The sequence below is a fragment of the Micromonospora sp. MP36 genome, from assembly GCF_008119785.1.
In the GTDB taxonomy this organism is placed as follows: Bacteria; Actinomycetota; Actinomycetes; order Mycobacteriales; family Micromonosporaceae; genus Micromonospora.
In genome coordinates this window covers 1-57,671 of sequence record NZ_VSFA01000029.1, presented here as the reverse complement: position 1 = coordinate 57,671, position 57,671 = coordinate 1, and the positions used below count along the sequence as shown (strand labels likewise).

The window sequence follows — 57,671 nt, the reverse complement described above, 5'->3', positions numbered from 1 at the left end:
GAACGGCAGCACCGCCAGCTCGACGCTGCGCTCGCCCCGGCACTGCGCCTGCGGCGTGGGCAACTGCGGGCCGGCCGGTTCGTCCCGCAGGGCGTGCCGATTGCGGGACAGCATCCCGATCGCCCGCAGCACGGTGACCGCCAGCTCCCGGCCGGACTCGGTCAGCTCGTACTCCGTGGGCTGGGTCAGCAGCACCGCGAGCGAGCCCTCGGCGCCACCGGCGGCGACGAAGCCGGCGGCGGGGAAGGTCGGCAGCGGGACCTCACCACCGCCGCCCTCGGCGGTCAACCCCCGCGCCACGACCGCGAACTGCCCCTCCGCGTACGACGTGGCGGCCGGTGCCGGCAGTGGCAGGTGCAGCCGGACCCGGTGGTCGTCGCAGCGGTTGTCGAAGCTCAGCCGCAGCCGGACGAACCGCTCACCGGCCCGCACCTCCACCCGCGTGGTCACCGTGACGGTCTCCCGCTCCACCCGGCGCGAGCCCGCGTCCACGTCGGCGCCGACCGGCCAGCGGTACTCGCGGACCACGTCGAGCACGGCGACCACCGGACCCTGGTGCACCACGACGGTACGCACGGCCCGGGGCTTGTCGACCAGTTCGTCGGCGGCCGGTGGGGCGTAGTTGTAGCTGTCGCCCACGTCGCCGCCGTCGACGATCCGGCCGACCCCGTCGACGCTCAGGCCGTCCGGGGTGGACAGCCGCAGCGTGCCGTCCTCGGCCACCGTCACCCGCAGCAGACCGTTGTCGACCGTCCGGCCGTCCAGCACGACCGGCGCCGGCCGGGCGGTGCCGGTGGGCGGCGGTGCCGCGCCGGCCGCCGGGGCGATGTCGGTGGGCGGCGGTGTCGCGCCGGCCACCGGCAGGGCGACCGGGCGCACCGCGGCCTGCCCCAGCGCGGGGACGTCCACCAGCGCGGCGACGGTCACCCGCGGGGCGGCGACGATGCGCACCCGCCAGCTGTCGGGGCCGGTGGCCGCGGCGAGCGCGAGCCGGACGTCCTCGACGTCGAACATCGGGTCGCCGTGCCGGGCCACCTGGAATGTCAGGGTGGCGTCGGCGGCCGACACCGACCACGCGGTGACCTCCTGCCCGTACAGCTCCCGGCCGTGGACCCGGGTGAGGATCGCGGGCAGGTCGGCGGCCGGCACCACCTCGTCGGCGAGCAGCAGCGGGGCGTGGTCGAGGACCTGGACGGACGCCACCCGACCGTCCGCGGTGAGCAGGCCGACGGGTCCGTCCGCCGGCACCTCGACGTCCAGCCGGACCAGGGCCGTCCGGGCCGCCGGGGTCGGGTTGAACAGTAGGTACCCGTCGCGCGGCACCGCGCCGGCCAGCCGCGCCCCCACCAGGTCGCAGACGGCCCGCCCGAGCTGTTCCGCCTCGGCGAGCCGGGCGGCCACCTGCTCGGCCGTCTCGTCGCAGCCGCATCCGGTCACCGAGTCGTGGCAGCTCGCGTCGATCAGTCGGGTCCAGGCCATGTCCAGGAACCGCTGCACGGACGAGTCGTGGTAGAGGGCGGCGAGGGGTTCGGCGTACCGCTCGACGCGCCGCTCGGCCCGGCCCATCGCCTGCTTGAGATGGGCCCGTACCGAGATCACGCCGGGCAGGATGTTGGCCCGGGCGTGCGAGCGCAGCTCCCCGGCCACCGTGGGCAGCCCGTCCACCGTGGCCGGCTGGGTGGCGAAGTACTCCGCGAGGGTGCCGAGCCGCAGCCGTACGCCGTCGACGGCCGCGGCGGCCAGCAGGTCGGGGGCGTCCGGCGCCGGGGCGGCGTGGTCGGTGCCGTACATCGCGAGGATCGGCGTGTCGTCGCCGGTCGATCGCCAGCCGCGTAGCCGCTCGGCCAGCTCGGCGGCCCGGCGGGTGACCAGTCGCGGGTCGTCCATCAGCCCGGCGGCGTTGCCGTAGCCCCCGGGCAGGTACTCGGTGCGGAGCGCGGTGCCGTCCGGCGCCTGCCAGGCGAACGCGTGCGACCGGACCCGGTCCGGCACGCCCCGGAACACACAGGCGTGGGCCAGGCCCGCGCCGGCGAGCAGCTGCGGCATCTGCGCGATGTGGCCGAACATGTCGGGCAGATAGCCGACCGGCATGGCGCCGCCCAGCGCCGCGCTGCGCGCCAGCCCGCGCTCCAGGTTGCGGACGATGTTCTCCCCGGAGCAGAGGAACTCGTCGAGCAGGATCTGCCACGGCCCGATGGCCAGCCGGCCCGCCCGTACCAGCGCGACCACCTGCTCCCGGCGCTCCGGGCGCACCTCCAGATAGTCGTCGACCGCGGCGAGCTGGCCGTCCAGCGTGAACCGCTGGCGCTCGTCGGTCGCCATCCGGTCGAACACCTCGTCGAGCAGCGCCACGAGCCGCAGCCGGAACCGCTGGAACGGCTCGTACCACTCCCGGTCCCAGTGGGTGTGCGGGACCACGATGATCTCGGTCGGCCGGTGCATCAGCTCGCCGCCTCTCCGCCGATCGCCGCCCCGGTCAGCTCCCCGTAGCGGCGTACCACCTGTTGGCTGGTGCGCAGGTCGACCGCGCCCTCGGCGACGCCGGTCCGCGGGCGCGCGCCCGCGGTCACCATCGCGTGGAAGGCGACCAGTTCCTGCTCGAACGCCTCGGTCACCGACCGGAACTGCGTCCGCCGCTCGCCGCCGTCGTGCCGGTCCACCGCGGTCAGCGTGGTCGGGGCGTTGAGCAGGTACGGCGACGGGAAGACCAGCTCCAGCGTGCCCCGGGCGTGGTGCAGGGTGACCGTCTCCCGGTAGGCCGGGTAGTCCGGCAGGTGGAGCCACCGGATGCCGTACCGGCCGCCGGCGGCCAGCCGGCCGGAGATCTCCACCGACGGCTCGGATGGCCCGCCGGGCGCCAGCGGCCAGGTCGCCACCTGGTCCACCGTGGCCGGCGCCCCGGTGAACAGCCGCAGCAGGGACAGGTCGTGCGAGATGCTGTTGATCAGGATCTGGTAGAGGGCGCGCGCCCCGGCGTCCCCGCCCACCGCGGCGTCGAGCAGCCGCGCGTCGGCCTCCCGCAGCCGGGCCGCCGCCGCAGCCGGCACGTCGACCGGCGGCGGAGGCAGGTGGGCGAAGGTGAGCTGCTGCTCCCCGGCGGCGTGCAGGACGGTCACCTCGACCGCGTGCACCGCCGCCGCGCCGCCGACCCCGTCCAGCAGGCGGGCGGCCTCGACCACCGCCGGGTCGTACTGCTTCATGTAGCCCACCATGAGCGCCGCCCCGGCCAGCCGGTCGGCCTCGGCGAGGGTGTAGGCGAGCGGCTTCTCGCAGAGCACGGGCAGTCCCCGGTCCCACGCCGCGGCGGCGAGTTCGCCGTGCGACCCGGACGTGGCCAGCAGCACCGCGTCGCAGCCACCGCCGTCGAGCATCTCGGCCGCGTCCGCGTACCGGCGGGCCGGTTCGACGCCGTACCGGTCGCCGAGCTCGGCCAGCCGCGTGGGCGACAGGTCGCTGAGCGCGACGACGTCGAACAGGTCGGCGCGGCGCTGCAGCAGGGGCAGGTGCACCGTACGGGCGATGATCCCCAACCCGGCGACCGCGATCCTGATCCGTTTCCCCGGTTCGGTCATCGCCGCACCTCCGCCAGCCAGCGCAGGTTCGCGCGCTGGTCGGCGCGGATCCGGTCCAGGTTCCGTCCCCGTTCGGGCGCGTCCTGCTCGATCACCAGCCAGCCGGCGTAGCCGGTCTCGTCCAGGCCGCGCAGCACCGCGGCGAGGTCGACGTCGCCGGTGCCCAGCGCGCAGAACCCGCCCGCGGCGACCACCTCGGTGAGGCCGCCGCCGGCGTCCCGTACCCGGCGGTGCGCGGCCAGGTCGGCGTCCTTGAGGTGCACCTGGCCGATCCGCCCGGCCCACCGGTGCACCGCCGCGACGGCGTCGCCGCCGGCCAGCGTCAGGTGCCCGGTGTCGAGGCAGATCGCCACGTCGGTCAGTTCCAGCAGCCGGTCGGCCTCCGCCTCGGTCTCCACGTCGGTGCCCAGGTGGTAGTGGAACACCGGTTCCAGGCCGCGCTCCCGGCACCGGTCGACGGCCCGCTGCACCCGGGCGGCGAAGCCCGGCCAGGCGGCGGCGGGCAGCGCCGAGGCCAGGTCCGGCGGGGTGCCGGGTCGGGCCATCCGCGCCGGGTTGGCGGCGCAGGCCAGCGTGGGCCGGGGCGCGAAGCGCGGGTCGTCGACCGGCCCGGCGGTGAACACGTCCAGCGCCGCGTCGAGCTGGGCCAGGTCCGCGGTGAACCCGTCCGGGTCGGCGAAGCGCAGGTCGACCCAGCCGCCGGCCAGCCCGATCCCGGCCGCGGCCAGCCGGCGGGTGAGCACCGCGCCGGTGCCGAGGTAGCCGATCGGCCCGGAGTCCACGCCGGCGTAGCCGTCGGCGGCCAGCGACGCGAGCAGGTCCTCCGGGCCGACATCCGGGTCGGTCGCCTGGTAGATGCCGTAGTTGACCGGAGCTCCGGCCACTCTGGTGCGTCCGGTCAGCTGCACAGTGCGATCACCTCCATGCGGTGGGATTCCAGGACGTGCAGCCCGTCGGCGGCCGGCAGCAGGCACCGGTCGCCGCGGACCACCCGGTGCCGGCCGTCGGGACAGCCGAGCAGCGCGCCGTCCGCGCCGAGCGCCAGCAGTTCGTCGCCCAGCCGCAGCAGCAGGGGCGCGTCGGGCCCCGCGGAGATGGCGGTGCGGCCGGCGGCCAGAGCGGCGCGGACCGCACCCTCGTCGGTGAGGTCGCCGTCGGCGAGCACCCAGGTGGTCGGCGCGCCGGGCAACGCGTCCGCGCCGGGCCGGTGGAAGTCGCTGCCCCCGACCGGTACGACGTCCGGCCGCCACGCCTGCGCCCAGGCGAGCGGGGCGCCCCAGGTGCGGTCCCACCAGCCCGAGTGCCACACCTCGGCGAGCCGGGTCCGGGTGGTGAGCGGCTGCCGCCAGGCGCAGTCGCCGCCGAGCGGGTGGTTGACCGACATCAGCCCACCGGCCCGCTCCGCCGCGGCGAGCCAGTGGTCGGCCGGCTCCCGGAAGTCGATCCAGGCCACCGGGCCGAAGACGTTGGCGTGCCCCCGGTCGGTGGTCACCTCCTGCCCGGGCACGAGCGTGATGCCGTAGTGGGCCGAGGCGCCGGGCAGCCAGGGGTGGTGGCTGACCGTGTTGTGGTCGGTGACGGCGAGGAAGTCCAGACCCCGCCCGGCGGCGAGGGCGGCCAGTTCGTCGATGGTGTACGCGCCGTCGCTGTGCACGGTGTGCGCGTGCAGGTCCCCGGCGAGCCACCGCCGGCCGTCCACCTCGGGCAGCGCCGGGCGGGGCGGCCGTTCCGGACGGGGCGGCGCCTCGGGCGCGGGCGGTGGGGCGGGGAAGCGGGTGCTGGTGGTGGCGGTGACCTCGTAGGGCAGCCCGTCGGGCGGGATCCGGTGCAGCCGCAGCAGCACCTGCCACTCGCCGGGTTCCAACTCGCCGGGCAGGTAGCCCGGGGTGGCCCAGTCGGCGGTGATGGTGAAGCCGTCGCGGGCGCCGCCCGACCAGCCGCGGAACCCGGCCGGACCCAGGCAGCCGAGGTCGAGCACGCCCGCGTCGCGGGGGTGGTCGAGTCGTACGGTGAGCGCGGCGGTGCCCGGGGGCACGGTGACCGGCAGGGCGCGCATGATGCTCTCCGCGCGGTCCCGCAGCGTCCACCTGCCCCGGTGCGTCACCATCTCAGGCGTCCGCCCCGACGCCGGTACGCGGCGCGGGCACCGATGGCGCGGCCGCGCCGGTGACCAGCTCGCCGTCCCGGTAGACCAGGGACCGCCCGGGTCGCGGCACCACCCAGCCGGTGTCGCCGGGCGCCGGCTCCCTCCCCTCCGGCACCACGACCTGCACGCTGGTCGCCGCGTCGTCCCCGGCCGGCACGTCCAGCGACACCAGGGAGAAGCTGCCGAGGTTCTCCACCACCACGACCTGGCCGGTGAGGGCGCCCGGCACGGGCTCGGGGGAGTAGTCGAGGTATTCGGGGCGGACGCCGTAGACCACCGGCTCGCCGTCGCTCAGCCGGCCGCGGACGTCCTCGGGCGCCGGCAGCCGCACCCCGGCGACGGCCAGCTCGTCGCCGTGCACCCGCGCCGGGACCAGGTTCATCGGGGTCGAGCCGATGAACCCGGCGACGAAGGTGTTGGCCGGGCGCCGGAACACCTCGGTCGGGGTGCCGACCTGCCGGATCCGGCCGCCCTCCATCACCGCGATCCGGTCCGCGAGGGCCAGCGCCTCGGCCTGGTCGTGGGTGACGAAGACGGTGGTGACGCCCAGTTCCCGTTGCAGCCGCTTGAGGAACGTGCGTGCCTCCAGCCGTAGCCGGGCGTCCAGGTTGGACAGCGGTTCGTCGAGCAGGAACACCTGCGGGTGGCAGGCCATCGCCCGGGCCAGCGCCACCCGCTGCTGCTGGCCGCCGGAGAGCTGCCCGGGCCGGCGGTCCAGCAGCGCCGACAGCCCCAGCTCGTCGGCCGTGGCCGCCGCCTTGTCGTGCCGGGCGGTCCGGCCGACCTTCTTGATCCGTAACGGGTACGCGATGTTGTCCCGCACCGTCATGTGCGGGAAGAGCGCGTAGTCCTGGAAGACCATCGCCACGTCCCGCTGCCCGGGCGGCAGGTTGGTCACCGCCCGGTCGCCGATGGACACGCTGCCGGCGGAGGCGAGCTCCAGACCGGCGATGGTACGCAGCAGGGTGGTCTTCCCGCAGCCGGACGGGCCGAGCAGGGCGAAGAACTCGCCATCGGCGATCTCCAGGTCGAGGGTGTCCAGGGCGCGTACCCCGTTCGGGTAGACCTTGGTCAGCTCGCGCAGGGTGATGGCGGACATCAGCGCTTGATCCCTCCGTGGAAGCGGAACCCGTACCTGCTGCTCACGAAGACGAACATCAGCGCCACCGGCAGCGAGTACAGCAGCGAGAAGGTGGAGAGCAGCCGCAGGTCGGCCTGCCCGCCCTCGGTGTAGAGGGTGTACATGATCACCGCGGCGGGGGCCTTGTCCGGGCCGCGCAGCAGCAGGAACGGCACCAGGAAGTTGCCCCACACGTTCGCCACCGCCCACACCCCCACGGTGGCCAGCCCGGGCCGGACCACCGGCACCACGATGTGCCGCATGATCTGCAACGCGCTGGCGCCGAAGACCCGCGCCGACTCCTCGTACGACGTCGGCGTGGCGTCCATGAAGTCCTTGAGGATGAAGATCGCCGCGGGCAGCAGGCCACCGCTGAGGACCAGGATCACCCCGAGCCGGGAGTCGATCAGGTTGAGCCGGAACGCCAGCTCGAACAGCGGCACCATGGTGGCCGTGCCGGTCACGATGGACGACAGCAGCAGCAGGCCGTAGAGCAGGCCGTCCCGCCCCGGCACCCGCACCCGGCTCAGCGCGTAGGCGGCCAGCGCGGCGAACACCACCACCAGGACGGCGGTGCCGCCGGCCAGCCACACCGAGTTGACCAGCGAGGTCAGCGCGTACGGGTTGTCCAGCAGGGTGCGGAAGTTGTCCAGGGTGAACCGCGGCAGCGAGATGCCGATCGTCGGGGTGTCGTCGAAGGGCGCGGTGGCCAGCCAGAGCAGCGGCAGGGCGAAGAAGGCGAGCACGAGGCAGAGGAAGACGTAGCGCCCGATGCGGGCCAGCACGTGCCGTACCGCCGCCCGCGCCGCCTGGTCGCGCACGCCCGCTCCCTTCCTTTGCGACTGCGGGTCGCAGAACCGGATCACTCTTCGCGCTCACGCCCGCTCCCGTCGCCGGCCCAGCATGCGCAGGTAGACCAGCGCGATGACCAGGTTGATCAGCAGCATGATGAACGAGATCGCGGCGCCGAAGCCCAGCTCGCCGCCGGACAGCGCCACCTTGTACACGTAGACCGCCAGGATCTCCGAGCGCTGCTCGGGCCCGCCGGCGGTGATCAGGAACGGCGTGAAGTCGTTGAACGTCCAGAGGCTGATCAGCAGCAGATTGGTCAGCACGTGACCGCGGATGCGCGGAAACACCACGTCGCGTAGTTGCTGCCCGGTCGACGCGCCGGCCAGCCGGGCGGTCTCCAGATGCGAGCGGGGCACGTTCTCCAGCGCCGCGGCGTAGAGCATCATCGAGAACGCGGTGCCCCGCCAGGTGTTGAAGATGATACGTGGCCGGGCTCGGCGAGGCCCTGGCCGGGGCCGCCGCGCTGGGCGTCGACCTGCCGTACCGGTTGTGCCGCAACGAGCAGGGAATGGTGCACACCGCCGCGGCGTACGCCCGGATGACCGACCGGCTGAGCACCCTGGCCTGCACCACCTCCATCGGGCCCGGCGCCACCAACCTGGTCACCGGCGCGGCCGGGGCGACCATCAACCGGCTGCCGGTGCTGCTGCTGCCCGGCGACCTCTTCGCCACCCGGCCGGCCAGTCCGGTGCTGCAGGAACTCGAGGACGTCCGCTCCTACGACGTCAGCGTCACCGACGCGCTGCGCCCGGTCTGCCGCTACTGGGACCGGATCAACCGGCCCGAGCAGCTGCCGGCGGCGTTGCTGGCCGCGATGCGGGTGCTCACCGATCCGGCGGAGACCGGGGCGGTCACCCTCGCCCTGCCGCAGGACGTGCAGGCCGAGGCGTACGACTGGCCGGAGGAGCTGTTCGCCGACCGGACCTGGCATGTGCCCCGCCCCCACCCGGACGACGCGGCGGTGCGGCGGGCCGCCGGGATCGTCACCGCGGCCCGCCGTCCGGTGGTGGTGGCCGGGGGTGGGGTGATCTACAGCGGCGCGACCGGGGTGCTGCGCGACTTCGCCGAGCGGCACGGCGTGCCGGTGGTGGAGACCCAGGCGGGCAAGGGTGCGCTGCCGCACGACCACCCGCTCTGCCTCGGCGCCGTCGGGGTCACCGGCACGGCGGCGGCCAACGAGATCGCCGCCGAGGCGGACGTGGTGCTCGGCATCGGCACCCGCTACAGCGACTTCACCACCGCCTCCGGCACGCTCTTCGGTGACGCCCGGTTCGTCAACCTCAACATCACCGGCTTCGACGCGGCCAAGCTGTCCGGCACCCAGGTGGTCGGCGACGCCCGGGAGAGCCTGACCGCGCTGGGTGCGGCCTGCGGCGACTGGGCCACCGCGGCGGCGTACCGGTCGGCGGTTGCGGACCTGGCCGCCCGGTGGGCGGCGGCGGTGGACCGCGCCCGGCACGCCGAGGCGCACGCCGCGCCGACCCAGGCGGCGGTCATCGGCGCGGTCAACGACGCCGCGGGCCCGCGGGACGTCGTGGTCTGCGCGGCCGGGTCGATGCCCGGCGACCTGCACAAGCTGTGGCGCAGCAGCGATCCCAAGGGCTACCACGTCGAGTACGGCTACTCCTGCATGGGCTACGAGATCCCCGGCGGGATCGGCGTGAAGCTGGCCGCGCCGGACCGGGAGGTGTTCGTCCTGATCGGCGACGGCTCCTATCTGATGCTGCCGAGCGAACTGGTCACCGCGGTCGCCGAGGGCGTCAAGCTGGTCGTGGTGCTGGTCGACAACCAGGGCTTCGCGTCGATCGGTCGGCTGTCCGAGAGCGTCGGCGCGCAGCGGCTCGGCACCGCCTACCGGGACCGGGCCGGCGGGCCGCTGCCGGTCGACCTCGCGGCGAACGCGGCCAGCCTGGGCGCCGAGGTGATCCGGGTGACCACGACAGCCGAGCTGCACGCCGGGCTGGCCGCGGCAAAGGCCGCGGACCGGACGACGGTCGTGCACGTCGCGACGGACCCGATGGAGCCGGGCCCGGACGGTGGCGCGTGGTGGGACGTGCCGGTGGCCGAGGTGTCCACCGGCGCGGCGGCCCGGGCCGCCCGGGCCGCGTACGAGACGGGGCGCAAGGCGCGCCGCGTCCACCTGCGCCCCTCCTGAGGAGCGACAGCGGTCCCGGCTGCCTCAGGCGGCGGTGATCGCCAACGACGACGGGGCGGCCGGTGGCTGCCAGGGCGGGGGCGGCGGCAGCTCGGCGGTCGGCCCGGCCGGGGCGTCCGGCTGGGTCTGGTCGACGGTCGGCGCGGCCTGCGCCGCCCGCAGCCCCTCCTGGGCGCTGGTCCAAGCGGCGCAGGGCCAGGCCACGCCGAGGCAGCTCCCGTTGTCGCAGGCGCCGTTCTCGTCCGGCTGGTGGGTGTCGGCCACGGCACTGGCGAGCCGCCACAGCAGCGGGTCGGTCACCTCGGCCGGACGGTCGTCGTCGCGGTCTGTGCTGGCGTCGGACATGGTCGGTCCCCCCTCTTCGAGCGGGCTCCTCCTTTCCAGTCCGCTGCTCGGCCAAACCTGCGATCGGCGATTTTCTGCCGCGCCCCGCCGTGGGCGGGCGCGCGGCCGGGCATAGGCTGGGCGCCGTGGCGAGGTACTACGACCTGCACCCGGACAATCCCCAGCCGCGGACCCTGCGGCAGGTGGTCGACCTGATCCGGGACGACGGACTGATCGCCTACCCCACCGACTCCTGCTACGCCTTCGGCTGCCGGATCGGCAACCGGGCCGGCCTGGACCGGATCCGGGAGATCCGCCGGCTCGACGACCGGCACCACTTCACCCTGGTCTGCCGCGACTTCGCCCAGCTCGGCCAGTTCGTCAAGGTGAGCAACGCGGTCTTCCGCCTGGTGAAGGCCGCCATTCCGGGCAGCTACACGTTCATCCTGCCGGCCACGCACGAGGTGCCGCGCCGGCTTCAGGAGCCGCGCAAGCGCACCGTCGGGGTGCGGGTACCGAAGCACACGGTCACCCAGGCGCTGCTGGCCGAGCTGGGCGAGCCGCTGCTGTCCAGCACGCTGCTGCTGCCCGACGAGGACGAGCCGCTGACCCAGGGCTGGGAGATCAAGGAGCGCCTCGACCACCAGCTCGACGCGGTCGTCGACGCGGGGGAGTGCGGGACCGAGCCGACCACCGTGGTCGACCTGTCCGGGCCCGAACCGGAGATCCTGCGCCGCGGCGCCGGGGACCCCTCGCGGTTCGAGTAGCCGCCTCCCAATTAACTGGTTTGTCCGCGCGCCGTCGGACTGCCGTACCACCATGTTGGTGCGGTGGCGTACTCCGTGAATCCTCCCGCCGCCGCACCACGGCGACCGGGGTGACGGGAGTACGACGTGGAAGCGCTCCTGCTGATCGCGGTGCTGGGAGCGACGGTGCTGATCGGCACGACGATCGGCGGCCGGTACCGGGTCGCGCCGCCCGTCCTGCTCATCGCCATGGGCGCGCTGCTCGGGGTGTTCCCACCGTTCTCGCACGTGGTGCTGCCGCCCGACGCGGTGCTGCTGCTCTTCCTCCCGGCGATCCTCTACCGGGAGAGCCTCGTCATCAGCCTCCGTGAGATCCGGGCCAACCTCGCGTCGATCGCGCTGCTCGCGGTGGTGCTCGTGGTGATCTCGGCGGGCGCCGTGGCGTACGCCGCCCGAGCCCTCGGCGTCGAGCCGACGGCAGCCTGGGTGCTCGGCGCCGTGCTCGCGCCCACCGACGCCGCCGCCGTCGCCGGCCTGGCCAAGCGAATGCCGCGCGGCATCCTCACCACGCTGCGCGCGGAGAGCCTGATCAACGACGGTACGGGGCTCGTGCTCTTCTCCGTGACCGTCGGCGTGATCGCCGGTGGCGCCTTCCCCGGGCCGCTCGGCCTGCTCGGCCGGTTCGTCGGCTCGGCCGCGGTCGGCATCGCCGCCGGTCTGCTGGTCGGCGGGGTGGTCGTGCTGATCCGCCGACACCTCGACGACCCGTTGCGCGAGGGCGGGCTGAGCATTCTCACCCCGGTCGTGGCCTTCCTGCTGGCCGAGTCGGTGCACTCTAGCGGCGTCCTCGCCGTGGTGGTCGCCGGGCTCGTGCTCTCCTACGCCGCCCCGCGGGTGATCCGGGCGCGCTCCCGGATCGTGGCGTTCGCGTTCTGGGACCTGTTCACCTTCATGCTCAACGGCAGCCTCTTCGTGCTGCTCGGCACGCAGATTCCGCGCACGCTGCGCAGCATTACCAGTCACTCACCGATCGAATCGCTCGGCATCGCGGCGGCGGTGACCGTGGTCGTGGTGGTGATCCGGATGATCTGGCTGCACCTGGCCGTCGGTGGCCTGCAGGCCCTTGACCGGCGCGAGTCCCGCCGGGGCCGCCGCTTCAACCGGGGGGAGCGGACCGTCGCCGGCTGGGCCGGCTTCCGCGGCGCGGTCTCCCTGGCCGCCGCCCTGGCCGTGCCGGTGACCACCCACTCCGGCACCCCGGTCCCGGACCGGGATCTGATCATCTTCGTCACGGTCACCGTCATCGTGCTGATCATGCTGATCCAGGGCACCACCCTGCCCGCCGTGGCCACCTGGGCCGGCCTGAGCGGCGACATGGAACGCGAGGACGAGGCCCGTCGCGCACGGATCCACGCCACCCAGGCCGGGCTGGACGCCTTGCCCCAGGTAGCCGCCGACATCGGCGCTCCACCGGATGCTGTCGACCGGCTCCGCTCCGACTACCAGGACCACCTCCACGACATCCGCACTCCGCAGGACGAGGACATGCTGCGGGAGCGGGAACTCGCCCGGCGGCTGCGACTCGGGGTGCTGGAGGCCAAGCGGCAGGAGTTGACCCGGCTACGGCGGACCAACCAGATCGACGACGCCGTGCTGCGCGAGGTGCAGGCAGCCCTGGACATCGAGGAGATCCGGCTGCTCGGCCCGACCGTCGAGGACTAGCTGCCCTCGGGGACGGCCATCTCGCCGAGCAGCGACCAGTCCTGCTGCGGAACGGTCACGTTGACGATCCGCGGCGTCTCGGCCAGGTGCGGCGGCAGCGTCCGCTGCGCCGTGCGGAAGTGCTCCGACTGCACGTGCGCGGCGCCGGCCTCGTCGTCCCGGAACGCCTCGACCAGCACGTACTCCGTTGAGTCGGCCAGGCTGCGCGACCAGTCGAACCACAGGCAGCCGGGCTCGGCGCGGGTGGCCTCGGTGAACTCCGCGACGATCTGCGGCCAGCGGTCGGCGTCCTCGGGCTTCACCCGGAACTTGGCGGTAATGAAGATCATGGCAATCAGGCTACCCACCGCGGGAGCCCGGGCGGGCGACGCCACCAGCGGTCCGCCACCCGGACACCGGGTCTCAGATCCAGGGCAGCGGGTCGACGGCCCGGCCGCCGAGACGCACCTCGAAGTGCAGGTGTGGTCCGGTGGAGGCGCCGGTCGAACCGACCAGACCGATCACCTGGCCGGCCCGGACCCGCTGGCCGGGCGACACCAGCAGCCGGGACTGGTGGCCGTAGCAGGTGGACAGCCGCTGCCCGGACGCCCGGCCGTGGTCGATGCAGGTGTAGTTGCCGTATCCGCCGTACCACCCGGCGCGGGTGACCCGCCCGTCGGCGGCGGCGACGATCGGGGTGCCGGTCGGGGCGGCGAGGTCGATCCCCGGATGCCGCTGCCAGACGTGGTAGTAGGGGTCGAACCGGACGCCGAAGCGGCTGGTGAGCCGGCCCGACAGCGGCCGGCCCAGCCGGCCGCCGCCTGCGACGACCCGCGCCGTCGGCGCCGTCGCGGGGGCGGTCACCGAGGCGGAGCGGGCCCGCCGCTCGATCTCCTGCCGCAGGGCCGCCTCCTCGCGCTGCCGGCCGGCGAGCTCTTCCTGACCGGAGGTGATCGCGGCGGACAGGGCGGCGGCGCGGCCGGTGGGCGTGTCGAGCAGGTCGGTGGAGTCGGCCACGGCCAGGGCCGGCGCCGGGTCACCGGCCGGCGCCGGGCCACCGGTCCAGGCGGTCAGCAGTTGCAGCACCGGATCGGGTTGGCGCTGCACCGTGGCCAGGTCGTCGCGGGTGCGGGCCAGGATGTTCTGCAGGTACTGGATCCGGCGCTCGACGTCGGTGAGCGCGGCCACCTGCCGGGCGTCGGGCGTGTCGGCGGCGTCCACCGGCGGCTGCGGGTACAGGTCGGCGCCGGGGTCGGCGGCGATGAGCGCCGGGGCGGACCCGGGATCGACGGTCGGCGCGACCGCGGCCGGGGCTGCCGGCCCGCCGGCCCGCGGTGGCGCGCTCGACGAGGTCGGCGTCGGTCCCGGGGTGTGCCCCGTGGCGGGGCCGGCCGACGGCGAAGTCGTCGGCCGGGCGGTGGGCGGCTTCAGCGACGGTGGCGTGAGCGAGGGCAGGGTGATCGACGGCAGCGGCAGGGGCGGCAGCGACACGGGCGGCAGCGACACGGGCAGGACGGTCGGCAGGGGCAGCGGACCCTGCGCCGCCGCGCTGCCGGACCCGGCATCCAGCCAGGTGGACGTCGTGACCAGGGTCGCCGCCCCGGCGACCGCCGCCAGCGTCGTCCGCCGCCACCACCGTCGATCCATGCCGCACTCCTGACGCGCCTGCCTCCGCCTGCTACATCGGATCCGGCCGCCCGGTCGTAACACTTTCCGCCCGACGCTGCCGCAACCGTCGACGGGTCAGCACCGCCCCGGCCGCGGCCACGCCCGCCACCACCACCGCCAGGACGGTGGGCACCCGCATCGACCGGGGCGCCGCCGGGCCGACCGGCGCCGCCGCCTGCGGCTCCGTCGGCGGATCCGTGGGCGTCGCGGTCGAGCCGGGCACCAGGTAGGCGTTGCTGGCGATCTGGGCCTCGTTCTCCGGCATCTGGTCGGAGGTGAGGCTGACCCGGTTACGGACCACCGTCCCGGGTGTCGCACCCGGACGGACCCGCCCGGTGATCGTGATCCGCGGCGCCGGTGAGCCGCTGGCCAGCCGGATGTCACCGAGGTCGCAGACCACCTCGCGGGCGGTCACCGAGCACCAGCCCGGCTGGGCGCGCGCCGTGACCCGCTCCAGATCCGCGGTGGTGGTGAACGTGATCCGCGCGGCGACGAGAGTCGCCGTGCCGGCGATCGTGACGGTGTGGGTGACCTGCTGCCCGGGCAGCGCGCCGAACGGGGCCGAGGTCAGCACGGGAGCGGCGTCCAGCGGCGGGCTGGGCGTCGGCGTCGGTGCAAGACCCATCACGGCGGCCGTGATGGCCACTGCGGACGCGGCAACCGCTTCCCCCATCCCCACACTCTAGGCCCACCGCCGCCCGTCCGCCCGCCGAACCGGACGGACCGCCGGGCCTCGACCGGCGGCGGACGTCACCTCCGTCGAAGCGTACCGACGTCAACTCTTCCTGGCCGTGGTCAGCAGCTCCGCCGCCCGCCGGTCGGCGAACGCGGTGACCGCCTGCTGACCGGCGCCGAAGACGATGGCCACCCCCAGCAGGGCGGCGGTGCTGCCGACCGTGGACTCCACCAGGCCACCGATCGCAGCATGATGCCGACCACCGCGACCAGCGGACCGACGGCCAGCTTCAGCAGGCCCTGCTGGAACGGCAACTTGTAGGGCAGCCCGCCGGAGCGCGACGTGATCATCGACGGGAGCGCGCTGATGAACGCGCCCAGCGCGCCGGCGAGCAGCACGAAGAACAGCAGCCGCCACGCCGGCACGCCCGCCGCGTCGCCGGGCGGCTTGAGCAGGTGCACGTCCCGGCTGCGCCACTGCACCAGGACCAGCAGCGCCTCGGCCAGCAGCGCGAACACGGAGATGCCCAGCATCCGGTTGCGCAGCCGGCGGGCGGACTCGTGGAACTCGTCTGACGCCTGGTGGTAGCGCAGCAGCAGCGCCCGGACCTTGGCGCGGAAGAGCTCCGGCTCGGCCAGGTCCTTCGTCGCGTCGAAGTCCAGCAGCACCTTGTCGTCCGCCTTGAGGAACTGGGCGGCCGAGTCCCGGTACGCGGGCAGCAGCCCGAGCAGCTCCGCCGGCGTTCGCAGCTCCACCATGGCCCGCTCAACCGTGTGGATGGTCTGCCAGGCGTACTCGATCTTCCCGCCGCGCAGCCAGTCGACCACGTCGCTGCGGCCGAGGAGGGCCTCCACCCCGGACAGCTGCCGCTGGAGCGGGACGGCCCCGGGGGCGGTGGTCGGGTCGCGGGCGGCCAGGCTGGCCAGCTGCTGGTAGAGGTCGTCGACCTTGGTGCGGACCCGGACCTGCCAGGCGGCGGCGGGCACCGCGCTGGTGCCAGCGCCGGTGTTCCCGCTCCGGACCGCGTCCTCCGGCGGGTCACCGGGCGGGGCGTCGTGCTGGGTCATGGCGTGGCCTCCGCTCACCGGCCGGTCGGTCGACAGGGCCGACCGTCTCCAGTATCCGCAGCTCACGGCCCTGATGGACAGCTCGGGTCGGCCACCTGACACGCGGTCGGTCCCGCCGGGCGCCGCCGTCAGGATCGCCGGTTTGCCGTACGCGCCGCGGCCCGGTCGACCACAGTGGGGGCGTGGTCGAGGAGGTGGCATGAGCGGCGGACTGCGCACCGACCTGTACGAGCTGCGGATGGCGGCCAGCTACCTGCGCCGTGGCATGACCGAGCCCGCCACGTTCAGCCTCTTCGTCCGCCGCCTGCCGCACCGGCGCGGCTTCCTGGTCGCGGCCGGGCTGGCCGAGGCGCTGGACTTCCTGGAGAGCTTCGCCTTCGACGACGACGAGCTGGGCTACCTGCGGGAGGTCGTCGGACTCGACCCGCCGGCCCTGGCGGCCCTCGCCGGGCTGCGGTTCACCGGCGACGTGCGGGCCGTACCGGAGGGCCGCGTGGTCTTCGCCGACGAGCCGTTGCTGGAGGTGACCGCGCCGATCGCGGAGGCGCAGCTGGTGGAGACCGGGGTGCTGAACCTGATCACCTTCCACACCACGGTCGCCACCAAGGCCGCCCGCTGCCGGCTCGCCGCCGGCGACGCGCAGCTGGTCGACTTCGCGTTCCGCCGCACGCACGGCATCGAGGCCGGGGCGGGCGTGGCGCGGGCGTCGGCCATTGCCGGCTTCGCCGCGACCAGTCACGTCGAGGCCGCCCGGCGGTACGGGCTCACCCCGTCCGGGACGATGGCCCACTCGTACGTGGAGGCGTTCCCCGACGAGCGGGCGGCGTTCCGCGCGTTCGCCGCCGACTTCCCCGCGAACCCGATCTTCCTCGTGGACACCTACGACACGCCCGCCGGAGTCCGGGCCGCGGTGGACGTCATCACCGAACTGGGGCTGACCGGCCCGATGGCCGTGCGACTGGACTCCGGGGACCTGGCGGCGCTGGCCCGGCAGGCCCGGGCGATCCTCGACGAGGCCGGGCTGCGGCAGGCCCGGATCGTCGCCAGCGGCAGCCTGGACGAGGACGTCATCGCGGCGCTCGTCGCCCAGGGCGCCCCGATCGACGGGTACGGCGTGGGCACGAAGATGGGCGTCTCGTACGACGCGCCGTCGCTGGACAGCGCGTACAAGCTGGTCGCCTACGGGGACCGGCCGGTGCTCAAGCTGTCGCCCGGCAAGGCCACCCTGCCCGGGCCCAAGCAGGTCTTCCGCGATCCCGCCGGCGCCGAAGGGGATCTGGTCGGGTTGCGCGACGAGCCGCCGCCGGCGGACCGTGAGCCGCTGCTGGTGCCGGTCATGCGCGGTGGCCGGCGCCTCGAGAGCGGCGATCCCGCCGGCGAGGTGCGGGCCGCCCGCCGCCGGTTCGACGCCGACCTCGCCTGGCTGCCGGAGGGAGCGCGGCGGCTGACCGATCCCACGCCGCTCGCCGTCACGGTCAGCCCGGCGCTGACCGCGCTGCACGAGCGGGTGACCGCGGAGCTGGGCCACGGTGGCACCTATTGACGCTCGTGGCCGCTGTGTACCATCTGGTACATGGACTACGCGGAGACGATCACCACCACGGCGGGTCCCCAGCCCGCCTGGGCGGCGCTGGCGGACGTGACGAGCTATCCGCGGTGGACGGCGTCCATGTCGACCGTGGAGCCGCTCGACGGACCCTCCCTGGCGGTGGGCGGCCGGTTCCGCATCCGCCAGCCCGGCCTGCCGCCGACGGTGTGGCGGGTCTGCGAGCTGCGACCGGGCGCGTCGTTCGCCTGGGACGCGCACGTGCCCGGCGTGCACACCGTCGCCTACCACCGGGTGGACGGCCAACCCGACGGGACGACCCGGATCAGCATCGGCATCCGGCAGACCGGCGCCCTCGCCTGGCTGGTCGCGCTCCTGACCGCGGCGCGTACGCGCCGGTACCTGCGGATGGAGGCCGCCGGGCTCAAGGCGGCCGCCGAGTCGGCTGCCCCGGCGTCGCCGCCCCCGGCCGGCGAGTCGGCTGCCCCGGCGTCGCCGTCCCCGGCAGTCGAGGCGGAAGCCGTGGCGGCGACGGACGACGACCCGGCGTCCACCGGTGGCCGGTGACGCCCGGGAGGCGCTGCTCGACCGGTGCGTCAGCTTCCTGAAGGAGGGTGGGTTCAGCCAGCTCAGCCTCCGCGAGATCGCCTCCGGTACGGGCACCAGCCACCGCATGCTGATCTACCACTTCGGCAGCCGGGAGGGCCTGCTCACGGAGGTGGTCGGGCGGGTCGAGGCCGAGCAGCGCGCGGCGCTCGCGGCCCTCGCCACCGAGACCGATGATCCGGTCGAGGTGAGCCGGCGCTTCTGGCGCCGCCTGGCCGACCCGGCCCTGGCCCCGGCGGAACGGCTGTTCTTCGAGATCTACGCGCACGCGCTGTTCGACCGATCCTGGACCGGGGCCTTCCGCGCCTCGGTCGTCGCCGCCTGGGCCGGTCCCGTCGAGGAGTTGTTCGTCCAGCTCGGCCACGACCGCGCGGAGGCCCACCGGCGCGCCCGGTTGAGCCTCGCCGCGACCCGCGGCCTGCTGCTGGACCTGCTGATCACCGGCGACCGGGCCGTCCTGGACGCCGCCGCCGACCTGTTCGCGCAGCTCATCGCCGCCCCGCCACCGTCAGCGGCGTGAGCCGCCGGAGGCACCTCGATATCGTCATGGGCAGCAGGGCGGTCACCCGGTCCGAATCAGGAGGTGCCGATGGAGGCCGTCGACGTGCTGGTGGTCGGGGCGGGACCCACCGGGCTCGCCATGGCCGGCCAGTTGGCCGCGTTCGGCGTACGCGCCCGCGTCATCGACCGGGCGCTCGACCGGGTGCACGAGTCCCGGGCGCTGGGCATCCAGCCCCGCACCCTGGAGGTCCTCGCCGGTCTCGGCGTGACCGACGAGCTGGTCTCCCTGGGCAACCGGGCGGTACGCCTGTGCCTGCACGTACGCGGCCAGGAACGGATGGTGCCCCTGTTCGACCTCGGTCTGCACGACACCGCGTACCCGTATCTGCTGTTCCTGTCGCAGGCCGAGACCGAGCGGATCCTGGGCGAACACCTGACGGCGGCGGGGATCGCCGTCGAGCGGGGGGTCGAGCTGGTCGGGCTGGACCGCACCGGTGAGGGCGCGGTGGCGACGCTGCGGCACCGGGACGGCCGCGCCCAACGGGTGTCCGCCCGGTACGTGGTGGGCTGCGACGGCGCGCACAGCACCGTCCGACACCTGGCCGGGATCGGGTTCGAAGGCGGCGCGTACCCGCAGACGTTCGTCCTGGCCGACCTCGAGGCGGACGGCGTGGCCGCCGGCGCGGCGCACGCGTTCCTCGCCGAGCGGGGCCTGTTCCTCCTCTTTCCCCTCGGCCACCCGGCCACCTGGCGGCTGCTGGCCATCCGCCCACCCACCGACCGGACTCCGCCGGACGCCCCGGTCACCCTCGACGAGGTGCAGGCCCTCGCCGACACCTACACCGGCGCGGCGGTACGCCTGCACGACCCGGTCTGGACGACCAACTTCCGGCTGCACCACCGTGCCGCCACCCGCTACCGGTCCGGGCCGGTGTTCCTGGCCGGCGACGCCGCGCACATCCACAGCCCGGCCGGCGGGCAGGGCATGAACACGGGGATCCAGGACGCGGTCAACCTCGGGTGGAAGCTCGCCCACGCGCTGCGCGGCAACCCCGACCTGGCACTGCTGGACAGCTACGAGGCGGAGCGGGCGCCTGTCGGCCGGCTCGTGCTGCGCCTCACCGACCGGGCGTTCACCGCGGTCACCGCCACCGGCCCGCTCGCCCGATTCACCCGGACCCGGATCGCCCCCGCCCTGCTGCCCGCCGTGCTCGCCGCCCGGGGCGTGCGCGCCACCGCCTTCCGTACGGTGGCGGAGCTGGGCATCCGGTACCGGCGCAGCCCGCTGTCGGCGCACGGCCCGGGTGCGCCGCGCAGGGGTCCGCGAGCGGGTGACCGGCTGCCCGACGCCCCGGTCGCCGGCACCACGCTGCACCGGCTCACCGCCCCACCCGGCTGGGACCTGCTGCTCTGCGGTCCACCGGCGGCCTGGCCGGAGAAGGCCGTCGCGCCGCTGCGCCGGGCCGGCCAGGTCACCGTGCACCGGCTGACCGACGCCGCCGACCGGCTGGCGCTGCACCGGCTCGGCCTCGCTCCCGGCGTGGCCGGCCTCCTGCTGGTACGCCCCGACGGACACATCGGGTACCGCTCCGGCGGCGGTGACCTGACCGGGCTGACCGCGTACCTGCGCCGCTGGCTCGGCTGACCACCGAAGCCACGCCGGTTCGGGTGCACCGCGGTGACCGACACCCGCTGGCACCGTCACCTCGCGCACCGGGCACGGCCGGGTCAGCCCGTGCCGGCCGCCAGCAGGCCGGCCACCGCCTCGGTCGCCTCCGGATGCTGGCTGAGCAGCGCCGCCACCTCGGCGTGCGCGGGTGCGTCGGCCCGCCGCCACTCACCAGGGCAGCCGAGCAGCCCCGCGACCGCGTCGACAGCCTCGGGATGGTCCACCAGCAGGCGGACGACCGGCCCCGCCCGCGCGACCGGCCCCGCCGGCGTCGGTGCTGCCGCCGGTGCCGCCCAGGGTGGCACCCAGGCGTCCAGCGTGGCCAGGCCGCCGGGAAAGGTACGCCCCGCCTCGCGGATCAGCAGTGGCACCAGCTCCGGCCCGTGCTCGCGCAGCGTGGTGATGAGCGTGGGAAGCCAGGGCAGCAGGATCGGGTCGGGCAGCTGACCGAACGCGGTCGACATCAGCTCCACCACGAACGGCGCCAGGCCGGGCACCGGTTCCAGGGCCTGCACGAAGCCGGAGAGGTACTGCGGGAAGGTCGGCACGACCAGCCGGTTCGCCAGCAGGTCGGCGCAGCGGGCCCGCAACTCGGCGAGGGGCAGCAGGCCCAACTGGTGCCGGGCCGCCCACAGCAGGGCGACCTTGGCGGGCGCCTCCGGATGGGACTGCGCGACGGCGAGTTCGAGCTGCGTCCGGTCGCAGCCGAGGGACAGCGCCAGGCTCTCCATGCTGAACAGGAAGCCGAGCATGGCGCCGACCTGCCGGACGCCGGTCTGCTCGTCGACGACCGCGGTCGGCAGCAGGGTGCAGTAGTGGGCGTAGCCGGCGGTCACGAACCCCGCGCACCAGGCCGGCAGGGCTGGCGCGGTGGCCCGGTAGTGGGCCAGCAACCGGCGGATGCGGCGCAGCACCTCCGGCGCGTCGTCGACGGTGCGCTCGGCGGCGAGCAGCTCCACCGCCCGGGCGCCCAGCTCGTCGACCAGACGCGGGCTGTCGAGCAGCCGGATGGCCTCCTCGACGGCCGCCAGGGCACCGGACGCGGTGGCCTCCGGGCCACGGACCGCCCGGCGCAGCCGCTGCTCCAGCACCTGCTCCACGGTGACGCCCTCGTAGCCCAGCTCGATCAACGCCCGCTGGTTGCGGCCGAGCGCGAGGTCCCAGCTCTCCTGGATGGACCGGTGCCCCAGCCGCCGCTCGCCCATGATCGGGCGGACCGCGTCGGGTGGGAGCAGATATCGCAGCATCCAGAGCAGATCCGAGCAGGGTGCCAGCCGCGGGTCGGCGTCCAGGTCCAACAGGGCCCGCTGGACCGTACGCTTCTCCAGGTCGAGGCCGAGCGGTCGGAGCCGGTCGAGGACGTCACGGGCCAGCGGCGGGAGCGCGTCGTAACCGACCTGACCGACCCGGTCCCCGCCGAGCAGGATCTCGCAGAGCCGGCGGACGTCGCGCCGGCCGGGCACCACGTCCTTCTCGATGCAGGTGACCGCCGCGTCGGCGAAGTCGTACGGGGTGGGGCGGGCCCGGTTGCGCAGCCCGGCCAGGAGGATCGCGGTCTCGAAGACGGCGATCGCGTCGGCGGTGCTGGCCAGGTAGCCGTTGCGGCGAGCGAGCCGGACGATGTCGACACACCAGCCGCGCAGCTCCGCCTCGTCGAGACCGCCGGGTTCGGGTGGTGCGGCGAGGAACCCGGAGAGGCGGTCGGTGACCCCGGTGCCCGGGACGGCACCGGCGACCGCGCGGCGGCCCTTGGCCCGGGTGCGGCTGCCACGCTGCCCGTCTAGCCGGTAGCCGGTGAGACCGGCGCGGGTCAGCGCCTTGGTCCAGGTGGCCGCGGCGATGGAGACCGATCCCGGGGCGAGGCCGAACTGGGCCTCGATGGCCGAGTGGCTGGACGGGATCAGCCCGTAGTGCCAGCGGGTGCCGGTGCGCGGGCTGATCTCGTACGCGGGCGCGTCGGCGGCGAGGCCGAACTGCTCCACGTGGCTGGCGGCGTGGAAGGCGCCGCAGACGTAGAGGCAGTCGGCGGGGTCGACGCCGGAGGCGGCGAGGTGTTCGCGCATCCGGGTCCACATGTACCGCTCGCGGTCCTCGTCGCGGTCGAGCCGCGCGGAGCGGGCCGGGCGCAGCCGCCGGAACAGGCTGCCGATGAGCACCATCACCTGGCGGTAGGTGTCGTGATCGGCGTCGGCGAGCGGCTGCTCGACGTACTGGTCCCACCACTCCGACCAGTGCCGCACCTTGCCGTGGTGCAGCAGGTACGCCTCCAGCTCGGCGAAGCCGGGCCGCAGGTCGCCGATCTCCACGCCGACCGCGTCGCCGTGCAGGGCACCCTCGTCGCCGGGCCGCCCGCCGTCCTCGCCCGCGTCGACCTCCCCGCCGCCTGGGCGGGTCGGCTCCGGCCGGTCGCGGGGCAGCCACTGGAAGACGTGGTCGGTGGAGCGGTCCACCAGCACTAGCTCCACGCCCGGCGTCTCCAGCGCGTACGCGATGGCCTGGTATTCGGCGGAGGACTCGGTGATCGGCGCGACCACGCTGAGCGGGCCCCACTCGGCCGGGTGGCCGTCCAGCTCGGCGGCGAACGCCTGCACGGCCACCGGGAGGCGGCAGTTGCGCAGCTCGCCCAGGAGCGGTTGCAGATCCTCGCAGAGCTCCAGGTAGATCACCCGGGGCTGCTTCGCGCGCAGCCGGCGCAGCATCGCCAGCGCCGAGGCCGGCGAGTGGTGGCACACCGGGAAGATCTCCAACGGCACGGCGAGCGCCCGGTCGACGTCGTCGACCAGGCCGGCGAGGATGCCGGCGAGCGCATCGGGGGAGTCGGCGAAGGCAACGGCGGCGTCGGTGAGCTGCTGACGCAGGGCACCGAACGGGCCGGCGACGGCGGCGGTCATGACAGGGCGGCGATCGCCTGGCGCCCGCCGTCGAGGAAACCCTCCCAGCCGCCGCCGTCCTGCTTGGCCCGGGGCTCCACCACCCCGTGCAGGTACTTGTTGAGGATCGCCAGGTCCTCCGGGCTGCGCCGGGCCAGCGAGCCCATCAGCGAGCCGGCCAACGTCTCGGCGCGCAGCATCCGGTCGCCGAAGAACTGGCTGTGCAGGATGGCGTCCTCCAGGACGCCGATCTGCTCGGCGGTGGACAGCGCCGATTCGAGCTTCTCGTCGTCGCTGGTCGCCGCCGCGGCGGCGGTACGCAGGTCGGCGAAGCTCTGCAGCAGGATGTCCAGCAGGGTGGGCGGAACCTCCAACTCGATGCGGTGCCGGCGCAGCAACTCCTCGGTGCGGAACCGGACGATCTCCGCCTCGCTGCGCTTGTTGGTCACCACCGGGATCCGGACGAAGTTGAACCGCCGCTTGAGCGCGGAGGAGAGGTCGTTGACGCCCCGGTCGCGGCTGTTCGCGGTGGCGATGACGGAGAAGCCGGGCCGGGCGAAGACGATGTTGTCGTCGTTCAGCTCGGGGATCGAGACGTACTTCTCCGACAGGATGGAGATGAGCGCGTCCTGCACGTCGCTGGTGGAGCGGGTCAGCTCCTCGAAGCGGCCGATCACGCCCTGCTCCATCGCGGTCATGATCGGCGACGGGATCATCGACTCGCGGGACTGCCCGCGGGCGATGACCATGGACACGTTCCACGAGTATTTGATGTGGTCCTCGGTGGTGCCGGCGGTGCCCTGCACGACGAGAGTGGAGTTGCGGCAGATCGCGGCGGCGAGCAGCTCGGCCAGCCAGCTCTTGCCGGTGCCCGGGTCACCGATCAGCAGCAGACCCCGGTCGGAGGCGAGCGTCACGATGCTGCGTTCGACGAAGGTGCGGTCGCCGAACCACTTCTGCGGGATCTCCCGGTCCAGGCCGTCGGCCCGTTCGGAACCGAGGACGAACAGCCGGACCATGCGCGGGCTGAGCCGCCAGGAGAACGGCTTCGGGTCGGTGTCGACCGACTCCAGGTAGTCGAGTTCGTCGGCGTACTTGACCTCGGCGGGGGCACGCAGCATCTCGGACATGAAGGGTGGACTCCTAGGTGAGGAAGCTCTTGAGCTCGAAGACGAGTTTGCGGATGTGACCGGAGATCACCGGGGTGCCCAGGTCCGTGAACCGTTGCCGGAACCAGGGGTTGACGCTCTGCTGGCCGGAGCTGTTGACCGAGCCGACCGGGATGAACCGCACGCCGGAGCGGTGCACGGCCTCGATGCCGTCGAACAACGGCTGCGAGCGGTCGAACTCGTAGAAGTCCGAGATCCAGACCAGCACCGTGTTGCGCGGTTCGGTGATCTTGGGACGGGCCATCGCCATGGCGACCGGTCCGTCGTTGCCGCCGCCCAGGTTGGTGCGCAGCAGCACCTCGAACGGGTCGTGCACCCACGGCGTCAGGTCCAGCGCCCGGGTGTCGTACGCGATCAGGTGCACGTCCACCTTGGGCAGCCCGGCGAAGATCGACGCCAGGATGGTGCAGTTGACCATCGAGTCGACCATCGAACCGGACTGGTCCACCACCACGATCAGGCGTGCCGGTGTGGTCCGCCGGGCGGTCTGCCGGTAGTAGAGCCGGTCGACGTAGAGCCGCTGGTCCTCCGGGCTCCAGTTGGTCAGGTTCTGCCAGATGGTGCGGTCCAGGTCGAGGTTGCGGAACACCCGCTTCGGCGGCACCGACCGGTCGATCGCCCCCACGCTGGCCTGCTCCACCTGCGTACGCAGCACCTCGGCGACCTCGTCGACGAAGCGGCGGATCAGTGCCTTGGCGTTGGCCAGGGCCACCCCGGACAGGTTGGCCTTGTCCCGCAGCAGCTGCTCGATCAGCGACATGCTCGGCGTGAGCCGGCTGGCCAGCGCCGGGTCGGCGAGGACCTCGCGCAGGTGCATGCGGCGTACGAGGTCACCCTCCAGGGCGGCGAGCGTGCCGCCCAGCCCGGTGCCGCCCTGCCGGCGCAGCTCGCCCGGCTCGGCGCCGAGCGCCTGCTCGAACCAGCCGGCGTCGGACTGCCACCGGGCCAGCTGGCCGGCGCTGACCGGCCCGGCGCCGGTCGCGAACACGTTCAGCAGCACCTTCGACACCAGCGCGGCGCGGCGTACCTCGGCCGGCCCGGGCCGCCGCCCGGTGGGGTCGTCGGACGCCGCCGCACCCTCGGCCGCGGTCAGCAGGCCACGCAGTTCGGCGGCGAGCGCCGGGAAGCGCTGCACCACGGTGTCCACCGAGACCGCCGGGTCCAGCAGCGCGGCCGGCAGGCCCAGGTCCTCGACGACGGCCATGCTCGCCGATTCCAGGGTGGGCTGCTCGGTGGGGTCGAAGAGCCGGGCCAGCAGCCGCCAGTAGAGCACCTGCCGCCGGTTCTCGTCGGCGCGGTCGTGGTCGTGGTGGGTCATCGCCGCAGCAATCGTCCCGCGCGTTCGCGCAGCACCGCCACGGCGTCGCCGGCCTTCGCCTCGGCCTTCGCGACCTTCGCGTCGGTGATCCCGCACGCCCAGTCGCCGGTGTGCACGTCGACGGCCTTGCGCTTGACGGTCGCCCGCACCGCCAACGGCTGCAGCCGCCACCGGCCGTCGTCCCAGCGCAGCAGGCCGAGACAGGCCGACGAGGCGGCGACCAGCTCCGGGGTGAGCGGCCCGCAGGAGGGCAGCCGGTCGACCGCCACGGCGAGCGGGCGGCCGTCCAGCTCCAGGACGAGGTCGCCGTCGTGGTCGCCGACGGCGTACCCCTCGAGGAGGACGGGTTCGGCGATCGCGGCCGGATGCCGGTCCAGCGGCGCGGTCGCCGCCGCCTGGGCGCCGGGCAGCAGGACCCGCGCCGCGGCGAACGGGTCGACCGGCCCGTCGAGCTGCGCCCGGTCGTCCTGCCAGCGCAGGTCCGCGCCGCGGACCGGCAGGTCGGCGACCGTCACGCCGCGCCGCTGGGCCAGCGCGGCCAGCAGGGTGGGGTATGCCTGGAGGAGCCGCCACAGGGCCGGGCCGACGATCGTGTCCACCTTGGCCGCGCCCACCGCCGTGCGGACCAGCCGCGGCGGCCCGCCGGCGGCCGGTTCGAGGATCGCGTGCACCTGGATCTGCATCGCGGTGTCGTGCTCGTGCACGTCCACGCCGAGCGGCAGCAGCCGCCCGTCGACCCGGTCGACCTCGGTCACGGGATCGACCGCGCCGGCGTCCTGGGCGAGCAGCACGCCCCGGGCCCACAGGTCGGCCCACCGGCGCGCCGGCACCTGCGGCATCGCGGCGACCGGCACGCAGGCCCGCAGCTCGGCGGCGAGACCGTCGAGCAGCACGGCGAGCCGGCGCGACTCCGGTGCGGCCAACGCGGCCTCGACCGGCGTCCCGGCTGCGGCCACCAGCTCGTGGTCGACGCCCCGCCAGCCGGTCACGGCCACCTCGTGCAACCAGGCCCGCGCGCCGGCCAGGACGGGCGAGGGCGCGGCCGGTGGGGCCGGCGACCACGGGACGCGGCCGCGGCCCAGCGCGGCGTCGAGCTGCCCGAGCAGCGCGTCGTGCGCGGCGCCGAGCAGCGCCGACCGGGCACCGGCGAGCGCGGCGAGGTGCTCCGGGGTCACCGAGCCGGCGCAGATCTTGTCGACCGCCTCGGCGACCAGGTCGGCCAGCGGGGTGGTCCCCAGCGCGGCGGCCAGGCTAGCCAGCGCCGCCGCGTCCGCCTCGCCGACCCGGGCCAGGCCGTGGGCCAGGGCGGCGTCGACGCCCGCCACCAGGTCGAGGGCGTCGGTCAGCCCGGCCGGGTGGCCGTCGGTCAGGGCAGTGAGCTGCGTACCGAGCATCAGCGGCCCGCCCCGGTGGACGGGAACCAGTGCAGCTCCGGCAGCGGCGTGGTGCTGCTCGGCACCTCCAGGTAGGACAGGTGGCGCAAAAACCGGCTGAACACCACCGCCGCCTGGGTCGGCTCGTGCCGCGCGTCGAGGCGGCCCAGCAGCTCCGCGCCGGTGGTCACCCCGTCGCCGGCGTCGACCCGCAGGTAGCGGGCGACCCGGTCGAGGCCGTACTGCAGGATCGCCTCGTCGGCCAGGGCCTCCAGGTGCTTGCACGGGGTGCCGCGCAGGCCGCCGCAGGGCCGGTTGTTGTTGGTGCTGCAGTGGTAGGCGTGGGTGCCGGAGGTGAGCGACGAGACGTACACCCGCTCGATGTCCGACCCGCTGGACACCACACCCTGCAGCCGCCCGTCGGCCAGCTCCACGAAGGGCACCTTGGCCAGCTTCCGGGGCCGGGCCGCCGGCACCACCCGCACGCTACTTCGCCGTGCCCACCCGGCGTCGTCCACGTCCGCCACCTTCCCGACCTCCCCGCCCGCCGCGCCCGGCGTCGCCCATGACGATGTCGACGCCGGAACGAGCCGGCGCCGCCGTGACGACAAGGATCATGGGCCACGGGTACGACAGGAACGGCGGGACGGTCAGGGGCGGCGCGGGCCGCCGCGGCGGGCCAGGTAGACCACGTCCGGTTCGCCGCGCGGCACCGCGACCGGGTGCGTGCTGACCGGACCGATCAGCTCCGCCAATCGTTCGGCGTACGCCGGCGCGGCCGAGGCGCTCCAGACGGCCAGCACGCCGTCGGCGGCGAGCCGGTCGCGCAGCAGCGCCGTGCCGTCCGCGTCGTAGAGGGTGGCGTTGCCGGGGAACACGGTCCAGTCGGGGCCGTTGTCGATGTCGAGGCAGATCGCGTCGAAGACCTCGTCGGTGGCCCGCAGCCAGGTCAGCACGTCCTGGTTCACGACGCGTACCCGGGCGTCGCGCAGCGCGTGCCCGCTCCACGGGGCCAGCCGGTGGCGGTGCCACCCGATGAGCGTCTCCTCGATCTCCAGCACCACGATCTCCGCCGGCACGGCGGAGGCCGCCGCCTCGGCCAGCGAGAACCCCACCCCGAGTCCGCCGATCAGCACCCGCGCACCGGGCCGCACCACCTCGAGCGCCTTCCGGACGAGCAGCCGCTCCGACGCGCCGGCCCGGGTGTCCATCAGGAACACCCCGTTGCTGACGATCTCGAAATGCCCGCCGCACTGCCGGAGAACCAGCTCGCCCCGCTCCGTCACCACCCGATCAACCACCGCAACCGCTTGGTTCATCCGGCCCAATCTAGGTGGTGGGGTGGAGATCAGCCCGCGATTTACCGCCGCAGGGGGTTTGCCGAGCGGGAAACGGGGAAACGGCACCGCGCCGTGGAAGGGGATTGCGGGGTGCCGGCGGACGTGGACCCTGGGTGTGAGCTGTGCAGCCGGCCGCCACCGGCCGGATGGGCGTTGGCGTACCGGGAGGATGCCGCCCCGGCCGAGGAAGGCACCCGGGAGACGATGCTGACCCTGGGCAACGGCTACCTGGCCACCCGCGGGGCAGCTCCGGAGGCCTCCGCCGACGGCGTGCACTATCCGGGCACCTACCTCGCCGGTTTCCACAACCGGCTGTACGGGGCCGACCGGCCGGACAGCGACGAGAGCATCGTCAACCTGCCGAACTGGCTCCCGTTGACGTTCCGCCCCGCCGGTGGCGACTGGTTCGCGCCGCGACGGGGGCGGCGGGAGCACGAGCACCGGGTGCTGGACCTGCGGCGCGGGGTGTACCTGCGGGAGCTGCTGGTGGTCGACGCGGACCAGCGGCGTACCCGCGTCCGGCAGCGACGGCTGGTGTCGCTGGCCAGCCCGCACCTCGCGGCGCTGGAGACCAGCATCATCGCGGAGAACTGGTCCGGACGGCTGGAGATCAGGTCGGGCATCGACGGCGGGGTGGTCAACGCGAACGCGCCGGCGGAAGCCGGCAGCTGCGGCCGGCACCTCACCGACGTGGCCACCGGCGGGGACGACGCCGAGACCGTCTGGTTGACGGCGGTGACGACCACGTCCCGGCATCAGGTGGCCGTGGCGGCGCGCACCAGGGTCAGCGGCGCCGGGGTGGCACAGCTGCGGCAGGCGGCCGTGCACGGACCGAACGACGTCAGCCAGGTGATCGGGGTCGACGTGACCCCCGGGGAACGAGTCGTCGTGGAGAAGACCGTCACGATCTTCTCCAACCGCGACCGGGTGGTGTCCGAGCCGCTGACGGCCGCCCGCCGGGAACTGCGGCAGGCGGGGGCGTTCGACCTGCTGCTGGCCGACCACGCCACGGCCTGGGCGCAGCTGTGGGAGCGGTTCCGGCTGGACGTCGGCGAGGAGCACGCCTGGCAGGTGCCGGTCCGGGTGCAGACGTTCCACCTGCTGCAGACGCTGTCGCCGCACGTGATCGACCTGGACGCGGGGGTGCCCGCCCGCGGGCTGCACGGCGAGGGCTACCACGGGCACATCTTCTGGGACGAGCTGTTCGTCTACCCGTACCTGAATCTGCGGATGCCGGAGCTGACCCGGGCCCTGCTGGACTACCGGTACCGGCGGTTGCCGGCGGCCCGGCGCCAGGCGGCCGCGGGGGGCCTGGCCGGCGCTCTGTTCCCCTGGCAGAGCGGCGACAGCGGCCGGGACGACAGCCCCGGCCGGTCGCGGTCCCCGGTGACCGGGGAATGGGTGGACGACCACACCGGCCGGCAGCAGCACGTCAACCTGGCGGTGGCCTACTGCGTGTGGCGGTACTGGGAGACGACGGGCGACCTGCCGTTCCTCGCCCACTCCGGGCTGGAACTGCTGGTCGAGACGGCCCGGTTCTGGGCCGGCCTGGCCACCTACGACCCGGCCGACGACCGGTACGACATCCGCGGGGTGATGGGGCCGGACGAGTTCCACGACGGGTACCCGGGCCGGCCGGGGCAGGGGCTGGACAACTCCACGTACATCAACGTGATGGCCGCCTGGGTGCTCGGCCGCGCCGAGGAGGCCTGCGCGATCCTCGGCCGGCATCCCGGAGTGGCGCCCTGGCGCACGGTCGCCCCGACGGACGACGAGCGGCGCCGGTGGGCGCACATCCGGGGCCGGCTGCGGCTCGCCTTCCTCGACGACGGGATCCTCGCCCAGTTCGAGGGGTACGGCGACCTGGCGGAGCTGGACTGGGACCGCTACCAGCGGCGGTACGGCGACCTGCGGCAGCTGGGGCCGCTGCTGCAGGCCGAGGGCGACGACGCGAACCGCTACAAGATCTCCAAGCAGGCCGACGTGCTGATGCTGCTGTATCTGTTCAGCGCCGAGGAACTCACCGGGCTGGTCCGCGGCCTGGGATACGAGTTCGATCCCGCCCGGATCCCCGCCACCGTCGACTACTACCTGTCCCGCACCACCCACGGCTCCACGCTCAGCCGGGTCGCCCACGCGTGGGTACTGGCCCGCACGGATCGCCGTCGGTCGTTCGAGATGCTGACCACCGCCCTCGGCACCGACCTCACGGATCCGCAACACAGCTCGACCCGGAACGGCATCCATCTCGGTGCCGCCGCCGGCACGCTGGACATCCTGCAGCGGTGCTACACCGGGCTGGAGGTGCGCGGCGACGTCCTGCGGCTCAACCCGCTGCTGCCCGACGGGCTCGACGAGCTCGACTGCGTGATCCGCTACCGCAACCAGTTGATCTCCCTGCACGTGGATCACGAGCGGCTGCGGATCGCCGCCGCCCCCGGCGCCGACCAGCCCGTTCCGGTGGCCGTACGCGGGGAGTCCTTCCCACTGGCGCCCGGGACGGCCGTCGAGGTCGCGCTGCACAACGCGGCGACGCCTACCAGCGCGCATTCGTGGTAGTCAGCCCCGACGAACCGGTCCCGAGCCGAGGAGAGAAGCATGACCGTCACGGTTCCCGAGGTGATCGTCCGCTACTACCAGCTGAGCGCCGAACCCGACATCGACGCCTTCGTCTCCTGCTTCACCGACGACGCGATCGTGGCCGACGAGGATCGGACCTACCAGGGCCCGGCGGCGATCCGCGCCTGGCGCGAGCGGACCGCGGCCGAGTTCGACTACAAGGCGATCCCGGAGGCGGTGGAGGAGGAGGCCGGCGGCAACGTGGTGGTCAGGACGCTGGTCTCGGGCACGTTCCCGGGCAGCCCGGTCCGCCTGCGTCACCGCTTCACGCTGCGCGACGGCCTGATCGGCGCCCTGGACATCCGGCCGTGAGGAGCGCGGGTTCGCGCTCACTCCCGGCCGCAGCGGCAGCTACCGGAGCCGGCAGCCCGGCCCCGGGGCGGGACTCGCCGCACCGACCACTCAGCCGGGTCGGGTGGACACCGCACTAGAGGCGGTGTCGGACCCAGACGTTGGGCTCGACGTAGACGGCGTGGTCGTGGGCCACGTCGCAGTGCACCGGCACGAGCGCTCCCGGCACGCGGACCGGACCGCTGGTGTCGAACGGCAGGCCGGTCCAGGAACGCCACTCGGCGAGCGTCCCGCTGACCATCATCGACCGGGTGGCGACCCGCTCGATGCGCCCGCCCGCGCGGACGTGCACCCGCAGCCACGGGTCGACCGGCAGGCCGTCCGCGCGGACCTGCGCCGCGTACTCGGTCATCGGGAGGTCCGCCTGGGCGGGCTTGCCGTTCGGGCGGACCGGGGCGACCAGCGTGTCGTAGCCCAGTTTCGCGACCGCCTCCCGCATGGCGGCGAGCATCAGCCCGGACAGGCCGCGTCCGCGCTGGTCCGGCCGGATGCAGATCTCCAGGGCGGAGACGATCGTCGGAGTGGCCCCGGTGAGACGGGTGATGGTGGCCCGCTGGATCATCCGGTCCCAGCCGCCGTCGGGCAGCTCCTCCTCCGTCCAGCGCAACGGCACGGCGTACGCCCGCGCGACGGCGCGCCCCGGATCGGCGGAGTCGACGGCGGCGAAGACGAACTCCGGGTAGAGGTCGTGGGCGACGCCGTAGTAGACGGGCGCCATCGGGTCCCAGAGCATGAACTCCGGCCACGCCCCGTCGAAGTCTTCGTCCAGCAGCGGGGCGAGGTCGGGACGGTCCGCCAAGCTCACGATGTCGAGTGCCATGGCCGGGAAGGTAGAGCGGAGAGTCGTCAACCGCACGTCATTTTCGCCGAAGCGGACCTAGCGCTCGGCCTGGAGCCGGCCCCGGGGGTGGGCCTCCGCTCGACGCGGAGCGGGAGCCCACCCGGGGCGAGCGGGGGTCAGCCGGGTGCGCCCACCGTCGAGGGCTCGATCAGGACGTCGTCCCGGTTGACGAACATGATCCGGTGGCCGAACTGGACCTGCACGTACGTCGTCTTTCCGCGGATCACCGTCCAGTCACCCGGTGAGGTGCCGGCGAAGGTGTAAGCCTTGTAGAACTCGCTCGGCGCGATCAGACCCACCGCGTACCGCTGCCCGGCGGGCAGCGTGTACTGCAGCGGTGTGATGGTCTGGTACGGCGCGCCGGGCGGATAGGCGGCCTCCTCCGGGTAGGCCCGGCCGTAGACCGGGATGCTCGCCCGGCCCGGCTTGGGGGTCACCACGAACCCGGTGGCCCACTTCGCCGCCGGAGCGGACGCGGGGTTGTGGAACCACGCCTTCTGGCCGAGATACCAGATGGCGGTCCAGTCGCCCTGCCGGTCCGCGACGGCGTACGTCTGGCCGGCGGAGGCCCGGGCGCCGTGGTCGGACGCCTCCATGGTGGACGGCGATCCGTCCGGGTGCAGCCCGATGTCGGTGACCAGCGGCGCGTCGTCGCGGGGCGCGCTGTGCAGGATCACCGACGACGAGCCGCGCAGCGGGCAGGGCTCGCTGGTCGGCTGGTCGTTCTCGTCCAGCGTGCAGCCCCAGAACGCGGGGCGGTTGGTGGCGAAGTCCGGGTCGATGGTGACCAGCCCGGTCCGCGGCGTGCCGGTGCCGTGGAACGGCGCCTTGAGCAGGTCGAAGTAGTGCGACCAGTCCCAGTACGGGCCCGGGTCCCAGTGCATGCCGCGGACCGTCGAGGGGACGGTGCCGGGCACGTTGTCGTGGCCGATGATGTGCTGCCGGTCCAGCGGGATGTCGAACCGCTTCGCGAGGTACCGCACGAGTTTGGCCGAGTTGCGGTACAGGGCCTCGGTGTACCAGGTGCCCTGGCGGGCGAAGCCCTCGTGCTCGATGCCGATGGACTTGCTGTTGACGTACCAGTTGCCGGCCTGCCAGGCGACGTCCTTGGTCCGGACGTGCTGGGCGGTGTGGCCGTCGCTGGAGCGCATCGTGTAGTGCCAGCTCACGTACGCCGGGTCCTGCACCAGCTCCAGCGTGCGGGCGTAGGTCTCCTCGGTGTCGTGGATGACGATGTACTCGATCTTCTGCCGGGCCGGCCGCTCGGACAGGTCGTGGTTGCCGTAGTACTCCGGGTCCGTCCCGTCGCCCAGCAGTTGGTACGGCGCCGGGATCCACTCGCAGGCCAGTTCCGCCGGGCACTCCACGCCGGCGGCCCGGGCCGCCTTGTGCAGGCCGAGCCGGTCGAGCCAGGACTTCTGCGGGGTCACGGCGCGACCGGCGAGAGCCACCCGCTGACCGTCGTCCGTGGTCCGGGCCGCGCCGGTGCGGATCGTCGCGTACACCTCGTCGGCGAAGATCGCCGCGGAGTCGGTGCGGTCGGAGCCGGAGTAGCGGGCCACCGCGCCGTACCAGGCGCCGGGGTCGGTGCCGGTGCCGACGGGGGCGCTGACCGCCTTCTGGTACGCCGCCAGCAGGGCGGCGCCGCCGCGGATGTTGGCCGCCGGGTCGGACCTGAGCGCTGCCTTCCCCGTGCCGGTGGCCGCGGCTGCGGCGTCCAGGGTCTGCAGCGCCGGCTCGGCCGCCGGGCCGACGGCGGGCTGGCCGAGGTGGATCGGCGCGCGGGAGTCGTCACCGCGCGGGTCCTCCGCCGGGCCGTAGTGGCCGGGGCCGCCCAGGCTGTTGACGTACGTCGCGTCGGTGAGGTGCATCGGGCCGTAGCCCGCGCTGGTGCTCGGGGTGCCGGCGTTGGTGTCCCAGCGGGACTCCAGGTACGAGACGGCGAGCAGGACGGACTCCGGGACGCCGTACTCGGCGGCCGCCGCCGCGTACTGCTGCTGCCGGTCGGTGGGTGTCGGGCTGGCCGCGGGCGCGGGGGAGACCGGCGCGAGCGTGGCGGCGCCGACCAGCGCGGTGCTGAGCAGGACCCGCCTGCCGATGGGTGCTCGTGATCGGGGCATGGCACCTCCGTTCGAGGGGATGGCTCAGTGGCCACCCTCGCCCCGACCGGTCCTCGTGTCAATGGATTCCGATCGACCTATCGATGGCGTAAGAAAGCTTCAGTCGCTACTCCTCGTCGACGTGGGGCGCCCGCCGGGCGAGCAGGAAGACGGCACCGGCCAGCGCGGCCAGGGCCAGCACCTCCCCGGTCAGGTCCCACGGCCCCGTCTGGATCCGCTCGTCGAGCCAGAGCAGGCCGACGGCGAGCGACACCAGCGGGTCGGCGACGATGATCGTGGCCAGGGCTGGCGCCCCCAGCGGGCCGGCCTGGTAGGCGTTCTGGCTCAGCAGCACGCCGAACGGGCCCAGGACCGCAAGCGCCCACGTCTGCCAGTGCCCGAACACGCTCAGCGGGCTGCCGTTGTAGTGGAAGGCGAGGCTGCTGATCAGGCCGGCGGTGACGCCGTAACAGGTGCCGGCGGCCAGCGCCAGCGGCAGCGGGCGCCACTTGCGGCCCAGCCCGACAGCGGCCGCCAGGCACAACGACACTGCCCCGACTACCGCGACGCCCAGCAGCAGGGCCGACGAGAGCGTGCCGAGCCCCTTGCCCTGTCCGGCCGAGGGTTGGGCGATCAGCAGGAAGGCCGAGAGCGCGACCAGGCAGAGCACCGCCTCCAGCATGATCCTGAGGTCCGGGCGCCTCCGCTCGGTGAGCGAGTGCAGCAGGATGTACCAGAGCAGTCCGGTGATCAGCAGCGGCTGCACCAGGATCAGCGGCATCAGGCTGAGCGCGGCGACCTGGAGGCCGAAGGCTCCGGCGGCGAGCACGACCGACCAGCGCCATTCCGGTAGGCGCACCAGGTGTACGAGCAGGCTGGGTCGGCCGGCCGGGCTCTCGGGTGCGCGGTGGGAGGCGCGGAACTGCAGCACCGAGGACGCCCCGAAAGCCGCGGCCGCGCCGAGGGCGAGGGGCGTTCCGGCCAGCACCTCCCCGCTCAGCACGGAGGTCCGATCATCCGGACCTGGCCCGGTGCCCAGCGGTGATGCGGATTCGGCGGGCCGTCGCGGTGCGCGTGCGCGTAGACCTGGTGGTCGCTGGGCGGTGGCCGGTCGAGCCGGCGCGGCAGGCGGAGCGTCCGCCACGGCACCCGCAGCAGGAACCGGACGATCAGCAGCCCGAGCAGGTACCCGCCGATGCTGTCGGTGAGCCAGTGGTAGCCGAGGTAGGTGGTGCCGATGAGCACCAGCACGCCGGGCAGCCACTGCAGCACGCGCCGGACCGGCACCGCCAGGTACGGCGCGAGCAGCATCGCCAGCACCCCGTAGTAGACGACGCCGTTGCTCACGTGCCCGGACGGGTAGAACTCCTCCCATCCGTGGCTGAACAACCGTACGGAGCCGTGGTGTGGGGCGCCTCGTGAGGTCCACTTCTTCAGGCCCACGATCAGCACGGTGCTCACGATCGGGGCCAGGCCGGCCGGGATGATCGGCCGTACCGTCCGGTGCCGCCAGGCGAGCCAGAACGACACCGCCACGGTCAGCGTGGTCAGCGGCCCGCCCTGGCCCAGGTAGTCGAAGGCCAGCATCAGCTTGCCGACCGGTGGCGGCCGGTGCTGGTCGCACCAGTCCCGTACCGCGATGTCCACCTGCAGCAGCGGTGACCACCAGACCAGCGCGGCGGTGAGCGCGGCGAGCGCGGCGACCAGCAGCGCGTCCAGCCACCAGCCGGTCGGTATCGGCACCAGGGCGGGTTCGCCGAGCGGACGAGGCGGACGGGCTCCGGGCTTCCGGCCGGGTCTTCCCGCTGTCATCCGCCTCCGCCCTCGCCTCGTCGAACCGGCATATCCCCTGCCAAGAGCCTGAAAGTACCTTATAGCGGAAGAAATCCGCCGGTAGGCTGCTATTCATCCCGAGGGGCGGCGGCTGGTGGCGCTCCGCCTTTCGTCGCTGGAGGCGTACGACATGTCAACGACCGCGACCCGGTGCCCAACGGTCCGACGGTCAGTCGGTCCGCGCCTGGTGCGGCTGGGCGTGCCGGGCGAGCGCGACCGCGCCGGTGACGGCGAGCACGAAGCCCAGCACCGCCACCGGCTCGGCACCGGGCCGCACCCGGTCGCCGAGCACCAGCCAGCCGGTCGCCGCCGGGCCCACGGTCTGCCCGAGGATGGTCGAGGCGGAGGCGACCGTGACGGAGCCCCGTTGCAGGGCGGTGGCGTAGAGCAGCAGGCCGGTCAGCCCGGCGAGCACCAGCGTGTAGCTGACCGGGCTGCCCAGCACGGCGCCCGGACTGTCGACCCGGCCGAGCAGCCGGGCGCCGACCGCCGCGGCGCCGAAGGACAGCCCGGCCAGCAGCCCGGGCAGGGCCGGCCCCCGCATCCGCGGGCTGCCCAGGTAGGCGCCCACGGCCAGTGCGAGCACGGCGCCGAGCAGCCCCCAGCCGACGGCCGCCGGCTCCTCGGCCGGGGGGCTGGTGCCCGCGGAGACCACCAGCAGCAGCAGGCCGGCGACCACCCCACCGATCGCCACCCAGTCCCGGGCGGCCAGCCGGACGCGCAGCACCAGCATGGCGATCAGCGCCACCAGGCTGAGGTTGGCCGCGCCCACCGCCTGCACCGCGAACAGCGGCACGGTGCGCAGCGCGGTGAAGGTGAGGCCGGAGGAGGCGGTGTCCAGGGCCAGGCCCGCCGCGTACGGCCCGTTCCGCACCAGCCGCCACAGCAACCTCGGGTCGAGGTGGGCCGTGGTCGCCACCCGGCGCGCTCCGATCGACTGCACGATCGCCGCGTTGGCGCTGCACAGCGCGGCGAGGATCGCCAGCAGGAAACCGAAGGCCATGAGGAAGTCCCGAGTTCGTCGGCGCCGGGTCGGCCGGTCGAGGCCCGCCTGGCATACCCACCAGCGCCCGCGTCTCGCCCCCGGCGCCGCCCGAATCCGGCGGGCGCCCGGTGATCGCGGCCGACAGCGGGCCGGGTCAGCCGATCCGGCCGCCGGATCCGGCCGGGTCGATCGCGCGGCGCGTGCTGATCGTCTCGGCCGACATCGGGGGCGGGCACGACGCCACCGGCCGGGCGCTCGAGGAACGCGTCCACGCGCTCTGGCCGGGTAGCCGGGTGGGCTGGGTGGACACCCTCGACGCGATGGGTCCGGGAGTCGGGCCGACCTTTCGTCGCACCTACCTCACCAATGTCGGGGCGACGCCCTGGTTGTACGAGTTCTTCTGGTCCTCGCTGTGGCGGCACCGGTGGTTCGCCGACGCCTCGAAGTGGTTCACCGGTTCCTGGGCCGGCCGACGGCTCGCCCCGGTCATCGAGGCGTTCGACCCGGACCTGATCCTCTCCACCTACCCGATCGGCAGTGCCGGGCTGGCCTGGCTACGGCGGCACCGCGGTCTCGGCGTACCGGTCGGGGCCTGGGTGTCCGACTTCGCCCCGCACCCGTTCTGGGTGTATTCACAACTGGATCTGGGAGTGGTGGTGCACCCGGCGGCGGTGCCGGTGGCGGCGGTCGCCGCCCCGGGCGCGGCGCTCGGGGTCTGCGCGCCACCGGTGCTGCAGCGGTTCCGGCCCGGTGACCGGGCCGAGGCGGCCCGGCGCTGCGGTCTCGACCCGGACCGGAAGGTGGTGGTGGTCGCCTGCGGCTCCTACAGCCTGGGCTCGGTCGAGGAGGCGATCGCCCCGCTGGTCGGCATCGGGGACGCGGTGCAGGTGGTCGCGGTCTGCGGACGCAACGAACAGCTGGCCGACCGGCTGGCGCGGCTGCCCGCCCCGGCCGGCAGGCTGGTGGTGCGCGCCTGGGTCGAGGACATGCCGACCCTGCTGCAGGCCGCGCACCTGCTGGTCACCAACGCGGGCGGGGCGACCGCGCTGGAGGCGTGGGCCAGCGGCACGCCGGTGGTGATGTACCGGCCGATCGCCGCGCACGGCGCCGCCAACGCGGCGTTGATGACCGCCGCCGGGCTGGCCGAGACGGCCCGCGACCCGGCCGCGCTGGTCGCCGTCGTCCGCTCCCGGCTGGTCGGCCCGCACCCGCCCCACCCGCTGCGCGAGCCCCACCCCCATCTGCCGGACCTCGGGCTGCCGGCCGTCGCCGGGGCGCGCTCGCCGGTCGAGGCAGCGCCACCCGCCGGCGACCGCCCGACCCCGTCTCCCGGTGGGCCGGCCGGCCGCCGGCCGCCCAGCTGGCCCCTTCGCCCACAGGACGCGTTCTTCCGGTACGTGCAGTCGGCCACGGTGGCCCAAGAGATCGGTGTGGTGCTGGAGTTCGGGCCCCGGCCCGACGGCGAGGCCCTGACCCGCGAGGATCTGGTCACGCTGCTGGCGCGGCGGCTACCCGCGATCACCACCCTGCGTCGCCGGCTGGTCAGCCGGGGGCCCGGACGCCGGCCCGGCTGGGTCGTCGACCGGTACGTCGATCCCGCCGCCCACCTGGCCGAGGCGCGGGTCGCGCCGGGCGACGACGGCAGCGCCGCCGTGGACCGGTTCTGGTCCCAGCCGCTGGCCCTGGACCGGCCACCCTGGCAGATCCTGCTGGTCGGCGGGCTGCCGGACCGGCGTAGCCGGGTCGCGGTCAAGCTGCATCACTGCCTCGGCGACGGGCTGTCGGCGATCGGGGTCCTGCAACGGCTGCTCGAGCCGGCCACCACCCCGGCGGCGAAGCCGGCCGGATGGGCACCGGCCCGACCGGCGCGGGACGGGGCGGGGAAGGGTGACCGGGTCCGGGACACGGCGCGTCGGGTCGCGCTGACCGCACGCGGGCTGGCCCGCCTGGCCGCGCAGGGGCCGGCCCCGGCCACCGAGCTCAACCGCCCGCTGAGCTCACCGCGCCGGATCCTGGTCACCGCCACCCTGCCCGCCGCCGAGGTGTTGCGCGCGGCCCGGGCCTGCCGGGCGCACGCCAGCGAACTCATGCTGGCGCTGACCGCCGGGGCGCTGGGTCGGGTGCACCCCACGCCGGCGCCGCCCCGGCTGCGGGCGATGTTCGCGGTCTCCCGTGACCTTCGCCGCCGGGCGCCCACACAGGGGAACTGGACCGGTGCGGTCACGCTCGACCTGCCGGTGCGGCGCATCCCGCCCCGGTTCCGGGTCGCCGTGGTCCGGCAGTCGCTGCGTACCGCGCTGCGCAGCGGGGAACCCGAGGCGGCCGGCCTGGTCATGCGGGCGATGGGGGCGCTGCCCGCGCCGCTGCACGCCGCCCTGGCGCGGCGGTTCTACAGCAGCCGGCACCTCAACGTGATCGTCTCCTACGTCCCGGCGCCGCTGCGTCCGCTGGAGGTGGCCGGCGCGCCGCTCCGGTCGGCCACCCCGGTGGTCCCGCTCGCCGAGGGGGTGCCCGTCGGGGTCGGCATCCTGCGCGGCGGTGACACCTTCGAGGTCGGCGCACTGCTGGACGCGTCGCTGGCCGAGGTCGGCCCCGCGTTCGTCGCCGCCCTGCACGCCGAACTGGCCCAGCTGCTCGCCGAGGCCGACCGCGCGCCGGTCGCCGACGCCCGGACGGTCGGCGCCCCGGCGGTGAGCGCTTCGGGGCCGCCGCGGCGGGCTCCGGCGCCGCCGGAGCCGCCGCCGTGCGGCTGACCGGCGCGGTGGTGCTGGTCACCGGCGCCTCGTCGGGCATCGGCGCCGCCCTCGTCCGACGGCTGGCCGACGCGGGAAGTCAGGTGGTCGCCGCCGGTCGGGACCCGGACCGACTGGCCCGGCTCGCCGCCGAGACCGGCGCCACCACGGTGCTGACCGACCTGACCCGGCCCGGCGCCGGCCGGGAACTGGCCGAGCGGACCCTGGCCCGGCACACCCGGGTGGACGTGCTGGTCAACAACGCCGGCATGGGCTGGGCCGGCCCGTTCACCGGGATGGCCGACCCGCTCCCCGACGAGCTGCTCGCGGTGAACCTGCGCGCACCGATCGAGCTGACCCGGGCGCTGCTGCCCGGCATGTGCCACCACGGCGGCCACCTGGTCTTCGTCGGCTCGATCGCCGGGCGGCTCGGGGTGGGCGGGGAAGCGGTCTACGCGGCCAGCAAGGCCGGGCTGGACGCCTTCGCCGAGAGCCTCCGGCTGGAGCTGGCCGGCCGCGGAGTGACCGTCAGCACGATCGTGCCCGGGGTGGTGGATACCCCGTTCTTCGTCCGCCGGGGGCAGCCGTACCACCGGAGCCGGCCGAGACCGCTGCCACCGGAGCGGGTGGCTGCGGCGTTGACCGAGGCGATCGCCCGGAACCGGGCCGAGGTGTACGTCCCGGGCTGGCTGCGCCTGCCGGTGGCCGTACGCGGGCTGCTGCCCGCGCTGTACCGCAGCCTGGCCACCCGGTTCGGGTGAACCCGGCCGTCGGTGGGGCTGGATCTCAGCCGCCGCGTACCGCCCGCAGCGACTGCCGCAGCGAGGACATGGTCGCCAGCACCGCGGTCGGTTCGTGCCCGCAGTGCGCCATGCAGTTGGCGCAGCGGTCATCGCGGCCCCGCCCGTAGCTGTCCCAGTCCGTGGTGTCGAGCAGCTCCCGGTAGCTGGCGGTGTAGCCGTCGGCCATCAGGTAGCAGGGCCGTTGCCAGCCGAGCAGCGAGTACGACGGGATGGCCCACGCCGTGCAGGGAAAGTCCACCCGACCTTCCAGGAAGTCCAGGAACAGTGGGGAGTGGTTGAGCCGCCAGCGAGCCCGCCGGCCACCGCCGAAGGCCTTGCGGAACAGCTCCCGGGTCTCCGTCACGCCCAGGAAGTGGTCCTGGTCCGGCGCCTTCTCGTACGCGTACGCCGGGGAGAGCATCATCTCGTCGACCCGCAGGTCGTCGTTGAGGTAGTCGAGCACCTCGATGACGGTCTGCGGGGTGTCGGTGTTGAAGAAGGTGGTGTTGGTGGTGACCCGGAAGCCGCGCCGCTGCGCCTCCCGCACGGCCGCCACCGCGGCGTCGAAGACCCCGTCCTTGCACACCGACGCGTCGTGTCGTTCCCGCAGCCCGTCGATGTGCACCGTGAAGGCGAAGTACGGCGACGGCCGGAACTTGTCGATCTTCTTGGGCAGCAGGACCGCGTTGGTGCAGAGGAAGACGTACTTCTTCCGGCGCACCAGTTCGGCGACCAGGGTGTCGATCTCGGGGTGCATGAGGGGCTCGCCGCCGGCGATGGAGATCATCGGCGCGCCGCACTCCTCCACGGCGGCCAGTGCCTGTTCCACCGGCATCCGGCGCTTCAGCAGGTCCGCCGACTGTTGGATCTTGCCGCAGCCGGCGCACTTGAGGTTGCAGGCGAACAACGGCTCCAGCTCCAGCAGCAGCGGGAACCGCTTGCGCCCGCGCACTTTCTGTTCGACCAGGTACCTGGCGATCCGCAGGCTCTGGCGCATCGGCATGCTCATGGCTGGCGTACCTCCTTGGGAAGGGTGAAGCTGACGTCCTCGACGGCTGCGGTGTGCTCGCTCACCTCCCGGGCACCGAGCGCGGTGAGTGCCGCGACGAGCTCGTCGACCAGACCGGGCGGCGCCGACGCGCCGGCGGTCACCCCGACCGTCGTGGCGCCGGCCAGCCAGCGCAGGTCCACACCGCCCACGTCGTCGACCAGGTGGGCCCGCGCGCCGGCCCGCTCGGCCACCTCGACCAGTCGGCGGGAGTTGGAGGAGTTGGTCGACCCGACCACCAGCACGACGTCGGACCGATCGGCGACCGCCGTGATGGCCCGCTGCCGGTTGGTGGTGGCGTAGCAGATGTCGTCCGAGCCGGGCCCGGTCAGCGCCGGGAAGCGCCGGCGCAGCGCGTCCACGACGCCCGCCGCCTCGTCCACCGCCAGCGTGGTCTGCACCAGATAGGACACCCGGGAGGGGTCGGTCACCTGCACCGTCTCGGCGGCGGCCGCGTCCGGCACCAGCCGGATCCGCGCGGGCGCCTCGCCGAGGGTGCCCTCGGTCTCCTCGTGGCCGGCGTGCCCGATCAGCAGCACCGTGTCGCCCCGGCCAGCGAACCGGCGCGCCTCGGCGTGCACCTTGGTCACCAGCGGACAGGTGGCGTCGATGACCGGCAGCTGCCGGTCGGCGGCCTCCTGGCGTACCGCGGGCGACACGCCGTGCGCGGAGAAGATGGTCAGCGCGCCGTCGGGCACCTCGTCGAGTTCGTCCACGAAGACCGCGCCGCGGGCCCGCAGATCGGCGACGACCCGCGCGTTGTGCACGATCTGCTTGCGGACGTAGACCGGCGGACCGTGCCGGCGCAGCGCCTGGTCCACCACCGCGATCGCCCGCTCCACCCCGGCGCAGAACGAGCGCGGCGAGGCCAGCAGCACCTGCTCGACGCTGCCGGCGGCCGCCGCCCACTCGGCCAGTGCCGCCGCCACCGCGGGCAGCACCCGCAGCGCGGCGCGGATCCGGCGGAGCGTGGCCGGTCGGTACAGCGGTCCGGCCGCGGTGTCGGCGACCACCCGGACGCAGGCGGCCGGACGGTCGGCGCAGCCGGCCAGCAGCCACGCCGACTCCAGGTCGGCGACGAGCGCGCCGGTGCCGGCCAGCCGGGCCCGGGCCGCGCCGTCGACCAGCCGCGTCGTGGTCAGGACGGGACCGAGGTGCACCCGCAGCCCGCGACGACGCAGGGCGGCGGCGAGCAGGGCGGCGGCCGGCATCGGCAGCACGTCCGGCCCCGGGTGCCCGGCCCGCGGGTCGGCGCGTACCTCGGTGGCCACCACGACGTCGCCGGCAGCCAGGCCGGGAGCCAGCCCGCCGCCGATGCCGGCGACCGCGACCGGAGTCGCCCCGGTCGGCCGGCCGGCGGCGACCGACCGGGCGCGCCGGATTCCGGCGCCGGTACGGCGCAGGGCCGGCCACCGTCCCGGATCGAGACCGGTCAGCCCCCGCCGCAGCGCCGCGGCCTCCGGCCGCATCGGCGCGTACAGGGTCCACGCCGGATCGGGAGGTACCGCTGGCTCGGTCACGGCACCACCTCGGCGGTCAGGCCGCCCCGCGCGTTCAGGATCCGGCCGAGCGCGCTGATCGGGAAGACCAGCCGGTACATGCCGTAGTTGATGTAGAAGTCGCCGGGGAAACCGGTCCCGGTGTAGTGCGGCTCGTCCCAGCCGCCGTCCGGCCGCTGCGTGTCGACCAGCCAGCGCATCCCGCGCTGCGCCGGTTCCCCGGAGCCGTGGCCGGCCGCGTGCAGCGCGAGCAGCGCCCAGGCGGTCTGCGAGGCCGTGGATTCGCCCCGCCCGATCCAGGACGGGTCCCGGTAGGAGCGCATGTCCTCGCCCCAGCCGCCGTCCGGGTTCTGGTGTGCCAGCAGCCAGTCGACCGCCGCCCGGATCGCCGGGTGTCCGGGCTTGACCCCGGCGGCCACCAGGGCGGGCACCACCGCCCCGGTGCCGTAGACGTGGTTGGCGCCCCAGCGGCCGAACCAGGAACCGTCCGGCTCCTGGGCCCGCAGCAGCCAGTGCACGCCCCGGCGTACCGGCGGGGTGCCGGCGAAGTTCTCCGCCGCCAGCGCCTCGACGACGTGCGCGGTCACGTCCGCGCTGGGCGGGTCGATGACCTCGCCGAAGTCGCAGAACGGCAGGTCGCCGACGATCGCCCGGGTGTTGTCGGCGTCGAAGGCGGCCCAGCCGCCGTCGCGGCACTGCATGCCGAGCAGCCAGCGGCTGCCCCGCAGCACCGCGCCCTCCGCCGGTACGGCGGTCCGCCGCAACGCCATGATCACCTCGGCGGTGTCGTCGGTGTCGGCGTACCCGTCGTTCTCGAACTCGAAGGCCCAGCCGCCCACCGGGGCCGCCGGCCGGCGGATCGCCCAGTCCCCGCGTACCCGGATCTCCTCCTGCAGGAGCCATTTCCCGGCCCGCTCCAGCGCCGGATGCCCGGCCGGCAGCCCGGCGTCGGACAGCGCGGTGACCGCGAGCGCGGTGTCCCACACCGGCGACTGGCACGCCTCCAACCAGCGCACCGGGCCGTCCGGGGTCTGCTCGCGCACCGTGAACCGGTCCAGCCCGTCCAGTCCGGCCCGCAGCACCGGGTGGTCCAGCGGATAGCCGAGCAGGTGCAGCGCCATCAGCGAGTAGACCCAGGGCGGTTGGATCCCGCCCCAGGAGCCGTCGGCCTCCTGGCGGGCCACGATCCACTCGGCGGCCCGGCGCAGCGCGTGCCGGCGCGCCGGTCCCCGGGCGATCCGCTCGTAGCCGCTGGCGAGCCGGTCCAACCGGTGCAGCACCCCGGCCCGGGACCGCAACCGGGGCGGCCGCGGTGCCGCCGCGGGCGTGCGCAGCTCGTCGACGTCGAAGCCGAGTTCCCGCACCGGGCGCAACGCCCGGACGATGGACAGCGGGACGATGGTCTGCCGGGCCCAGCACGCGAAGTCGTAGACGTTGAACGGCATCCAGTGCGGCAGCAGCACCAGCTCGGGCGGGACGGCCGGCAGCTGCGACCAGGGCCAGTGGCCGAACAGGGCCAGCCAGAACCGGGTGAACACCCGGCTCGCCGCGAGCCCGCCGTGCGCGCGGACGAACCGGGCGGCGGCGGCGAGGTGCGGCGCGTCCGGCGTGTCGCCGGCCAGCCGTAGCGCCAGGTACGCCTCGACGGTGGTGGAGAGGTCCCCCGGCCCGCCGTGGAAGGTGGCCCACGAGCCGTCCGGGCGCTGCTGGGAGCGGATCCACCGCGCCGACTCGGCGGTCTGCTCGGCGGTCCGGATGCCCAGGAATTGCCGCAGCAGCAGGTCCTCGGCGTCCATGGTGACGTTCGTGGCCAGGTTCCCCTTCCACCAGCCGGCGTCGTCCTGCAGCCCGAGCAGGTGGTCCCGGGCGCGGCGCAGGGCCTCCCAGGCCGGGTCGGACGCCGTTGCGCCCGGCCGGGTCGCGATGGCGGTGGGCTTCGGCTTCGGCGACAGCAGCTCAGTCATCAGTGATCCCGTCCGGTGGTGAAGGTGGCGATATCGACGAACTCGTCGCGCACGTCGTCGGGCAGGTCGAGCGCGTCCAGTTCCGCGCGGGCCCGCTCCGTCTCCTGCCACGCCCGCTGCGCCGTCCAGTCCCGGGCGCCGGTCGCCTCGATCAGCGCGCTCGCCCGGGCCACGTCGTCGTCGGTCAACGGCTGCGGCGACCGGTACAGCTCCGCCAGGGCCCGGGCGGCCGCCTGACCGCTGGTCACCGCCCGCACGACCGGGATGCTCCGCTTGCGGGTCCGCAGGTCCGAGCCGACCGGCTTGCCGGTGCGGCGTGGGTCCCCCCAGATGCCGAGCAGGTCGTCGACGAGCTGGAAGGCCAGTCCGAGGTGGCGCCCGAAGCGGGACAGCCCGTCGACCAGGCCGGGCGGGCCGCCGCAGAGGATCGCCCCGAGGGCGCACGAGCCGGCCAACAGCGCGGCGGTCTTCTGCTCCGCCATCCGCAGACACTCGTCGAGGGTCACGTCGTCGCGCCGCTCGAAGTCCAGGTCGGCCGCCTGCCCGGCGACCAGCGCCCGGATGTCCACCGCGAGTCGCCGGGCGGCCGGGCAGCCGCCAGGGGTCTCGGTGAGCACCTCATGGGCCAACCCGATCAGCGCGTCGCCGGCGAGGATCGCCGGGCCCACCCCGAACACCGTCCACGCGGTCGGCCGGTGCCGGCGCTCGGTGTCACCGTCCATCACGTCGTCGTGCAGCAGGGAGAAGTTGTGCGCCAACTCCACGGCGGCGGCGGCCGGCACCCCGGCGGCCGGCTCGGCGCCGGTGGCCCGGGCCGACAGCAGCGCCAGCGCCGGGCGCAGCCCCTTGCCCTGGCAGGCGGCCGGTGATCCGTCGGCGTCCCAGTAGCCCAGCTGGTAGCCCCCGACCAGGCGGTTGCCCGGGTCCAACCGGTCCAGCAGGGCCCGGATCGCCGGCTCGACGTAGGTCTGGATCTGGTCCGTGCTGCGACTGCGTGCGACGGTCATGATACGGCCTCCGAGTGGTGTCGGGGCCGGGACAGGAGTTGGCGGGCGACGATGTCGGCGGCCTCCTCGCCGCTGCGTACCGCGCCCTCCATCGTGTCCGGCCAGCCGGTGTCGGTCCATGCGCCGGCCAGTACCAGCCCCGGGAGGCGGGTGGCCGGACCCGGCCGGTACGCCCGGGTGCCGGGCGCCTGCCGGAAGGTGGCTTTCGGCTCCCGGGTCACGAACGCGTCGCGTACCGGGGTGTGCCGCGCGGCCGGGAACAGGTCGGCGAGCGCCTGCCGCTGGGTCGTCACCAGCTCCGCCGCCGGCCGCTCGATCTCCGCGTCGGCGGCGGACAGCGACACCACCAGATGCTGCTCGCCGTTCATCCCCGGCTCCGACCGGTCGAAGATCCACTGCGCCGGGGACTCCACCGCGGCGGCCATGCCGAGGTCGGTCACTTTGGTGGCGTAGCGCAGGTGCACGTTGACGATGGGTGCCGCGCCCAGCCGGTGCCACTGCTCGGCGGCGGGCGCGGCGAGGGGCGGCACCAGCGACGCGGCGGCCTGGTGCGGCACGGCCAGCACCACGCCGTCGGCGTCCAGCTCGCCGTCGCCCAGGCCGATCCGGAATCCGGTCGGCTCCGGCCGGATCCAGCGGACCCGCGCCCGGGTGTGGACCCGGGCGCCGAGCCGGTCGAGCAGCCGACGGCCGGCAACGCCGTGCAGCTCGGTCAGCGGGACGCGGGGCCGGCCGATGTCACCGGCGTCCGCGGCCTCCAGCAGCCCGGTGCGGAACACCCGAGCGGCCAGCGCCAGTGACGCGTCGGTGCTGGGCAGGTTCAGCGCCGCCACGGTGATCAGGTCCCAGAGTCGCCGGACGGCCCGGCGGCTCTGGCCGTGCGCGGCGAGCCAGTCGCCGAAACTGCGCTCGTCGGTGGCGGGCAGGTCCGGGTCGACGTTGCGCAGCGCGGCGCAGGCCCGGACGGCGGCGATCCGTTCCGCCGGGCTGAGCAGCCGGTATCCGGCCAGCGCCGGCAGCAGGTGGGCGGGGGCCGGCAGCCGGCGGCGGGCCAGCACCTGCGGCCGGTGTCCCGGCAGCAGCACCGGCACCGTGAACCGCGGCTGCAGGTCGGTGTCGCCCGCCGTGCCGAGCCGGTCCAACAGCCGACGGTAGGTGTGGTAGCACCGCAGGAAGACGTGCTGGCCGGTGTCCACGCTGAGGCCGTCGCGGCGGAAGGAGTAGGTCGCCCCACCCAGTTCCGGCCGGGTCTCCAGCAGCGTCACGGACAGGCCGAGGTCGGCGAGCCGGATCGCGGCGGCGATCCCGGCCAGCCCGCCGCCGATCACGCACACCGTGCCGGATCCGCCTCCCGGCTGCGCGGCCGGCCCGGTCATGCGCTACGGCCGACGAGAGCGCGCGCCGCCACCCAGGCCTTCTCCCGGCCCGGCAACGACACGCGACTGCGGGTGACCGCCAGCGGATCGGCCGCGATCCGGGTGAGCAGGCGGCGGTAGATGCCGGCCATCGCGGCGGTGCAGGCCGCGCTGCGCCGGTCCAGCATGGGCAGCAGCCGCAGGCCGACGTCGTACCAGCGCGCGGCCCGGGCCGCCTCGAAGCGCACCAGCTCCACCAGCCGCTCGGGCGCGTCGGCGAAGCCGGCCCCGTCCAGGCGGAGGGTGCAGCCGAACCGGTCCAGGTCCTCCGCCGGCAGGTAGACGCGGCCGCCGGCCCGGTCCTCGACCAGGTCGCGCAGGATGTTGGTCAGCTGCAGGGCCACGCCGAGCGCGTCGGCCAGCGGGGCGGCCCGGCCCGGCTGGCGGGCCCCGAACACGCCCAGGGAGAGCCGGCCGATGGATCCGGCCACGCAGCGGCAGTACCAGAGCAGGTCGTCGAAGGTGGCGTACCGGCGGCCGGTCACGTCGGCGGCGCACCCGTCGATGAGCTCGTCGAAGGCGGCCAGCGGAATCGGCATCCGGGTCGCGGCGTCGCCGAGCGCGGCGAGCACCGGGTCGCCGCCGCTGTCGCCGGGCAGCCGGTGCAGGGCGGCTCTGGTCCGGGCCAGCGCGTCCAGCTTCTCGTCGGGCGGCAGCGTGCCGTCGCCGATGTCGTCGATGCGGCGGGCGGCCGCGTAGATGGCCGACAACGCCCGCCGTTTCGGCGTCGGCAGCAGCCGGATGCCGTACGCGAAGTTGGCCGCCTGGCTACGGGTGATCTGCTCGCAGTGCCGGTAGGCGGCGTCGGTCCGGGTGGTCGTCGTGGTCATCCGGCGCTCCGCACGGTGGCGGCCAGCCAACTGCCGAGGATGTGCCGGCGGCGGGGCCGGACGGTGACGGCCAGCGGGTCGTGGTCGGCGGCGGCGAGCGCGTCGAGCGTCGCCCGGCCCCCGGCCAGGTAGCCGCCGACGGCGAGCCGGCCCCAGCCGTGCAGGGCCGGCACCAGTGGGGCGCCGGCGTCCAGCCAGGCCCGGGCCCGCTCCGCCTCGAACCCGATCAGCTCCCGCAGCTGCCGGCCGGCGGTGCCGCGGGCGAGGTCCGCCTCGGTGACCTCGAACCGTTCCATGTCGGCGGCCGGCAGGTACACCCGGCCACGGCGGTGGTCCTCGGCCACGTCCTGCAGGTGCTCGACGATTTGCAGGGCGGTGCAGATCCGGTCGGACAGCGCGACGGTCGCCGGGTCCGCCTGCCCGAAGACGTGCAGGACAAGCTCGCCGACCGGGTTGGCGGACAGGGTGCAGTAGCCGACGAGCTGCTCGAAGGTGGCGTAGTGGGTGACCTGCTGGTCGACCCGGTTCGCCTCGATCAGCCGGACGAGCGCGTCCAGCGGCAGCCGGCACTCGGCCACGGTGGGCGCGAGGGCGCGCAGCACCGGGTGCCGCACGTCGGCGCCCGCGTAAAGGGCGCGCAGCTCGGCCTCGACGTCGTCCAGGGCGGCGAGCCGGTCGAGCCCGTCGGCCAGCGGTTCGTCGCCCAGGTCGTCGACATGGCGGGCGTAGCCGTACACCGCGAGAAGGTGACGGCGGTACCGCGCGGGCAGCACCCGCAGGGCGACCGGGAAGTTCTCCTGCGCCCGGGCCTGCTCCAACCGACGTATGTCAGGGGCGATGGCTGGTGGACTCATCCCTGGTTCTCTCCCTTCTCTGGACACGGGCGGCGGCTCATCCGGCGAGCGGGGTCAACCGGCTGTGGACGCTCGCCCGTACCCGCCGCGACGCCTCCCGGCTTCCGGTGCCGACCCACGACAGCCGGCGCAGCACGTCCGCGCAGATGCCGTGGGGGTCCAGGCCGTATTCGGCGAGCAGGCCGGGCCGGTCGCCGTGCGGCACGAACGCCGTCGGCAGGCCGAGGGCGCACACCGGCGTGGCGACGGCGGCGTCGGCGAGGCTCTGGGCGACGGCGCCGCCCACCCCACCCTCGCGGACCCCGTCCTCCACGGTGACGACCAGGGCGTGGTCGGCGGCCAGCACGGCGAGTTCCGGGTTCACCGGGCGTACCCACCGGGGGTCCACCACGGTGCACTCGACGCCGCCCGCCGCCAGCAGGTCCGCCGCCCGCAGCGTCGGCCCGGCCATCGCCCCGACGGCGACCAGCAGCACCTGCGCACCCGCCGCCCGGCGCAGGACGTCCACTCCGGCGATCCGCTCCACCGGCGGTATGTCGTGGTCGACGCGAGCCTTGGGGAACCGCAGCACCGTGGGTCCCCGGCGCTCGTCGACCGCCTCCCGCAGTTCCTCGCGCAGCGTGGCCGCGTCGCGTGGGGCGGCCACCCGCAGGCCGGGCACGGTGCCGAGCACGGCCAGATCCCACATGCCGTGATGGCTCGGCCCGTCCGGGCCGGTGATCCCGGCCCGGTCGAGCACCAGGGTGACCGGCAGCCGGTGCAGCCCCACATCGAGCAGGACCTGGTCGAACGCCCGGTTCAGGAAGGTGGCGTAGACCGCCACCACCGGGTGTTTGCCGCCGAACGCGAGCCCGGCCGCCGACGTGATGGCGTGCTGTTCGGCGATGCCCACGTCGACGGTCCGCTCGGGATAGCGCGCGGCGAAGCCGGTGAGTCCGGTCGGGCCGAGCATCGCCGCGGAGACCGCCACCAGGTCCGGGCGCTGTCCGCCGATGGCGACGAGTTCCTCGGCGAAGACGTCCGTCCAGGTGCGGCCGGGTGAACCGGTCGGCTGCCCGGTGGCCGGGTCGACCACACCCACCGTGTGCAGCCGGTCGGCCTCGTCGGCCTCGGCCGGCGGGTGGCCGTGCCCCTTGTGGGTGACACAGTGCACCACGACGGACCGGTCCGACTCCTGGGCGTGCCGCAGCGCCGCTTCGAGCCGGGCGACGTCGTGCCCGTCGATCGGGCCCAGGTAGCTCAGGCCCAGCGCCTGGAAGAACTCCGAGCCGGCCGTTGACCCATCGCGCCGGTCCGGTGACCCGGTGCGCAGCGACGCGAGATGCGCGGCCAGGCCGCCCACGGTCGGCGCGTACGAGCGGCCGTTGTCGTTGAGCACGACCACCACCCGGCCGGGTGACGCGGCCAGGTTGTTCAGGGCCTCCCAGGCCAGGCCACCGGTGAGGGCGCCGTCGCCGATCACCGCGACCACGGTGCGGTCGGGCCCGTCCAGGGCGTACGCCCAGCACAGCCCGGTGGCGTAGGACAGCGCGGTGGAGGCGTGCGAGTTCTCCACCAGGTCGTGCGGCGACTCGGCCCGCCGCGGATAGCCGGACAGCCCGCCCGACCCGCGCAGCTGGGCGAACCCCGCCTGGCGGCCGGTGAGCAGCTTGTGGACGTACGCCTGGTGCCCGGTGTCGAAGATGATCCGGTCGCGCGGGGATTGGAACACCCGGTGCAGCGCGATGGTCAGCTCGACCATGCCGAGGTTGGGGCCGAGGTGCCCGCCACGGCGGCAGACCGCCTCGACCAGGAACGTCCGGATCTCCCCGGCGAGCAGCCGGAGCTGGTCGTGGGTGAGCCGCCTGAGGTCGTCGGGCTGGTTGACGGTGTCGAGCAGGGACATCATCTCTCCGTCCGGCCGGTCGTGCGCGAACCCAGCGGCCACAACCCCGTCGGCAGCGGCCGGCCGGGCGTCGATCGCCCCCCGGCAGCGGGGCGTTGCACCTGCGGATGCGGTGATCCGGCCGTGGGTGGTGCGGGTGGCGCCGTGGGCGATGGAGTCACCTGGAACATGTGCAAACCGAGCATAACCATGCTGATCACCCCTACCGCTTGAAATCGCTTCTAATGCCTCGCTCAGAGCGCGCTGGCCTCCGCCCGCCGGGCCCCGATCAGCCGTTCGACGTCCGGTCCGACTCCGCCGCGGTGGCCACGTCGACCGGATAGCTGCGGCGAGCGGCGATCATGATCAGGCCGTTGGCCGCCAGCGGGATCAGCATGATCAGGAACGCGTTCCGCAGGCCGATGCCGCTGGAGCGCCCGGCCGGGCCGCCGAGCTGGTCGGCCAGCCAGCCGAAGGTGGCCGGGGCAGCCGCCTCGGCGGCCAGCCGCAGGACGGTCCGCAGGCTCTCCGCCCGCCCCCACAGCCGGCCGGGAACGATGTCCAGCCGGGCAGCGTCCAGCGGCGGGTTGGCCACCGCGAGCGCACCGGCGCCGAGCGCGATCAGCGGGAGCGCCACCACCACCGAGCTGGACCACACCCCGGGCACGAACAGCAGCGCGGCGGCGACGTAGCCGACGGCCGGCACGACGATCCGGACGCCGGTGTGGCCGCGGGCCAGCGCCCGGTCGGTGAGCCGGCCGGCGAGCACCGTGCCGGCCAGCGCCACCACCCCGATGAGCGGCACGAGGGCGCCCAGCGTCGTCTGCGGAACGCCGAAGTGCCGGACGGCGAAGACGACGATGAACGTGCGCATGCCGGCGAAGAAGAAGTAGCCCATCGACGAGGCCACGATCAGCAGCCGGTTCGTGGGGATCGAGAGCAGGTAGGCGGCCGCCCGGCTCAGGGACCACCCGTTCGGATCACCGGTCAGCACCCGGTCGCCCGCCGGCGCGACCCCGCTCGCGGACACCGCCGCCTGTGCCCGACCGGTGGGCTGCTGCCCGGAATCCGGTCGGCGGCCCGGCTCGGCGGCGTCCTCGCTGGGCGGCAGCCGGCTGGCGCCACCCCGGGCGGGCTCGGGCAGCAGCCACCAGAGCGCCACCGACAGGCCCGCGCTCGCCGCCGCGAGCAGGAAGAACGCGTACCGCCAGGAGTACGCCGCCGCGATCTCGCCACCGGCCAGCAGGCCGGCACCGGCGCCGATGAGCTCGCCGGCGAGGATCCAGCCGAGCACTCCCGCGCGCTCGGCGGGTGGGATGAAGTCGCCGGTCAGCGAGACCACCACGGGGCCGGCTGCGGCCACGGCGGCGCCGAGCAGCAGTCTGGACAGCAGCAGCCACCCGTAGCTGGGCGCGAGGCCGCCGACGGCCATGGCCGCGGCCCACAGCGCTGTGGTGATCACCAGCAGCCGGACCCGGTTGGTCCGGTCGGCGAGCACGCCCAGCGGCACGGAGGCGACAGCGCCGACGCCCGATGAGGCCGTGGCCAGCAGGCCGAGCTGGGCGTGGCTGATGCCGAGGTCCGTCTCCAACTGGTTCGCCGCCGCGCCGAGTGTGCCGGTGTCCGCACTGTTCAGCGCCAGCGCTCCGCCCAGCAGCACCACGACCCGGATCCGGCCCGGGCCACCGAGCAGCCGGACTGCCGCGCGCGTGAGCACCCGCCCCGGCCCGCCGCCCGGGCGCCGGTCGTGGCTGCCCGCAGCCGGCCCCGCCATGATCGCTCGATCCGCCCCCGCCCGGCACCCGGGTGAGTGCCCACCCTGACTCTGGCCGACCGGCGGGCCGCCGGTGTCGCATTCCCCGAGCGGGCGGGATGACAAGCCGCTCCCCGGTGACCCGGGCGGGGCGCACTGACCGCGCCCGGCCGGCGGATCAGCGACCCGGGTGGCGGCTACAGGTCCGCGCAGCCGGTCTCGTCGGGCAGCAGCGGGCGTGGTGCCACCTGCCACACCCGACCGGCGCTGCGCCAGCGCGTCTCGGCACCGGCCGTGGCCGTCTCCCGACGGACCGTTTCCAGGTCGGCGCCGCGCAGCACCAGGCAGCTGGCGCCGGCTCCCGTGCCCGTCAGGGGCTCACCGGCCAGCGTCGGCAACGGCCAGGGCCGGGCCGGTTCCGTGGGATCGGCGGGCGTGGCGACGACCGCCACGGCCGCCGGCCGGTACGGCACCAGCGACCCGGCGGCGTAACCGGCGAGCGCCGCCCGCAGCCGCGCGGCGGCCGGGTCGGAGCGGGGGAGGGTGACCGTGCGCGGCCCGCCGGTCGCGCCGACGACGACCCGGACGACCGGCGCGTCCGGGCCGTCGACCGCCGCATGGTCCGGCAGCGCGGCCGCGTCGCGGAACAGATCGCGTACGCCGTCCGGCGGGACCCGGTCCTCGCGCAGTTGCGGCCAGCCACCGGAGGGCCCGGCGGCGACGCTGATCAGCCGGCCGTCACCGAACAGGGAGAAGCTCGGGGGTACGGCCGCGGCGCCACCGGGCGCCAGCATGCCGGGCAGTTCGCTCAGCCGCAGCACCAGCGCCTCACCACCGGTCGGCGGCTCCGGTTCCCCGCCGCCCCGGCCGGCGCAGCCGGCGGTTGTCGCCGCTGCGGCGAGCACGGCGAGCAGGGCCAGCGTTCTGCCTCGGTGCATCGGATCGCCCTCCCGGGTCGCGGTCACGCCGGTCGGACGCCACGACGGTGCCGCCGGTTCCGTCCGGGCCGGAGCGCGCCGGGGACGGACGGCGGTCCGGGGACGCCATGGTCGGCGCCCCCGGACCGGTTGTTCCGGAATGGTCCCGACGATCAGGACCGGGTGAGGGTGTAGTTGCCGGAGCCCGCCTTGTTGATCACGACGACCCCGTACCAGGCGCTGCGGATGGGGGTGAAGGTGATCGTCTCGGTCGCACCGGCCCCGCCGCTCGTGGCGACGGCCACCGCGCTGGACCGCGAGCGGATCCAGGTGCCGGAGTTGGCCGGGTCGCTGTCCAGCACGAACAGCTCCGCGTCCTGGCCGGTGTTGGTGGTCGCCACCGAGATGGTGACCGGCACCCCGACGGTCAGGTAGGTGTCCCGCACCGTGGCCACGTTGTTCGTGCCCATGGTGATCGTGCTGCTGCCGGCGTTCAGGACCGCGGCGCCCTGGGCGAGTTCGATCCGGTAGCCACCGCCGCCGGAGTAGTTGACCACCCGCGGGTAGTAGTCACCCAGCGCCCGGCGGTTGGAGTCGACCGCGACGAAGTCGACGTTGGTCCCGCCCTGGGCGCTGCCGGCCAGGTAGGCGCCCTGCCCCCGGTCGTCCCACAGCTGCAGGTCCAGGTCGCCGGAGTTGGGCTTCAGCGCGACCACCGACCAGTAGTTCCACGAGGTCGAGTAGCCGAAGTTGTGCGGCGGGACCGGCGCCGGCCGGGTGAGCGGGGCGTAGTTGCCCAGCGGGTCCCGGAACTGGTAGTCAATCGTGTTCTGGTAGACGGAGGCGAGGGCACCGGAGTCGGCCACGTTGAACCCGTCAGCGGCGCGCTGGGCCCAGAAGTCCGCGAAGTTCACCGAGTTGTGCCGTCGGGAGGTGGTCCAGATGTTCAGCGGGCCTTCCCCGTACCGGTCCCAGGTCGCCTCGTTGGCGTAGTCGGTGATGTCGATCAGGGCGCCGGCGATCCGGCCCTCGGTCGTGTCACCCTCGCCCCAGCCGTTGCCCCAGCTCGCGTTCTCCAGGTTCAACGAGGCGCCGTTCGGCCAGCGGTAGAACGGATCGTTGTAGACGGTCGCCGGGAACCACTCGGCCCAACCCTCGGTCCAGGCGCACCCCGCGGAGCTGGCGCCGGTGATGCTGTGCGGGCTGCAGTTGGGCGCGGACGGGAAGCTGTCGTTGTACAGGTCGTCCATCACCGCGTGGCCGATCTCGTGCACCACCGTGACGGGCGCGTTCGGGTCGTCGGCGGCGAGGTGGACCTGGTTGTCGCCGGTGTTGTAGTAGGTGCCGTCGGTCGAGTCCGGGGCCCAGTTGATGACCACCTGCCGGCAGCTCGTGTCGTCCTGGTCCCAGCAGAGGTTGTTCGGCTTCGGGATCCACAGCCAGGCGTCGTTCGCGGCGTCGAACGCGTGCAGGCCGCGCTGCAGCGCGCCGTCGGCGGCGGTGAGCGAGCCGAGGTTCAGCGTGCTCCCGGTGGGCACGTCGTTGGTCGTGCCGGTCTGGAAGGACAGCGGGTTGCCGCCACGCTGCACCCGCCACAGCGAGTTCGAGCTGATGAAGCGGAGGTAGATGTCCGCGGTGCCGCTGTCCGGCCAGCCCTCGACCTGCGAGTCGAAGCAGATGTTGTAGTTGCCGTTGGCGTCGGTCACGCCGGTGGCGAGCAGCGAGTCGCCGAAGGTGTCGTCGTCCCAGACCTGCACCTGGAAGTTCATCTGGTTGTGCCAGCTGCCGTTCTGGTCCTGGTAGCTCCAGTTCCCGGCCACCCGGGTGTCGCACGCCGCCTGCGGGCTGATCGCGGTCAGGCCCTTGGCCGCGGCCTCCGCCCGCGCCTCGCCGGCAACCCGGTCCACGCCGACGCTGCGCGGCTTCTGCCCGGCCAACCGCGGGGCGCGCGCCGCGGTAGGTACGGGCTTGGTGGCGTTGTCGCCGGTCGGCGTGGCGTGGCCGAGCCGGGACACCCCGGGCTTCTCCCCGATGGTCAGGAAGACGTCGTCCTGACCGGCCTGGACGTCCTTGCCGTGCGGAGCGGTGGCCCGCACCTGGATCTGCACCTGCCCCGCCTTGACCGCGCGGACCACGCCGCTGAACGCGAAGCGGTCGTCGGCGCGCAGCGTGCGGGTCGTCCGGGCGACGGAGACCGTGCCGGCCCGCTCGGGCAGGGTGCTCTTGCGGTCCTGGGCACCGAACTCGGCCGGCGTCTGGACCCACTCCAGCTCGGCCGGCAGGGTGACGCTGATCTCGCTCGGTCCGATCTTGCCCTGGCCGCGCACGGTGACCCGGAGGGTCGCGGTCTCGCCCACGGCGGGAGTGCGGTCCAGCTTGGCCTCGACGCCGAGGCAGCTCAGCGTCTCGTCCTTGAGGCTCTTGCTCGCCGACGGGCGCAGCCCACACGTCTCGCCCCGCGCCGGCTGGTAGGCGGGGGTGGCACGCGCCTTCGCGGCGTCGTTCGGGTCCGCGGCATACGCCGGACCGGTGCCGACCGCGAGTGCCACCATCGCGCCCGACACGAGCACGGCGAACGCCGTTCGTGCGGGCCCGGTGGCCTTCGTGCTGAACATTCGTGTTCCTCTCGCTGATGCTGGGCCGTGGTCGGGCCCGCGTCGACCGGGCCATTGTTTGGCCCCGAGTGAGCATTGATATCGGCGCGCCTTTCGGTAAAGCCTTTGACCGGTTAGTGACACGTCGACCGAAGACAATGGACAGATTCCGTTGACAATCCCGACTCATCCGACCGAATGGCGGTCGCTAGCCGTCCGAACGTCCGATCGGGCGGCGGCGTACGCCGCCTCCTGCGGTCGGCGGCCGCTTCGTGGACAGCGGTGCGTCGACTCATAGCAGGCCAGTGCGACCTTGGCAGCAACTGGGAAAGCCGTGGCGGTGTCGGTCATCGGACGCGGCCGGTTCCCGCCGGCGGGAATTGTGGTGGCGGCAGTTGGCGATATTTGTTATCGACAGGATTTCCGGCCGGGGCGACCGGCTGCGGCCTGCGGCGATTCGACACATGCGGGGCGGCACCCGGACGAGGTGGGTGCCGGATCGGACCCGGGGAAAGGGATTGCGGCCTGGCAATTGGTGAGAATGGGCGCACGATATTTGGAAAGTCGGGCGTGGTGCCCGTCACATCTATGCGAACTTCTCAAGAACGGCGGGACAACCGAATGCTGCTCAGTGGGAAGGCCCCGACCACGATCTGGGCCTTCTCATTGACGGTACGGATGGACGTCCGGGATGGACGCCCGCCGAGTCGCGGCGCGAGAAGGGATCGCTCAAGCCGTGCCCCGGCAATCCGGAGTCACCGCACGACGCGCGGGTAGAGGCGCGCGGCGATGACGACGAGAAGCACCAGCGAGCAGATCAGCACCGCTCCCGTTCCCGGCGAGCGTCCTCGAACGGCCGGTGGTGTGGCGACTTGCCAGCCCCGGCGATGATCGAGGCAGCGACATTCCGTCGGAAGGCAGGTCTCTCGTGGAAGTCACCGGCATCCTCTCCGCGATCATCGTCGGTCTGATCATCGGCGCGTTGGGCCGACTGGTCGTACCCGGCAGGCAGAGCATCCCGATCTGGCTCACGGTGCTCATCGGCGTGGTCGCCGCGGTCCTCGGCACCCTCGTCGCCACGGTGCTCGGCGTGGCGGAGACCTGGGGCATCGACTGGATCGAGCTGGCCCTCCAGGTCATCTTCGCCGCGATCGGCGTCTCGATCGCGTCCAACTCCTACCGCCGCCGCTGAATCACCGTAGCGCCGCCGGCCCGCCAGCGGGGCTCCGCGTTCGTCGGTGTTGGGCGCGGCGGAGAGCTAGCTC

General features: G+C 74.4%; 46 protein-coding genes (1 of these 46 running past the window's edge). 12 read left to right on the top strand and 34 right to left on the bottom strand.

Going from position 1 to position 57,671, the window contains the following annotated elements; all coding sequences use genetic code 11:
- The 7 genes in view from FXF52_RS20200 to FXF52_RS20170 are tightly spaced (at most 54 nt apart) and all read right to left on the bottom strand, a layout consistent with a single transcriptional unit that may run on beyond the window.
- Positions 1–2,442: the 5' portion of a glycoside hydrolase family 38 C-terminal domain-containing protein gene (locus tag FXF52_RS20200; RefSeq protein ID WP_148798842.1), read on the bottom strand. Its footprint begins 366 nt before the window's first position; only the first 2,442 of its 2,808 coding nucleotides appear in the window; its start codon is at positions 2,440–2,442; its stop codon lies beyond the left edge, outside the window.
- Positions 2,442–3,572 carry a Gfo/Idh/MocA family protein gene (locus FXF52_RS20195; protein ID WP_222870588.1) on the bottom strand — a complete coding sequence of 377 codons (1,131 nt, stop codon included), beginning with the start codon at positions 3,570–3,572 and terminating at the stop codon, positions 2,442–2,444. The genes FXF52_RS20200 and FXF52_RS20195 overlap by 1 nt, the downstream gene beginning before the upstream one ends.
- Positions 3,569–4,480 (bottom strand): sugar phosphate isomerase/epimerase, encoded by a 912-nt coding sequence (locus FXF52_RS20190; RefSeq protein ID WP_222870587.1) that lies wholly within the window; start codon positions 4,478–4,480, stop codon positions 3,569–3,571. Before FXF52_RS20190 ends, FXF52_RS20195 begins: the two co-directional genes overlap by 4 nt.
- On the bottom strand, positions 4,471–5,679 hold the full coding sequence (locus FXF52_RS20185) for a CehA/McbA family metallohydrolase (protein ID WP_148798841.1): 1,209 nt from the start codon (positions 5,677–5,679) through the stop codon (positions 4,471–4,473). The genes FXF52_RS20190 and FXF52_RS20185 overlap by 10 nt, the downstream gene beginning before the upstream one ends.
- A 1-nt stretch (position 5,680) precedes the next feature.
- Entirely contained in the window at positions 5,681–6,817 is a 1,137-nt protein-coding gene (locus tag FXF52_RS20180) for an ABC transporter ATP-binding protein (RefSeq protein ID WP_148798838.1), read from the bottom strand.
- On the bottom strand, positions 6,817–7,659 hold the full coding sequence (locus FXF52_RS20175) for a carbohydrate ABC transporter permease (RefSeq protein WP_187413601.1): 843 nt from the start codon (positions 7,657–7,659) through the stop codon (positions 6,817–6,819). Before FXF52_RS20175 ends, FXF52_RS20180 begins: the two co-directional genes overlap by 1 nt.
- A 54-nt stretch (positions 7,660–7,713) precedes the next feature.
- On the bottom strand, positions 7,714–8,109 hold the full coding sequence (locus tag FXF52_RS20170; RefSeq protein ID WP_255472146.1) for a carbohydrate ABC transporter permease: 396 nt from the start codon (positions 8,107–8,109) through the stop codon (positions 7,714–7,716).
- Between the two features lie 5 nt (positions 8,110–8,114).
- Here FXF52_RS20170 and iolD point away from each other — a divergent pair, with 5 nt between their 5' ends.
- Entirely contained in the window at positions 8,115–9,845 is a 1,731-nt protein-coding gene (gene iolD, locus FXF52_RS20165; protein WP_148798835.1) for a 3D-(3,5/4)-trihydroxycyclohexane-1,2-dione acylhydrolase (decyclizing), read from the top strand.
- 24 nt (positions 9,846–9,869) lie between these two features.
- Here iolD and FXF52_RS20160 read toward each other — a convergent pair whose 3' ends face one another.
- On the bottom strand, positions 9,870–10,190 hold the full coding sequence (locus FXF52_RS20160) for a hypothetical protein (protein ID WP_148798833.1): 321 nt from the start codon (positions 10,188–10,190) through the stop codon (positions 9,870–9,872).
- A gap of 125 nt (positions 10,191–10,315) precedes the next feature.
- Here FXF52_RS20160 and FXF52_RS20155 point away from each other — a divergent pair, with 125 nt between their 5' ends.
- Positions 10,316–10,936, top strand: a complete 621-nt coding sequence (locus tag FXF52_RS20155) for an L-threonylcarbamoyladenylate synthase (protein ID WP_148798831.1) — start codon at positions 10,316–10,318, stop codon at positions 10,934–10,936.
- Positions 10,937–11,062: 126 nt separating this feature from the next.
- A complete protein-coding gene (locus tag FXF52_RS20150; protein WP_187413600.1) occupies positions 11,063–12,637 on the top strand; it encodes a Na+/H+ antiporter in 1,575 nt (524 codons plus the stop codon).
- On the opposite strand, the gene FXF52_RS20145 is transcribed toward FXF52_RS20150, so the two are convergent.
- The 4 genes from FXF52_RS20145 to FXF52_RS20130 form a co-directional block, all read right to left on the bottom strand.
- Positions 12,634–12,966 carry a putative quinol monooxygenase gene (locus FXF52_RS20145; protein WP_148798829.1) on the bottom strand — a complete coding sequence of 111 codons (333 nt, stop codon included), beginning with the start codon at positions 12,964–12,966 and terminating at the stop codon, positions 12,634–12,636. The two genes, FXF52_RS20150 and FXF52_RS20145, sit on opposite strands and share 4 nt — an antisense overlap.
- A 73-nt stretch (positions 12,967–13,039) precedes the next feature.
- A complete protein-coding gene (locus FXF52_RS42495) occupies positions 13,040–14,263 on the bottom strand; it encodes a M23 family metallopeptidase (protein WP_222870585.1) in 1,224 nt (407 codons plus the stop codon).
- A 31-nt stretch (positions 14,264–14,294) separates the two neighbouring features.
- On the bottom strand, positions 14,295–14,957 hold the full coding sequence (locus FXF52_RS20135; protein WP_148798827.1) for a hypothetical protein: 663 nt from the start codon (positions 14,955–14,957) through the stop codon (positions 14,295–14,297).
- Positions 14,958–15,079: 122 nt separating this feature from the next.
- Entirely contained in the window at positions 15,080–16,027 is a 948-nt protein-coding gene (locus FXF52_RS20130) for a hypothetical protein (RefSeq protein ID WP_255472143.1), read from the bottom strand.
- Positions 16,028–16,226: 199 nt separating this feature from the next.
- Between FXF52_RS20130 and FXF52_RS20125 the strand changes: the two genes are divergently transcribed.
- From FXF52_RS20125 to FXF52_RS20110, 4 genes are all read left to right on the top strand, one after another.
- Positions 16,227–17,570: a nicotinate phosphoribosyltransferase gene (locus tag FXF52_RS20125; RefSeq protein ID WP_148798825.1), complete on the top strand. Its 1,344-nt coding sequence runs from the start codon at positions 16,227–16,229 to the stop codon at positions 17,568–17,570.
- A gap of 30 nt (positions 17,571–17,600) precedes the next feature.
- A complete protein-coding gene (locus FXF52_RS20120; protein WP_148798823.1) occupies positions 17,601–18,140 on the top strand; it encodes an SRPBCC family protein in 540 nt (179 codons plus the stop codon).
- Positions 18,130–18,699 carry a TetR/AcrR family transcriptional regulator gene (locus tag FXF52_RS20115; protein ID WP_148798821.1) on the top strand — a complete coding sequence of 190 codons (570 nt, stop codon included), beginning with the start codon at positions 18,130–18,132 and terminating at the stop codon, positions 18,697–18,699. Before FXF52_RS20120 ends, FXF52_RS20115 begins: the two co-directional genes overlap by 11 nt.
- Before the next feature lie 69 nt (positions 18,700–18,768).
- A complete protein-coding gene (locus FXF52_RS20110; RefSeq protein ID WP_148798819.1) occupies positions 18,769–20,325 on the top strand; it encodes an FAD-dependent monooxygenase in 1,557 nt (518 codons plus the stop codon).
- 83 nt (positions 20,326–20,408) lie between these two features.
- Here the strand turns inward: FXF52_RS20110 and FXF52_RS20105 are convergent, their stop codons facing one another.
- From FXF52_RS20105 to FXF52_RS20080, 6 genes are all read right to left on the bottom strand, one after another.
- Complete coding sequence (locus tag FXF52_RS20105) at positions 20,409–23,240, bottom strand: DUF5682 family protein (protein WP_148798817.1); 2,832 nt, start codon at positions 23,238–23,240, stop codon at positions 20,409–20,411.
- Positions 23,237–24,349 (bottom strand): AAA family ATPase, encoded by a 1,113-nt coding sequence (locus tag FXF52_RS20100; RefSeq protein WP_148798815.1) that lies wholly within the window; start codon positions 24,347–24,349, stop codon positions 23,237–23,239. Before FXF52_RS20100 ends, FXF52_RS20105 begins: the two co-directional genes overlap by 4 nt.
- A 13-nt stretch (positions 24,350–24,362) precedes the next feature.
- Positions 24,363–25,706 carry a VWA domain-containing protein gene (locus FXF52_RS20095; protein WP_148798813.1) on the bottom strand — a complete coding sequence of 448 codons (1,344 nt, stop codon included), beginning with the start codon at positions 25,704–25,706 and terminating at the stop codon, positions 24,363–24,365.
- Positions 25,703–27,100, bottom strand: coding sequence for a hypothetical protein (locus FXF52_RS20090; RefSeq protein ID WP_148798811.1), 1,398 nt, complete (start codon positions 27,098–27,100; stop codon positions 25,703–25,705). The genes FXF52_RS20095 and FXF52_RS20090 overlap by 4 nt, the downstream gene beginning before the upstream one ends.
- Positions 27,100–27,606 (bottom strand): hypothetical protein, encoded by a 507-nt coding sequence (locus FXF52_RS20085; RefSeq protein WP_148798809.1) that lies wholly within the window; start codon positions 27,604–27,606, stop codon positions 27,100–27,102. The genes FXF52_RS20090 and FXF52_RS20085 overlap by 1 nt, the downstream gene beginning before the upstream one ends.
- 123 nt (positions 27,607–27,729) lie before the next feature.
- Positions 27,730–28,398, bottom strand: a complete 669-nt coding sequence (locus FXF52_RS20080; RefSeq protein ID WP_148798807.1) for a spermidine synthase — start codon at positions 28,396–28,398, stop codon at positions 27,730–27,732.
- A gap of 111 nt (positions 28,399–28,509) precedes the next feature.
- Here FXF52_RS20080 and FXF52_RS20075 point away from each other — a divergent pair, with 111 nt between their 5' ends.
- Positions 28,510–30,978, top strand: coding sequence for a glycoside hydrolase family 65 protein (locus FXF52_RS20075; protein ID WP_222870584.1), 2,469 nt, complete (start codon positions 28,510–28,512; stop codon positions 30,976–30,978).
- A 39-nt stretch (positions 30,979–31,017) separates the two neighbouring features.
- Positions 31,018–31,350, top strand: coding sequence for a nuclear transport factor 2 family protein (locus tag FXF52_RS20070; protein ID WP_148798803.1), 333 nt, complete (start codon positions 31,018–31,020; stop codon positions 31,348–31,350).
- 115 nt (positions 31,351–31,465) lie between these two features.
- On the opposite strand, the gene FXF52_RS20065 is transcribed toward FXF52_RS20070, so the two are convergent.
- The 5 genes from FXF52_RS20065 to FXF52_RS20045 form a co-directional block, all read right to left on the bottom strand.
- Complete coding sequence (locus FXF52_RS20065) at positions 31,466–32,209, bottom strand: N-acetyltransferase (protein WP_148798801.1); 744 nt, start codon at positions 32,207–32,209, stop codon at positions 31,466–31,468.
- A 137-nt stretch (positions 32,210–32,346) separates the two neighbouring features.
- Positions 32,347–34,350: an N-acetylmuramoyl-L-alanine amidase gene (locus FXF52_RS20060; RefSeq protein WP_148798799.1), complete on the bottom strand. Its 2,004-nt coding sequence runs from the start codon at positions 34,348–34,350 to the stop codon at positions 32,347–32,349.
- Between the two features lie 106 nt (positions 34,351–34,456).
- On the bottom strand, positions 34,457–35,332 hold the full coding sequence (locus tag FXF52_RS20055; protein WP_148798797.1) for a DMT family transporter: 876 nt from the start codon (positions 35,330–35,332) through the stop codon (positions 34,457–34,459).
- Complete coding sequence (locus tag FXF52_RS20050) at positions 35,326–36,072, bottom strand: phosphatase PAP2 family protein (protein ID WP_255472142.1); 747 nt, start codon at positions 36,070–36,072, stop codon at positions 35,326–35,328. The genes FXF52_RS20055 and FXF52_RS20050 overlap by 7 nt, the downstream gene beginning before the upstream one ends.
- A 259-nt stretch (positions 36,073–36,331) precedes the next feature.
- Positions 36,332–37,165, bottom strand: coding sequence for a hypothetical protein (locus FXF52_RS20045; protein ID WP_148798793.1), 834 nt, complete (start codon positions 37,163–37,165; stop codon positions 36,332–36,334).
- A gap of 182 nt (positions 37,166–37,347) precedes the next feature.
- Here FXF52_RS20045 and FXF52_RS20040 point away from each other — a divergent pair, with 182 nt between their 5' ends.
- Positions 37,348–39,900, top strand: a complete 2,553-nt coding sequence (locus FXF52_RS20040) for a wax ester/triacylglycerol synthase domain-containing protein (RefSeq protein WP_148798791.1) — start codon at positions 37,348–37,350, stop codon at positions 39,898–39,900.
- Complete coding sequence (locus FXF52_RS20035; RefSeq protein WP_148798789.1) at positions 39,891–40,640, top strand: SDR family oxidoreductase; 750 nt, start codon at positions 39,891–39,893, stop codon at positions 40,638–40,640. The genes FXF52_RS20040 and FXF52_RS20035 overlap by 10 nt, the downstream gene beginning before the upstream one ends.
- A gap of 25 nt (positions 40,641–40,665) precedes the next feature.
- Here FXF52_RS20035 and hpnH read toward each other — a convergent pair whose 3' ends face one another.
- From hpnH to FXF52_RS19980, 11 genes are all read right to left on the bottom strand, one after another.
- Positions 40,666–41,670: an adenosyl-hopene transferase HpnH gene (gene hpnH, locus FXF52_RS20030; protein WP_148798787.1), complete on the bottom strand. Its 1,005-nt coding sequence runs from the start codon at positions 41,668–41,670 to the stop codon at positions 40,666–40,668.
- Entirely contained in the window at positions 41,667–43,229 is a 1,563-nt protein-coding gene (gene ispH, locus FXF52_RS44090) for a 4-hydroxy-3-methylbut-2-enyl diphosphate reductase (protein ID WP_222870583.1), read from the bottom strand. Before ispH ends, hpnH begins: the two co-directional genes overlap by 4 nt.
- Complete coding sequence (shc, locus tag FXF52_RS20020; RefSeq protein ID WP_148798785.1) at positions 43,226–45,172, bottom strand: squalene--hopene cyclase; 1,947 nt, start codon at positions 45,170–45,172, stop codon at positions 43,226–43,228. The genes ispH and shc overlap by 4 nt, the downstream gene beginning before the upstream one ends.
- Positions 45,172–46,179, bottom strand: a complete 1,008-nt coding sequence (locus FXF52_RS20015) for a polyprenyl synthetase family protein (RefSeq protein ID WP_148798783.1) — start codon at positions 46,177–46,179, stop codon at positions 45,172–45,174. The genes shc and FXF52_RS20015 overlap by 1 nt, the downstream gene beginning before the upstream one ends.
- The gene (gene hpnE, locus FXF52_RS20010) at positions 46,176–47,555 is read right to left on the bottom strand and encodes a hydroxysqualene dehydroxylase HpnE (protein WP_148798781.1); all 1,380 of its coding nucleotides are present in this window, start codon (positions 47,553–47,555) and stop codon (positions 46,176–46,178) included. The genes FXF52_RS20015 and hpnE overlap by 4 nt, the downstream gene beginning before the upstream one ends.
- Positions 47,552–48,424 (bottom strand): presqualene diphosphate synthase HpnD, encoded by an 873-nt coding sequence (gene hpnD / locus FXF52_RS20005; protein WP_148798779.1) that lies wholly within the window; start codon positions 48,422–48,424, stop codon positions 47,552–47,554. Before hpnD ends, hpnE begins: the two co-directional genes overlap by 4 nt.
- On the bottom strand, positions 48,421–49,278 hold the full coding sequence (hpnC, locus tag FXF52_RS20000) for a squalene synthase HpnC (RefSeq protein ID WP_148798777.1): 858 nt from the start codon (positions 49,276–49,278) through the stop codon (positions 48,421–48,423). Before hpnC ends, hpnD begins: the two co-directional genes overlap by 4 nt.
- Before the next feature lie 37 nt (positions 49,279–49,315).
- Positions 49,316–51,163 carry a 1-deoxy-D-xylulose-5-phosphate synthase gene (locus FXF52_RS19995; protein WP_148798775.1) on the bottom strand — a complete coding sequence of 616 codons (1,848 nt, stop codon included), beginning with the start codon at positions 51,161–51,163 and terminating at the stop codon, positions 49,316–49,318.
- A 268-nt stretch (positions 51,164–51,431) separates the two neighbouring features.
- A complete protein-coding gene (locus FXF52_RS19990) occupies positions 51,432–52,916 on the bottom strand; it encodes an MFS transporter (protein ID WP_148798773.1) in 1,485 nt (494 codons plus the stop codon).
- Positions 52,917–53,092: 176 nt separating this feature from the next.
- Positions 53,093–53,833, bottom strand: a complete 741-nt coding sequence (locus tag FXF52_RS19985) for a hypothetical protein (protein ID WP_148798771.1) — start codon at positions 53,831–53,833, stop codon at positions 53,093–53,095.
- A 152-nt stretch (positions 53,834–53,985) separates the two neighbouring features.
- Positions 53,986–56,427, bottom strand: a complete 2,442-nt coding sequence (locus FXF52_RS19980) for a hypothetical protein (protein WP_148798769.1) — start codon at positions 56,425–56,427, stop codon at positions 53,986–53,988.
- A gap of 907 nt (positions 56,428–57,334) precedes the next feature.
- Between FXF52_RS19980 and FXF52_RS19975 the strand changes: the two genes are divergently transcribed.
- Entirely contained in the window at positions 57,335–57,598 is a 264-nt protein-coding gene (locus FXF52_RS19975) for a GlsB/YeaQ/YmgE family stress response membrane protein (protein WP_148798767.1), read from the top strand.
- Positions 57,599–57,671: the final 73 nt, after the last annotated feature.

Coding starts and splice junctions, on each gene's coding strand:
- FXF52_RS20195 (WP_222870588.1), bottom strand. CDS start 3,572: ATGACCGAACCGGGGAAACGGATCAGGATCGCGGTCGCCGGGTTGGGG.
- FXF52_RS20185 (WP_148798841.1), bottom strand. CDS start 5,679: ATGGTGACGCACCGGGGCAGGTGGACGCTGCGGGACCGCGCGGAGAGC.
- FXF52_RS20180 (WP_148798838.1), bottom strand. CDS start 6,817: ATGTCCGCCATCACCCTGCGCGAGCTGACCAAGGTCTACCCGAACGGG.
- FXF52_RS20160 (WP_148798833.1), bottom strand. CDS start 10,190: ATGTCCGACGCCAGCACAGACCGCGACGACGACCGTCCGGCCGAGGTG.
- FXF52_RS20145 (WP_148798829.1), bottom strand. CDS start 12,966: ATGATCTTCATTACCGCCAAGTTCCGGGTGAAGCCCGAGGACGCCGAC.
- FXF52_RS42495 (WP_222870585.1), bottom strand. CDS start 14,263: ATGGATCGACGGTGGTGGCGGCGGACGACGCTGGCGGCGGTCGCCGGG.
- FXF52_RS20135 (WP_148798827.1), bottom strand. CDS start 14,957: ATGGGGGAAGCGGTTGCCGCGTCCGCAGTGGCCATCACGGCCGCCGTG.
- FXF52_RS20130 (WP_255472143.1), bottom strand. CDS start 16,027: ATGACCCAGCACGACGCCCCGCCCGGTGACCCGCCGGAGGACGCGGTC.
- FXF52_RS20125 (WP_148798825.1), top strand. CDS start 16,227: ATGAGCGGCGGACTGCGCACCGACCTGTACGAGCTGCGGATGGCGGCC.
- FXF52_RS20120 (WP_148798823.1), top strand. CDS start 17,601: ATGGACTACGCGGAGACGATCACCACCACGGCGGGTCCCCAGCCCGCC.
- FXF52_RS20110 (WP_148798819.1), top strand. CDS start 18,769: ATGGAGGCCGTCGACGTGCTGGTGGTCGGGGCGGGACCCACCGGGCTC.
- FXF52_RS20105 (WP_148798817.1), bottom strand. CDS start 23,240: ATGACCGCCGCCGTCGCCGGCCCGTTCGGTGCCCTGCGTCAGCAGCTC.
- FXF52_RS20100 (WP_148798815.1), bottom strand. CDS start 24,349: ATGTCCGAGATGCTGCGTGCCCCCGCCGAGGTCAAGTACGCCGACGAA.
- FXF52_RS20095 (WP_148798813.1), bottom strand. CDS start 25,706: ATGACCCACCACGACCACGACCGCGCCGACGAGAACCGGCGGCAGGTG.
- FXF52_RS20090 (WP_148798811.1), bottom strand. CDS start 27,100: ATGCTCGGTACGCAGCTCACTGCCCTGACCGACGGCCACCCGGCCGGG.
- FXF52_RS20080 (WP_148798807.1), bottom strand. CDS start 28,398: ATGAACCAAGCGGTTGCGGTGGTTGATCGGGTGGTGACGGAGCGGGGC.
- FXF52_RS20070 (WP_148798803.1), top strand. CDS start 31,018: ATGACCGTCACGGTTCCCGAGGTGATCGTCCGCTACTACCAGCTGAGC.
- FXF52_RS20065 (WP_148798801.1), bottom strand. CDS start 32,209: ATGGCACTCGACATCGTGAGCTTGGCGGACCGTCCCGACCTCGCCCCG.
- FXF52_RS20060 (WP_148798799.1), bottom strand. CDS start 34,350: ATGCCCCGATCACGAGCACCCATCGGCAGGCGGGTCCTGCTCAGCACC.
- FXF52_RS20045 (WP_148798793.1), bottom strand. CDS start 37,165: ATGGCCTTCGGTTTCCTGCTGGCGATCCTCGCCGCGCTGTGCAGCGCC.
- hpnH (WP_148798787.1), bottom strand. CDS start 41,670: ATGAGCATGCCGATGCGCCAGAGCCTGCGGATCGCCAGGTACCTGGTC.
- shc (WP_148798785.1), bottom strand. CDS start 45,172: ATGACTGAGCTGCTGTCGCCGAAGCCGAAGCCCACCGCCATCGCGACC.
- FXF52_RS20015 (WP_148798783.1), bottom strand. CDS start 46,179: ATGACCGTCGCACGCAGTCGCAGCACGGACCAGATCCAGACCTACGTC.
- hpnE (WP_148798781.1), bottom strand. CDS start 47,555: ATGACCGGGCCGGCCGCGCAGCCGGGAGGCGGATCCGGCACGGTGTGC.
- hpnD (WP_148798779.1), bottom strand. CDS start 48,424: ATGACCACGACGACCACCCGGACCGACGCCGCCTACCGGCACTGCGAG.
- hpnC (WP_148798777.1), bottom strand. CDS start 49,278: ATGAGTCCACCAGCCATCGCCCCTGACATACGTCGGTTGGAGCAGGCC.
- FXF52_RS19995 (WP_148798775.1), bottom strand. CDS start 51,163: ATGTCCCTGCTCGACACCGTCAACCAGCCCGACGACCTCAGGCGGCTC.
- FXF52_RS19990 (WP_148798773.1), bottom strand. CDS start 52,916: ATGGCGGGGCCGGCTGCGGGCAGCCACGACCGGCGCCCGGGCGGCGGG.
- FXF52_RS19985 (WP_148798771.1), bottom strand. CDS start 53,833: ATGCACCGAGGCAGAACGCTGGCCCTGCTCGCCGTGCTCGCCGCAGCG.
- FXF52_RS19980 (WP_148798769.1), bottom strand. CDS start 56,427: ATGTTCAGCACGAAGGCCACCGGGCCCGCACGAACGGCGTTCGCCGTG.